The sequence below is a fragment of the Aeromonas sp. s8 genome (assembly GCF_040907785.1).
Taxonomy (GTDB): Bacteria; Pseudomonadota; Gammaproteobacteria; order Enterobacterales; family Aeromonadaceae; genus Aeromonas; species Aeromonas veronii.
On record NZ_JBFOCL010000031.1, the window covers coordinates 1 to 57,671 of the forward strand.

Here is a 57,671-nt window from a genome sequence, read left to right on the forward strand (position 1 = left end):
GCGTAGACCGTCAACTCGAGTCGATCATATTGGGCTTTTAGGTGTTCGAGCAGTTGGCGACCCAGCCCGTGTGATTGGTGATCTGGGGAGATAAACAGGGCGGCGACAGACCCCTGATACCAGGAGATAAAGCCCAGTAGCTGTCCATCCTCCTCATAACCCCAGCTCTTGCTGGCGGGCAGGTAGATATCGCGCATCGCTGCCCGTTGCTCATGCCAAAAGGCGGCGGGAATAAAGTCGTGGGCTTGTACCGATGCCTGATACCAGAGCTCGACGGCGGCATCCAAATCGGTTATTAATAATGGGCGGATCATAGTGGCCTTAATAACAAAGAGTGGAAGTAACGCATGCTCGCTCAGCGCAGCGTAATCGGCATTCGTGGTAGCGAGAGGGGGGAGAGTTCTGCACAACTCCCGGTTCGCCACCTTTGCCAAAATGGCAAGGCTGTGATTTATGCAATCCCTGTTACCGTATAGTGTCGCTCGACATTGACGGTTATTTCCCCCCAACGGGAGGATTTGACTCTGGCTTGGTGCGCTTGAAAAGCTGCCTGATCAACAAACTCTTCGTATACATCGAATCGACAGGGATTGAGAGGATCTTGAGTCACCTTAAAGGTCAGGCAGCCGGTTTCCGCACGAGTTAAACAGATATGGGCATCAAGCTCACTCTTGACTATCGTAAGCTCGGAGAGAGGCACAATAATAAATCCCTGTAAAATCACTTTGCCCACATTATATCCCTTAATTTATATTAATGGTTTTTACTGCTCGTGGTTTATATTTTTGTGCGATTTACTTCAGTATTCAAGGTGGAGACAACATTCACCTCGACAGAGTATTTGTACCAATTTCTGTGGATCACCAGTCATTTTATATTCAGTATGGATAGTGTTTTATAACCTCACTATGGTATTCACATGCAGGTGTTTATTTCAAGTTATACTTAACTGGTTAATAAAAGATGGTGGTTCATTCGCAATAGAGCCATGTGGTTAATGTATCTAAGTTTATTTTAGCTATGAACAGTTATGTGATTTAGCAAAAAACACTTATTTGTCTATTTTAACTAAGCAGATACAGATAGCCTTCTTGTCAAGAGATGTATTCTAAAATTGACAAAAATGCGCAATGATAGGGGGGGCGAGGTTGGCGCAACACTCCCACTCGGGAATGGTGGAAAGTGCTGCTTCAGCTTTTTATTGATGTGGCCGAATAAAAATAAAATACAGGCCGCAATTCAGGCGATTGCATTAATACAAGGACTAAAAACAATGCATGTGACGAAATACTCCAGGGTGGCCTTGTTGATGGCCGGTTTGTTGGGCTCAACCAGCCTGATGGCCAGCGAGTGGCGCACGGTAGCCGCCAGAGCGACTGCGGAGCAAGGTTATGAGGTGCGGGCCAATCAGTTTCGGGTGGCCAAGGTGCCGCTCGACTATTTTGCCGGACTGCAAGCCGGGGCGAGTGAGCTGACCCTGCCGCTGCCCGATGGGGGGGAGGTTACCTTTGCTCTGGAAGCCTACGACTTGCTGCCTGCAGATCTCGCCGCCAAGTATCCGCAGATCCGCACCTTCAAGGGTTACAACCCGGTGCATCCGATAGAGACGGGGCGCTTCGATCTGGGACCGCAAGGTTTCCACGCCATGTTCAGCCATCAGGGCAAGATGGTGTTTGTTGATCCGCTGCGCAATGCCGAAGGCTACGCCGTCTATTACCAGCAGGATGCCCATAGTCGATTGGAAGAGGCGGCAGATGAGGTGATAGGGCCCAAGCTCAGCAAACTGGTGCGCAAGGTGCAAGTGGATGGCAATGTTCGCAAGCGCTACGTCATTGCTATTTCGGCGACAGGAGAATTTACCCAATACCACGGTGGCTCCAGAGCGCTTACCATGGCGGCGATTACGACCTTGCTCAACCGCGTCAATCAGGTCTATCAACGGGATGTGGGCGCCGAATTCGTGCTGGCCAGTGGCAATGACAACCTGATCTTTACCGATCCAGTCACAGATCCCTTCTACAACGGATATAACCCTAACTATGTGAACAATGTCAGCAGCATCTATGAAGCCAATGATGCCAACAAGAACGTGCTGGTGCAGGCCAACTATTTCACCAATATGCAGCTTGGCAACTTTGATATCGGCCATGTACTCAATACCGGTAGCGGTGGTCTGGCCGGTTTGGCAGTGCTTTGTACCAACGATAAATCGGGCGGGATGTCGGGGTCACCCACACCGGTAGGAGATGCCTTCTTCGTTGACTATGTGGCTCATGAAATTGGCCACCAGTTTGGTGCTGATCATACCTTCAACGGTACTACCGGGAGTTGCGGTGCTGGTACCCGGGTTGCGAGTCAAGCCTATGAGCCTGGTAGTGGCAGCTCCATCATGGCCTATGCCGGTATTTGTGGTGATGAGAATATCCAGACTCACAGCGACCCCTATTTTCATAGCAAGTCCATCGAGCAGATGCGTGCGCACATGGCGACCGTATCGACTTGCGGAACCACACTCTCGTTGAGCAATAATGCCCCGCAGGCAGCTGCAGGGGGGGACTATGTGATCCCTGCCAATACGGCCTTTATGTTAAAAGGGGCTGGTGGAGATCTGGATAATGATTCTCTGCTCTACAACTGGGAGCAGATCGATCTGGGTACTGAATCGAGCAGTGCCGCCACCATGATTGACGATGGCTCCCGGCCGCTGTTTCGTTTTGTCTCTCCCACGGCATCGTCGGAGCGGATCCTGCCGAGTTTGCCATCCCTGCTCTCCGGCACGCTTGCCAAAGGAGAGGCCTGGCCGACTACCAACCGGGATCTCAATTTCAGACTGACGGTGCGTGATGGTCAGGGTGGCGTTGCCAGTGATGACATGAAAGTGCAAGTGATCAATACCGGCGCGGCATTTCGCATCACCAACCCTTTTTACGGGGTGACTCTCACTCCGGGGGCCAGTCAGGCCGTAGCATGGGATGTGGCGGGCACAACTGTGGCGCCGATCAGTTGCAGTAAGGTGGACATCTCGGTGACTCAGGATGAGGGCGTAAGCTGGACAATGCTTGCCGCCGGACAACCCAATAACGGCGCAGCAACGGTAACGTTGCCTGCCGATCTCACCAGCAGCATCAGGCTGAAAGTGGCATGCAGCGACAATATCTTCTTTGCCATCAGTCCCCTCAAATTGCCTCTGGTACAAGGTGGCTCGACTTCAGGTGGCGGCGGTGGTGGCGGGGCGCTCGGATTGTGGACGCTGGCTCTGGCGCTGCTCGGCTGGCAACGGAGGCGCACATGAAGGGAGTCCCTCTGTTGCTGCTTGTCATGCTCGGCGGTTGTCAGGCCGATGCCAGCACGCTGGAACAGGAGCTGAGTGCAAACCTCGCCAGGCAGGATTACCGCCTGATAGTGATAGCCGGGCGGGGAGAGTTCGCCCCCGGTATTGCAGCCGAGCAGCAGGCAGAGGCCAAGGGGCGCTGTGGTGTGCGTTATCTGGACGGGTTGGGCGATGTGATAAGGCCCGGTCAGCAAGAGATACATGCCAAGTTGAGCGCTTACGCCAGCGAGTATAACCAGCAGATGCTGGCTCACTGTCCCTTGAAGCGCGCCGTCACCAGCCCGTGAGGTCCATATCGTAAATCACATGTCGTGAATCAACAGTGGGGAGGCAAGCGCCTCCCCACTGCGTTATGGCTTGTCACCGCAAGAGGGGCGGAGCACAATGCCTGCGTCACTCTCTTGATGGTCGTGGAACCATTATTTATTTGAAGGAAAATCAAGATGATGGATGTTGCTGATCTGCGCCGTGAATACTCCCGTGGCGGGCTGCACCGGGCCGATCTGCCGGCCGATCCGCTGGCGCTGTTCGAGAAGTGGTTGGCGCAGGCCTGTGAGGCCAAACTGACCGATCCCACCGCCATGGTGGTAGCGACGGTGGATGCCGATGGTCAGCCCTGGCAGCGTACCGTGCTGCTCAAGCACTACGACGCCCAGGGGATGGTCTTTTACACCAACATGGGCAGCCGCAAAGCGCACCAACTGGAAGGCAACCCCCGTATCAGCCTGCTTTTCCCCTGGCACACACTGGACAGACAGGTGCATGTGACCGGTCGGGTGGAGAAGATGAGCACTTTCGAAGTGATGAAGTATTTCCACAGTCGTCCCAAGGATAGCCAGATCGCTGCCTGGGTCTCCAAGCAGTCGACCCGCATATCGGCCCGCGGCGTGCTGGAGGCCAAGTTCCTCGAGCTCAAGCAGAAGTTTGCCAATGGCGAAGTGCCGCTGCCGAGCTTCTGGGGCGGATTCCGGGTGGTGATCGAGACGGTGGAGTTCTGGCAGGGGGGCGAGCACCGGCTGCACGACCGCTTCTACTACACCCGCGACGGGGATGGCTGGCATATCGAGCGTTTGGCACCCTGAGCGCGCTGTTCAAATCCGTTTTCACAAGGAGTGTGTATGCGTCTGTATGGTGATCTGCGTTCCGGCAACTGCTACAAGGTGTGGCTGCTGGCCCGCTGGCTGGATCTGCCCCTTGAGTGGGTAGAGGTGGATATTCAGGCGGGGGATACCCGTACCCCCGCATTTCTGGCCAAGAACCCCAACGGCAAGATCCCGGTGCTGGAGATTGGCCAGGGCGATATGCTGGCGGAATCCAATGCCATCCTCTTCTTTCTGGGGCAAGGCAGTGCCTTGTGGCCAACCGATCCGCGCCAGCAGGCCGAGGTGCTCAAATGGATGTTCTTCGAGCAGTACAGCCATGAGCCATACATCGCGGTGGCCCGCTTCATCGTTCACTATCTCGGCCGCCCCGAGTCCCAGGAGGCGCGGCTCGACGGGCTGAAAGCCGGTGGCGAGAAGGCGCTGGCGGTAATGGAGCAGCAGCTGAAACAGAGCCCCTACCTGTGCGGTGATGCGCCGACCATCGCCGATATCGCCCTTTATGCCTACACCCACGTGGCAGAGGAGGGGATCTTCTCCTTGCAGGGGTGGCCCGCTATCCGTAGCTGGATCGCTCGTATCGAAGCCCATCCCCGCCATCTGACGCTGCCAGTGGCCTGTCAGGCCAGCTGATGGAACTGCTGATCGAGGCCAGTCTGTGGCTACCGCAGTGGACTACGCTGTTGCAGGTCTGGCAGCAGCAGGGTCATCGCTGGCAGCTGCTACTGGGCAAAGAGGCGGCCGCCGCCCTCGAGCAAACCGATGTTCCCTGGGCGAGCAGCCCTCCTGACGGGGTGCTCTGCCCGGGGGTTCTGCTGGCCGCCTGGCTCGATGGGGATCTGCTGGCGGATTTTCATGTTGATCCCAGCCGCCAGATCCTGATCAGCGCCTCTACCTCCCTATTGACCCTCGCCAGGGAGCAGGGACTGCTCACCCTTGGCCCTGTGGGGGCCGATCTGCCGCTCACCCCCGAGGCCGATTTGGGCGCCGTGCTTAATCGCTTGCTGGCGCGCCGCGTGACGGTACCGACCCTGGCTGAGGTGCATCCGCTATCAGGCGTCGTGCTGCGACCACTGCAGGCCGCCGATGAGCGCGAGATAGTGCGCTACTGCAGCGACGAGGCGCTGGCCCGCTACACCCTCAATATTTCTCACCCCTATCCGCCGGAGGGGGCCCGCGACTGGCTGGCGCTCAGCTGGCGCAAAGCGGCGCTTGGCCTTGGCTGGAGCTGGGCCATCACCTTGCCAGAGGAGCAAGGTGCGGCGTTGCTTGGGGTGATCTCCCTGCACTGGAATGGCGAGCTCGCCTGGTGGGTGGGCGTGCCCTGGCAAAATCGCGGTCTGGCGACCCGGGCCGCCAGCTTGGTCAAGGGGTTCGCCTTTGACCAACTGCAACTGCCTGCGCTGACGGCTCGCCATATGCCAGACAATTTAGCCTCCGGCCGGGTGATGGCAAAAGTGGGCATGCACTATCGCGGGCGGTGCCATATCAGCGGTCGCCAGCCGTGTGAGGTGAGTTACTGGCGACTGGATCGCGCACCCTCCTTACCCAATCCCTTGGCCGAGGAGATTGCCTGCTGGCTTGCTGATGAGCGGATCGCCGTGGTGATCCTGTGGGATCCTGTAACGTTGGATCGGCAGAGTGCCAACGGCAAGCTGGCCATCTCGCTCTTTGTGGATGAGAGGGGCGCGGGGGAGGAGTCCTGCTCTATTCGCTGCCCGCTGCATCTTGAGAGGTTGCTGGCGCTGCACTGTTATCCCGTCGATCTGCTGGAGCAGGCCGAACCGGAGCAGTTGTTCCATCTTGGCGGCGTCTTGCTGAAAGACAGGGATGAACAGGGGCTGGCGTGGTTGCTGCAACTGGCCGCGCTGCAGCGTCAGGGGCCTGAGCTGCTCAGCCGCGAGGAGCGCGCATCACGGCGCCACTGGTTCAACCAATTGATGGCGCAGGCGCTGGGCGGCAACGGTGACTCGTCGCAAATACGCTATCAGCAGTTACGGCTGCTGGTGGAGCTGCCGGAGCTGGTCGATGAGCTGGATGGCTGTTGGCATCAAACGCCCGAACTGACCTTTGAGCGGTTGGCGCGGGAGGCTCCCGCCCTTTGGCAGGCCTACAGCGAGGCGATGAACAGGGTCACCCCGGCTACGCTAACCGCCTTGCAGCTGCAGTTTGCCGCTCGTTTTCCTGAGTGCACCCTCCCATTTTTGGACAAAGGTACTCAGAATGACCAGCCGTTGTGTGGAATAATGCCCGCTCTGCTGTACGAGGAGTAATACCTGATGTTGAGAACCGAGCGCCCCGGTGACATGCTGCCGGTTTATGAGCTGCTGAGTGCCGCCTTCGGTCGTTCCGATGAGGCCGAACTGGTCAACCGCCTGCGCGAATGTGGTGCTGCCGTAGTGACCATGGTCGAAGAGGAAGAGTACGAGTTCATGGGGCACCTGATGCTAAGCCCGATCACCATTAACGGCATGGAAGGGCCCTGGCTCGGTCTGGCGCCGGTCGCGGTTCATCCCGACTGGCAAGGTCAGGGGATTGGCTCTGATCTCATCCGTGAAGGGCTTGATACGGCGCTTGAGATGGACTGGAAAGGGGTGGTTGTACTCGGGGATCCGGCCTATTACAGCCGTTTCGGTTTCCGCCCGGCTAGCGAGTTTGGCCTGCACTGCATCTATGAGGTGCCTGCCGACTGCTTTATGGCGATGGAGCTGCAGGAGCGCGGTTTTGCGGGTGTGCAGGGTGAGGTGCTCTATCACCCCCTGTTTGATGAACTTCCCGACGAGCTGCCGGACGCGCAGGCAGAAGCGTCCCATTTCTAGCGAGAAGTTGCAGCGACAAGCTATAACGAAAGAGCCCTCATCGAGGGCTTTTTCAGTTTATATCAGTCCCTGCCGGGCTTATTCGAGCAAATAGACTCAGGCAATGATATCGAGCTGAGTGCCCTTGCGATTATCTTCGCCCACCATGTCACCCATCTGCTGGGCGAGCGGGCTCTGCTGGAATTGCATGTAGTCGCTCAGATTCTGCTGGCGCTGGTAGCGAGTCGCAGCCTGATACATATCAGCCGTGCTCGGGCCCGACTTGCTGTCGCTCTCCTGACCGGTGGCCTCCAGGTAGCGCTCCACCACGGCTTTATCTTGCTGGTTAGCCGTATAAGAGACCGCCATGGTTCTGCGAGCCGTTGCTCTCTCTTCGCTCTGTGCCTGTAATTCATCCTTCTTGATCAGCGCTTCGTTACGGGCCTGACTGACCTGTTCGGGCGTGACAGCCGGAGAGGAGGGATATTTGCCGTAATCGGGCAGCGGCATGGGCCGGGAGGTGATTTGCATGGTGGCGCTTCTCTTGTGAACAGGGACGGACGCATGATATCCATCCATTTTAGTTCAATAAATCACCACCTGTCGGTTCATCAAGAGTGGGTTCAGCTTCGCGCATCGATTGTTAATTGAACCGCCTCTGAGTGACAAAAAAGGCGCCATAAGGCGCCTTTTTATCCTTCAGTTACCGCCGGATCAGTTGAAGAACCAGTAACCGCGGTTGACCAGACGGGTCAGCAGTTGCAGGAAACCGGCCTGATCGGCCAGTTCCACCATGTCGGCCTGAGTGATGATGTCTTTGTCACACAGGAGCGAAATGGCTGCCGCGTCTTCGCTCTGCAGCGTCCAGGCTTCGCCGTCGATGAAGCACTGCTGGCTCTCGCCGCTGAACCAGACGGTGCGCAGACCCGGTACCTTGATGGCGGGCTCGCCCTGGGTCAGCAGGTCGGCTACCTCCTCGGCACTATAGTCCGGCTCGACCGGATTGACGTCGAGATCGTGCTTGGCCTCGGAGATCATGGTGCCGAACCACTCCTTGAACAGGGTCTCGTCATCGAGGGCCTGCTGCATCAGCTCGCGCAGACGGTGCAGCTCGTGGGGCAGGATCTCGCCGTGACGGGCGCGGGGCTTGAGATCGGCATCGCCGTAACGCTCGGTACGCACCTCGTTGTCGATCAGGTGATCGGCAAAGGAGGAGATAAGCGCTTTGGCATCCGGTGCGCGGAAACCCACCGAGAAGTTCATGGAGGGCTCGATGGCGTAGCCTTCGTGGGGGAATCCGGGCGGAATGTAGAGAATGTCACCCGGCTCCATGATGACGTCGATGATCGCCTCGAACGGCTCGCAGTGCAGCAGGGCGGCGTGGGCGGCAAACTCGTTGAGGGGCTTGGCATCGCCGACTCGCCAGTGGCGTTTGCCCAGACCCTGGGTGATGAAGACGTCGTAGTTGTCGATGTGGGGGCCGACACCCGCATGGGGGGTGGAGAAGCTCACCATCACATCGTCAAAGCGCCAGCCCGGAATGAACTGGAACGGCACCGCCAGCTCGTTCACCTCGGGAGCCCAGTGGTTGCAAGCCTGTACCAGAATGGTCCAGTTCTCTTCGCCCAGATGGTCGTAGGATTCGAAGGGGCCGTGGGCCGCATCCCACTTGCCGTCGAAACGGGTGACGAGGCGGGACTCTACCACCTCTTCCATGGCCAGACCGGCCAGCTCGTCCGGGCTGATAGGGTCCTGAAAGTCCTTGAAGCCGCCCTTGATAAGGAGCGGGCGCTTCTGCCAGTAGTGCTCGAGGAAGTGAGCGATATCCAGATTGAGTTCGTACATGCTGTTTCTCGTGTCTCGCAAAGAGGTTTTGCCCAAGGCGGGCTTGGGAAAAGCCACTCGGGATCCTGCCGTGGCAGGGAAAATAACAGGGGCCCTGTGGCATATCGTGCACAGGGCCCCTTCGTCACTGCCGGTTGGCTTACTTCAGCAGATCAACCAGACGCTGGGCGTCACCGATGTAGTTGGCCGGGGTCAGCTTCTTCAGCTCAACCTTGACCGCTTCCGGCAACTCCAGGGTGTCGATAAAGGTACGCATCCCTTCGGCATCGACGCGGCGACCACGGGTCAGCTCCTTGAGCTTCTCGTAGGGCTTCTCGATACCGTAGCGGCGCATCACGGTCTGGATCGGCTCGGCCAGCACTTCCCAGTTGGCATCCAGATCGGCGGCCATGGCGGCGTCGTTGGCTTCCAGCTTGGAGATGCCCTTGAGGGTCGCCTGATAGGCAATCAGGGAGTAACCCACCGCCACACCCAGGTTGCGCAGTACGGTCGAGTCAGTGAGATCACGCTGCCAGCGGGAGATAGGCAGCTTGCTGGCCAGATGCTGGAACACGGCGTTGGCCAGACCCAGATTGCCTTCGGAGTTCTCGAAGTCGATGGGGTTGACCTTGTGCGGCATGGTGGAGGAGCCGATTTCGCCGGCGATGGTGCGCTGCTTGAAGTGACCCAGCGAGATGTAACCCCACACATCGCGGTCGAAGTCGATCAGGATGGTGTTGAAGCGGGCCATGGCGTCGAACAGCTCGGCGATGTAGTCATGCGGTTCGATCTGGGTGGTGTAGGGGTTCCAGGTCAGGCCGAGGGAAGTCACAAACTCCTCGGAGAACTGGTGCCAGTCAACATCCGGGTAGGCGCTGAGGTGGGCGTTGTAGTTGCCGACTGCGCCGTTGATCTTGCCGAGGATCTCCACCGCCATGATCTGCTTGAACTGGCGCTCCAGACGGTAGGCGACGTTGGCCATCTCCTTGCCCATGGTGCTCGGGGTCGCCGGCTGGCCGTGGGTGCGGGAGAGCAGCGGCATGTCACGGTACTCGTGGGCGAGACGCTTGAGCTCGCTGATCAGCTTTTCGCAATAAGGCTTGATGACCTCTTCGCGGGCGGTTTTCAGCATCAGACCGTGGGAGTTGTTGTTGATGTCTTCCGAGGTGCAGGCGAAGTGGATGAACTCGCTGACAGCCGCCAGCTCCGGGTTCACTTCGACTTTCTCTTTGAGGAAGTACTCCACCGCTTTCACATCATGGTTGGTGGTGCGCTCGATCTGTTTGATGCGGGCGGCGTCACTCTCGTTGAAGTTGCTGACGATGCCGTCGAGCAGGGCGTTGGCGGCCGCGCTCAAGGCAGGGACTTCCGGGATCCCGGCGTGGCTGGCCAGTTTTTGCAACCAGCGCACCTCGACTTCGACGCGAAAACGCAGCAGGCCGAATTCGGAGAAGATAGGGCGCAGGGCATCGGCCTTGTCGCCATAACGACCGTCAATCGGGGAAACAGCAGTCAGCGCGGACAGCTCCATGGGGTGAACTCCTGATGATTTGTGTGGGGGATCCGTATCCACTCGCGCGTGGGGCTGAGTCGTCATCAAGGCGGATGTGCGGCTGTTCACCCTGATGTTGACCTCGCTGGCCCGCGCGCGAGCCGATGATTAGTAACGTTTGGCCAGCTCCACCATCTTCTTGCGAGCGAAGATGATCTGGGTGCGGCTGCCACCGAGCTGACGCCACAGCACGCAGGCACGAATGCCTGCCAGCAGCAGGGCGCGCACCTTGTGCTGCACCAGCGGTTGCTGCAGGAACAGCGGGGTACCCGCCACCTGGATGCGCGGCCCGATGGGGCTGATAAGATCGCTGTAGATGCTCGCCATGTTGGCCAAAATCTGCTCGTCGAGCAGATCGAAGTGCTGTTGCTGGCGGCCAATCTGGCTGATCCGCTCACCCAGCATATTGAGAATGTCCTTGCGCTTGGCCAGCTTGCGCTCCAGTGCAATCAGGCTTACCACGTAGCGGGTCAGCTCGGCATTCTTCTGGCTGCCGTCGGCACCCAGCTGCTCGACCAGCGCACGGTAGCCGTCGCGAATGGCCAGATGGGTGTTGTTGAACACCTCGAGCGGCTGGCTCGGGTTGGTCACCAGAATGCTGGAGAGGCTCTCGCGCAGGGCCGCCTCGTCACAGCTGCCGTCTCGGGCCACCTTCTGCACCAGATACGCGGCCTGGCAGATGCCGGCAAAGGCCATTGTTCTGTCTTGGAATTTATCGCTCACGTCTGCTGCCTTCTGTTAAGGATTCAAACCGGATGGCTGAAACGTTGTTCGATGATGCCGCCGCCCAGACACACTTCCCCGTCGTAGAAGACGGCGGACTGGCCCGGGGTCACTGCAGCCTGCTTCTCGTCGAAGATGACCCGGATGGTCTCGTCGTCGATGGGCTGGATCAGGCAGGGGATATCCTGCTGGCGGTAGCGTGTCTTGACGGTGCAGCGACGCGGCTCGCGGATCGGAGTGCGATCCACCCAGTGCAACTGGCTGGCAATCAGGCCATCGGAGTAGAGGCGGGGATGTTCGCCCTGCGCCACCACCAGCACGTTGCGCTCGACCTCTTTGTCGACCACGTACCAAGCCTCTTCGGTGGCATCTTTGCGACCACCGATGCCGAGCCCCTTGCGCTGGCCCAGGGTGTGATACATCAGACCCTGATGCTCGCCGATCACCTTGCCATCCACGGTCTCGATTTTACCGGGCTGGGCGGGCAGGAACTTGGCCAGGAAGTCCTTGAACTTGCGCTCGCCGATAAAGCAGATACCGGTGGAGTCTTTCTTCTTGGCGGTGATGAGATCCAGCTGCTCGGCGATGCGGCGCACCTCGGGCTTTTCCAGATCGCCAACCGGGAACAGGCTCTGACCCACTTGCTTCTCGCTCAGGGTGTAGAGGAAGTAGCTCTGATCCTTGTTGGTATCGAGACCGCGCAGCAGGCGCGGGCGGCCGGTGCTGTCGTCACGGCGCACATAGTGGCCGGTGGCGATGTAGGTGGCGCCCAGCTCTTCGGCGGCAAATTCGAGGAACGCCTTGAACTTGATCTCCTTGTTGCACAGGATATCGGGGTTTGGCGTGCGGCCAGCCTTGTACTCTTCGAGGAAGTGCTCGAACACGTTGTCCCAGTACTCGGCCGCGAAGTTGATGGTGTGGAGTTTCATCCCCAGCTTGTCGCAGACGGCCTTGGCATCAGCCAAATCCTGGGCGGCAGAGCAGTACTCGTCCGTGTCGTCTTCTTCCCAGTTCTTCATGAACAAGCCTTCGACCTGATAGCCCTGCTGCTGGAGCAGGTAGGCCGAGACGGAAGAATCCACGCCGCCGGACATGCCGACGATCACCTTGATTTGGCTGTTGTCTGTCATTAGTCGAAGTTACCAGTTCGTTTAAACGGGGCGTATTCTACCAGAGTTTTGCGCCCCCGGTCACATATCCATGCCGCAGTTCCCATCAGGAGCCTGATAGCAGGAAATCGTTTTTCTGCTGTTGGCCTTTGTCACCGAAAAAGAGTGTCAAATGGCCTCAGATAAAGGCCTTGAGGGCCGAGAGCGGCAGCCGTGTCCCCGCCAGATAATCCTGAATGCACTGCCACACCAGGGGGCTGCGCAGGGCCGGTTTGCATTCCGCTATTTCTTCCAGCGTGAGCCAGTGGCAAGCCAGCACATCGCCGTCAGGATCCTCTGGATGGTGCTGACCCGGCGCTTTTTCAAGGTCGAAGATGATGGCGGTGCGCACATAGGTGGCTTCGCTGTCGGCCGGTTTGAACAGATAGGTACCAAGCCAGGCGGTCGGCGTAGCGGTCAGACCCGTCTCTTCTTTCAGCTCGCGGCAAGCCGCTTCAAGCAGGTTTTCCCCCGGCTCCACATGGCCGGCGGGTTGGTTGAAACGGCGCTGGCCTTTTATCTCCTCTTCCACCACCAGAAAGCGGCCCTGCCACTGCACCAGGGCGGCGACCGTCAGGCGCGCCTCCATGCGGGCGTGGCTGGTGGTCGATTGCTCTGCCTGATTGCTCATCATGACTCCTTGTCGTTGCTATTGGGATTGTCCGCTCGGGCCGGTCGACGTGCCGTTCCTCGACCACTGCTGCGGGGTTTGCCGCCGGTCGGGTTCGTGGCTGCGCGCTCGGTTGGGTGAGTGCTGCGGGGACGCTCGTCCCGTCTCGGCTGGCTAGCCCGCCGTGGCGCCTCCCCTGCCGGTTTGGCCGGTTTGGCGGTATGAGCGCCTGAACGGGATGAGGAGGGACGCGGGCGGCTGTTGGAGAGCGGCGTCAGCTCGGGGGCGGGCAGGCTGCGGCTCTCGCCGGGGGCTAGTCCATCCAGGGTCCAGTCGCCGATGGCGTAGCGAATAAGGCGCAAGGTGGGGTGGCCGATATGGGCGGTCATCCGACGCACCTGGCGGTTGCGCCCCTCGATGATCTTGATCTCCAGCCAGCTGGTGGGGATCTCCTTGCGCTCGCGGATCGGCGGATTGCGCGGCCACACCGCAAGTTCATCCATGATGCGCGCCCCGGCGGGCAGGGTCATGCCGTCGTTGAGCTCCACACCGGCGCGAAGGGCGGCCAGTTGCTCCTCGCTCGGGATCCCTTCCACCTGCACCCAGTAGGTCTTGGGGGTCTTCTCCCCCGGCTGGGTGAGGCGCGCCTGCAGCTTGCCATCGTTGGTGAGCAGCAGCAGCCCCTCGCTGTCGCGATCGAGCCGCCCTGCAGCATAGATGCCGGGCTCTTTGATGTAATCCTTGAGGGTCTCGCGGCCCGCCTCGTCGGTGAACTGGCAGAGCACCATATAGGGCTTGTTCAGCAGGAGCAATTTGCGATCCGCTGGGGCCAGCTCCGGTTTGCGGGGGGATGCATGGCGGGGTGCGGCTGGTTTGGCCGCCGTGCGCGGGGCGTTATCGCGCGGCGCGCGGCTGACAGAGAGACGGGAGCGGGGAGATTTCATCGGATACACACTTCAGACAGACGATGGCAGCGAGTGTACCACAGGGTGCTGAGGGCTGGATGAATGGCTGGCGTTACAGCAAGCAGTGCCCAGAGCCAATTCGCCTAGCTCAGCAGGCTCTCGATGATGATAGCCTGACGGGCGGGGGGCGAGCCCGCCAACAGCAGGGCGTGGCTGACCACATCGTCGATCATCGCCTGCGCCAGTCGGGTAAGGGGGCGCAGGGTCTCCCGTCCGCTACCAACCGGCACCGCCAGCAGAATAATGGTCTGCACCGGCCCGATTTGAGAGCCCCACTCGATGGGCTCCTTGCAGCTAAGCAGGGCCAGCGTTGGCTGGCTGATCCCTTCGCTCAATACATGAGGCATGGCAAGGCCGGGGCGGATGATGGTGGCCGAGACCTGCTCGCGCCGCTCCACCGCGGCGGTCAGTGTGGCGCGGTCGGTGATCAGCTCGGCGGGCAGCAGATCGATCAGATGCTCGAGGGCTTCGGCCTTGGTCAGCGGCTCTGGGCTATGGGCCAGTTGGCGCAGGGCAAAATGGTAGTCGGGCAGCGCGTTGGCCAGTCGCAACTCCGCCAGCGCGGCGGTGCGCGGGCGCACCAGCGGTTGACCCAGCTCCCCGCACCAGCAGGTGAAGGCCATGTGGGCCAGCTCGGCATCGCACCCTTCAATCTGCAACTGGCAGAGGTCGCCTGGCTGGGTGGCGAGGGTCAACAGGGAGAGCTGGTTGCTGGCGGCAACGGTCTGGCGCCGGGTGAGGTTGGCGCAGCGGATGGTGGATTTGAACATCCCCGCCAGCCGGTTCAACTGCTTGGCCTGGGTGATGCTCAACCCCTGCTGGCAGTAGAAGGTGATCTCGCGGGTCAGCATCAGGCCGGGATCGGCAGGGCCTTGAGTACGGCGTTGGCATCCAGCAGCACGGTTTCCAGTCTCACCTGATGGATGGTGCAGCCGAGGAAGCGCTCTTTCTGCTCAATCTCGATATCGGAGGCAATCAGCACCAGGTCGGCGCTGGCAATATCGCGGGCGGTCAGCATGTTTTCCATGCCCATGGCGCCCTGTGTCTCGACCTTGATCTTGAGTCCCAGCCCAGTGGCGGCTTTTTGCAGGGCATCGGCAGCCATATAGGTATGGGCGATACCGGTCGGGCAAGCGGTGACGGCGACGATCTTCATCTGCTCTCTGTGATGCTGACAAGGGGGAGCAACAAGATAGCGCCAGCGGGGGGCTTTTACCAAAAGCGCATATGAAAAGTGGGATCTTGATGGGGATATGCCCGTCCCTTGAACGGCTGTGCAGGCTCATGCCGGGCCAGTCGGGTGTCTGGTTGCTCTAAACAACAAGGGCCCCCCCTGTGGGTGGCCCTGAACAATCTGCGTCTGTTGTTATGGCTATCAGGCGGTCTGGGCGGCCAGCTCGGCGGCTTTCAGTTCGCGCTTGATGCGGCGGATCTTGCGCTCCTCGGCGACCGCGACACAACCCATCAGTACCAGACAGGCGGCGGCTGCGATGTCCAGCGCCGCGAAGGTGCCGGTCCAGCCGGTCAGACCGAAGATGGGGGTGCCATCGGCGATCATGCCCAGACCCAGCTTGGCGAAGCTGTCACCGATGAGGTAGGCGAAGGTGCCCTTGACGCCATCGGCCACGCTGATGCCCTGCTTGGGGACGAAGCCCACGGCGGCGACGCCGATCAGCAGTTGCGGACCAAACACCAGGAAGCCCAGGGTGAACAGGGAACCCAGGAACATAAACTGGGTAGTCGCATGCTGGTAGAGACCCAGGGTCGCGATGATCAGCGCCAGCGCCACGCAGGCAACCAGACCACGACGGCCATTGGCCAGATCGGAGAGGTAACCCCACATCAGGGTGCCGACCAGTGCGCCCACTTCGAAGAAGGTAAAGCCCTGAATAGCCACGTCTTTGGAGAAGCCCAGCTCCTGGTGGGCATAGACGGTAGACCACTGGTCGATACCGATACGCACCACGTAGAGGAAGATGTTGGCAAAGCAGAGCAGCCAGATCACCTTGTTGAGCAGCACGTACTTCACGAAGATCTGCCACTTGGTCAGCTTCTGCTCTTCGGTGGCGATATCCTCTTCGCTCGCCACTTCGTCAAACAGCTCTTCCACCTTGCCAAGACCATAGGCTTCCGGTGAATCGCTACCAAAGCGCAGGCCGATAAAGCCGACGATCAGCGCGATGATGGAGGGGAAGATAAACATGCCGAGCACGTTGCCATCAAACAGGTAGTTGGCACCGAACAGCGCCACACCGGCCGCACCGGCACCGCCCACGTTATGGGAGAGGTTCCACATGCCCAGATAGGTGCCGCGCTTGTTGCGAGGGGTCCACTTGGTGATGGTGGAGTAGCTGCACGAACCGCCACAGCTCTGGAAGAAACCGCTCAGCGCATAGAAGAAGATCATGAAGTAGAGGCTGAAACCGGTGCCGCCCATGCTGGCACTGAAGCCCAGCATGCAGAGCGCGGAGAGGATCAGCATCAGCGGCAGGAACTGCTTGGTGTTCTTGCCATCGGCGTAGTAGGAGACGATGGTCTTGCCCACCCCGTAGGTGATGGAGAAGCCAAGGCCGATCATGCCAAGCTCGGTCATGGAGAGACCGTACTCCTGGATCATGTCATTTTGCGCAATGTTGAAGTTCTTGCGGATCAGATACATGGTCAAATAGCCAATAAATACAACCAGATAAGATTGCATAAACGGCTTGAACCAGAGCTTGCGCCGGGCTTCGACCGGCAGGTCGAGGGTGGGGACCCGGACCTGTTGGAGCAATTTCAACATCTTCGTTCATCCTCTGCGAGATAGACGGTATTTCCGCCGCGCCCCTCATTTGTAGATAGGTTGTTCGAGGTCACGCCACGGAAGGGGGAACGGAACGTCGGGGCTGTCAGCCGTTGCTGCGCTCGACGCTCCATCCATATAAACCCGGGCCCGGCACGGGATGACGGGGCACATTGCCCATCGCGGTGCGGGTCACGACATCAGGTGGGGTGACTCTAATAAGAGGGGCAAAAAATGGCTTGAGAGCCATCCCTAGTGGGGCTAGGAAATTTTCCTAGTTTTTGCGCTTTCGCGGACAAAGCGTGAGAAACATCACACCGCTGACGCCAGATTGCTGCCATTTCAGCCAGTTTGGCGCTCTGTGTGAGTGCTGGGCTGAGGAGGGGAGAGGCAAGAAGGGATCCAAGTAAAGGAAAGGGGAGAGACGAGGAAGAGTGCTTGTTGACCACTCTCGGGGGGCGATTTTGGGAAATACGGCCCGCCAGCCATCCCAAAAACAAGAGGCCACCCCATGGGGTGGCCTCTTTTTATGCTCGACGAGCCGACATGGCGATGGAGGCCTCAGGCCGCCTTGGCCAGAGTTACCTCATCGCTCTTTTTGACCCGCAGTTTTTTCAGGGCAACCGCGACCACGCCGGTGACGATGGCACCGCAGATCATGCAGAGCAGGGCCAGCAGCGGCTTGTTGACCGCACCCAGCAGGGCCACGATGGGGCCACCGTGGGCAACGCTGTTGGTAATGCCAAACAGGAAGGCCATCACAGCGGCGGTCATGCTGCCCAGAATGTTGGCCGGGATAACGGCCAGCGGGTCACGGGCGGCGAACGGAATCGCACCTTCGGAGATCCCCACCAGACCCATGGCGCCGGCGGCTTTGCCCGCTTCGATTTCAGAGGCATCGAAGATACCCAGCTTGCGACCGAGCACGGTAGCCAGCGACATGCCTAGCGGCGCAGCCGGGATGGCGCAAGCCATGGCACCCATAAACTGGGTCTGACCGGAGGCGATCATGCCGACCGAGAACAGGAAGGCCACCTTGTTGACCGGGCCACCCATATCAAAGCCGGCCATACCCCCCAGCACGATGCCCAGCAGCACCAGACTGCCACCGCTCATGGAGAGCAGCATGGCGTTGAGGCCGGTCATCATGTCGGCAATGGGGGCACCGATGATGAAGATGAAGACCGCAGCGATAAACAGGGAACCAACGATCGGGGCGATCAGGATCGGTACCAGCGGCTGCACCATCTTGTGGTACTGACGGGTGGCAATCCAGCGCACCAGATAACCGACCAACAGGCCCGCGATGATGGCACCGATAAAGCCGGTACCGGCATCCGCGCCGTAGAAGCTGCCGTTGTTGGCGATCCAGCCGCCGATAAAGCCCGGTGCCAGCGCCGGACGATCGCCGATGGCGTAGGCGATATAGCCCGCCAGTATGGGGATCATCAGGGTGAAGGCGGCCACGCCGACGTTGAGGATCTGGTTCCACATGCTCCCTTCCGGGATCTGCATGCCGCTCGGGGTCGGGTTGCCGCCGATGGCCAGTGCCAGCGCAATCAACAGACCGCCGGTCACCACGAACGGGATCATGTGCGATACACCGTTCATCAGGTAGCGATAGAGATCGGAACTGCCACCCGCGCTCTTCTCTTCACCCTTTTTATCTTCTTTGCCAGCCACATAGGCGGGGGCTTTCAGGGCCTGCTCGATCAGACCCTTGCCATCCTTGATGGGGGCCTTGACGCCGGTCTTGATGAGGGGCTTGCCAGCGAAGCGGGCCATGTCCACCTGCTTGTCACAAGCCACCACGATGGCGGTGGCGCGGGCGATCTCGTCCGCGGTCGGGCTGTTCTTGACGCCGATGGAGCCGTTGGTCTCCACCTTCACCTCATAACCCAGCTCCTTGGCGGCGCGCTCCAGCGACTCGGCAGCCAGATAGGTGTGGGCGATACCGGCCGGGCAGCCGGTGACACCGATGATAAAGCCCTTGCTGGTGGTCGGGGCCGCGCTCTGCTCCTCTTTCTTGGCCAGCAGCAGCGCCAGCGCATCGGCCGGAGTTTTCGCCGCCAGCAGTTTGGCGATAAAACCCTCTTCGATCAGCTTGCCGGAGAGCTCGGCCAGCACCTCGATATGGTGGTTGGCGCCGCCATCGGGGGAGGCGATCATGAAGAAAATATGGGACGGCTTGCCATCTTCGGCGCCGTACTCGATGCCGTTGCGGCTGATGCCGATGGCGACCGCCGGGTTGCATACCGCTGCACTCTTGGCGTGGGGCAGGGCCACGCCCTCTTCAAAGCCGGTGTTGCCCAGCTCTTCGCGGGCCCACAGATCTTTGATAAAGGCCTGCTCGTCGCTGACCTTGCCTTGCGACGCCAGCAGGCGGGCCATCTCGGTGAAGACCTCTTCCTTACGCGTCGCTTTCAAATCGAGGTTGATCAGATGTTCATTGATCAAGGTGGTGATCATAGCGCTCTCCCCGCTTCCGGTGACGGAAGCTATGCGTGAGTACGTATCGACGTACTGGATAAAAATGACCTGATCATTATCGCGGCTCGCCCGCCCCCTCCCTATCGGATAAATGTGCTAATCACTGGATTTTTGTGCGCATTAAAACGCGATGTGATGAAGATCCCGTTTTCAGGCAGGACTCGCCATTTTCAGCCGATCATCCATTTTTTCTTTAAAAACAGACAAATGTATTGATGTCAGGCTCGCCGTCAGGTTTGTGATGCGCCATATCAATAAATTAATCATCAGCGGGGTCTGGATTTATATGTGGTTAAACGGTGCCATCAGATGTGACCCTTCTCACAAAAAGTCGCCATTTCGCCGGGCGGATTAGGATTTTTATGCGCCACTTCTCCCCCTGCCTTTTGCCCTCGCGAATAGCGGGTTGGCGCGCCCTGGAATGATGCCAGGGCGAGCTTTAATGAGTCCCCAAACCTCTTCGTTGGAAAAAATAGTTTGTTGTATATGCTATAAACCGAGCGTATATATAGCATATGCCAATTACGGCGGCATCATGATCAGACGCTTATCGAGCCGAATGATGCGTGACTAAACCAGTAAAAGTTGATGCGTACGGCTCTTCATCTGGTTGCTGCAAGAGGCTGGGAACATGGCCATGCCAACCGGCAAGCCTGCGGGAAGATCCTGAACAAGGGGACGAATGCAGAGTGGCAAGGGGCAGGGCTGGAATATCAACAGTGATAGCAGGAGGTCAAATGACCATCATCACAGCCATTCCGATGAATGACGACCATATCGCAGGACATTTTGCCAAGGCAGAGCGCTTTGTATTCGTAGATGAACAGGGGATCACCCTGGCAGAGATCGCCAATCCGGTGGCAGGCAACGAGTGCAAAAGTGCGTTGGCGGAGCTGCTTCAGGCGCAGGGGGCCCGTCGTATCGTGTTGAAAAATATTGGTAGCAAGATGCTTGGCAAGCTGCTGGGCAGTGGGCTTGCCGTCTATCAGGCCAGTCAGGGGCGTCTCGCTATGGCCGACATGCTGAGCAATGAGTCGGGCAATCTGACCGAGCTGACATCCGCTGTACAGGGCAGTGCATCGCGCTGCGCCGAGGGGGCTGGCCATCACGGCAGGGGAAGCCGTCAATGCGCTCCCCGTGGCCGCCTTGGCAAAGGGGGTTGCTGCAAGTCAGCCTCCGGACAACAGCAGGGCTGTCAGGGCAACCGTCAGCGCAACCACAAGAAATGTTGTGAAGAGTAAGCACAACCGCTAGGTCGAACTGGAGGGGAAAGTTGATGGAAAACCTGAATCAAGAGGGTAAGCAAATCCCCTCCATAACCAAGATTGCACATATGCCTGTCACACTCTTTTCAATCATCATGGGGCTGACGGGGGCGGCGATTGCCTGTCGCAAGGCATTTCCGGATCTGCTGCTGTTGCAGTCGGCAGGGTTCCTGTTCGGGGTCTTGTCATCCCTGCTACTTGTGACGTTTCTGGTGATGTATGGCTGGAAAATTCTCAGACACAATGACGAGTTCCTGCATGAGCTGAAACACCCGGTCAGGATCAACTTCTTCCCGACCATCTCAATCAGCCTGCTGCTGCAATCCGCCTACTGGGCCAGCTGGCATGATGCGGCGCTGGCCCTCTGGTCGGTGGGCGCCAGCTTGCAGCTGCTCTTCACCCTCTACATCATGAGCAACTGGATCCATCGCGACCATTTCACAATCACACACACCAACCCGGCATGGTTTATACCGATTGTCGGCAATATTGTGGTGCCCCTGGGTGGCATGCCGCTTGGCTTTCACGAGATCAGCCTGTTCTTCTTCAGCATTGGCCTTATTTTCTGGTTCTCTCTGCTGACCATAGTGCTCTATCGGCTGTTCTTTCATGAGAGTATGCCCGAGAAGCTGATGCCTACCATGTTTATTCTGCTGGCACCGCCTTCCATCGGATTTATCTCGTATAGCGAAATAGCCAGCTCCAGCGATCTGTTTGCCCATGTCATTTATTATTTTGCGCTGTTTGTATTTATCTTGCTGATGTACAACACCCTCACTTTTTTGAAACTGAAATTTTTTCTCTCTTCGTGGGCGTACTCATTTCCACTGGCGGCATTTTCCGCAGCCTCGGCCATGTTTGCCGACGCAACCGGGAATATCATTCCATATTATCTGGCCAAAATAGTGGTGTGTGCCCTGATTGTATTGATCATCTGGTTAATCAGCATGACAGCGCAGTCATTCTATAAAGGTGAGATTTTCACACCGGAGAAATAACGTGATGAAAAATTATCGAGAGATCAATAAAGAACAACACCAGCTTGGCTCTGCTTATCGCAAGAGCAGCCCGGATACCATGAATGCGTTTATTGCGCTGCACAAAGCCGTTATGAAAGAGGACGAGGCGCTGGCGTTGAAATATCGGGAAATGATTGCCCTCGGTATTGGTATCGCTTCTCGCTGCGATGGCTGCATTGCCGCCCATGTTGCCGGGGCCGTGAAGGCCGGTGCTTCGCGAGCGGAGCTGATTGCCACCGTGGATGTCGCGGTATTGATGGGAGGCGGCCCCTCCATCATCTATGGCACCCAGGCACATGCCGCCATCGAAGAGCTGCTCTCCTAGCACTCTGTTCTCAACATGCGAGTGGCCAAATAGCGAGTGAATAGATCAAGTGGATGAATATCAATCAGAGAACTATCAACAGACCATGATGTCCCACGCCCGTTGCATGGTGTGTGGCACTCATAACCCGGATTCACTGGGAATTCGCTTTTACCAGGGGGAGGAAGGGACGACGGAAGGGCTGTTTATTGCCGACCAGCGCCATCAGGGTTACAGCGATATTTTGCATGGCGGCATGACCAGCACCCTGCTCGATGCGGTGATGACACATGCGTTGCTGCAACGGGGAATAAGAGGATTAACAGCGGAGCTGACCGTTCGTTTTATTGCTCCCATCGATATCGGCAGCAAAGTAGCGCTGTCGGCCAGAATAGTCGACCAGCGTCACGGTATCTATCGCCTGAATGCCGTAGCGTCGGTCGGCGGGATGATTGTTGCAAAAGCATCGGCCAAATTTATCAAGCCGAAAGCCAATGACAGGAGTTAGCGTGATGAAAAAAGAGAGTGTGGTTTTACCAGAAATGGATATCGGTATTTCAGCCGCCGATCGCAAGAAAATTGCAGATGGATTGTCGGCACTGCTTGCCGATAGTTACACCCTTTATTTGATGACCCACAATTTTCACTGGAACGTAACCGGCCCGCAGTTCAACAGCCTGCACAATATGTTTATGGATCAATACACCGAGCAGTGGAATGCGCTGGATGTTATCGCCGAGCGGATCCGCGCATTGGGCTTTCCCGCTCCCGGCACATACAAGGAGTTTGTCCGTCTCTCCTCCATTGAGGAGGTCGAAGGGGTGCCCTGTGCCAGTGAAATGCTCAAACATCTGGTGTTGGCGCAAGAAGCCACGGCGAGAACCGCCAGAAAACTGTTCGATCTGGTCGATGCCGTCAATGACCAGCCCACCGCCGATGTGCTGACCCAGCGCATCGATATTCATGAAAAAACGGCCTGGATGCTAAGAAGCATGCTCTCCTGATGGCACGGGGCTGCCATATCTTTGGCAGCCCGATCTTCCCTTACCTGTTTGGTCCAACCGGGCCCTTTGGCTGCTGTCGTTTGGTTCGATAGCGATGCACGAGCCAGTCAATTCCCGCCATTGCCGCCGCGACGCCAATCATGATCAGAGTGAGGCGGCCGCCCTCCTGCCACGAGAGCAAATCCAGATGAAAGTCCTGCCGAATAAATTCAGGGATCAGGCCGATAGGCAAGGTAATAGCCAGATAGGATATAAATTTTCTGAAAAACATATGGTCAGGTCTTGGCGTCTGTTTGTATTGCTCCATCCAGTTTCCTGTTAGCTGTTAACGGTCAGTTGAGTGAGATAGCTATTTACCGCTTCACGAGTCGTGAAATGGTGCTTGTCGTTTGGGAATCGATCAAACAGCTCGCGATGGAAGTGGCGGGAGCTTTTGCCGGCTCGTTGCCCATATTCCGATGCCCACACCAGCAGTTGTTGAAAGTTCTTTTCCGCTGCCACTGCATCCCGTTGTCTGGCGCTTTGTGAGCCGCGCGATAGCAGTGAATCCCGGCATACAGACCAATCGAGATCCAGAAAGAGCAGGGTATCGGCGGCATCAAGCAGTTGCTCGGCCAGGGCACCAAATACCCCTTCGACCACCCATGATGGCTCTTGAGCAAGTGTTTGAATGGCATGGTCAATCTCATGCTGGGGCCGTTTTTGGTTAAAGCCGCCCGGCTGCCAGACAATGGTGTCCAGATTGACCTCGCGGATAGTTAACCCCTCAGCCAATCGAGCCGCCAACCAGCTCTTGCCCGATCCCGAGTTGCCAATAATCAGAATTCGTTTCATCTATGAGATCTCTTTTTTGGAATAGATATCTGGAGGCTGGAAAGTAGAGGTGATGACGCGAATGTCAGAATACGTTTCGCTATTCGAACCTACGAGCTTTCTTAATTGCCAACATATAAGGAGTCAGAAAGACTCCTTATATTTTTATTATGAAATTTGTTTATGCGGGTTGACTCTTGCGTTTTTTATTTAGCAAGCCTTTGTTAAATTCGTCAACCATAGTTTCAGTTCTGATAAAGTCTCGAATTTTTTCTCGAGTACTTACACTATACCTTGATAATATACTCTCAAGTTTAATTGCCACCTCTTCAATATGCTCTACAAACTTTTCATTATCATTTAAAACAGCAGATACTTTATCTTTTAATGCTCTTTGACTTTTGGGGGGAGCTTCAAGTAAAGTTGGTTGATCCCAATGTTTTCTTACTAATGCATATAATATATAAAATCTAAAAATCCCGCGTGACCGTTCAATCTTAGATGTTCTCAAAAGAAAATCGAATTTATATAACGCCAAGGCGGCAACGTGATATAATTCAACGTTATGGCTTTTAGAGAATATTTTATCTCTAAACTCTTTTCTAATACCTCTGTGGTCTCTTGCTGCTCTATGTGGTTGGAAGAAGAACATCGCTGCAGCTACTTTCATCAAGTCAGAAGGGCGAAGAATCCTTGTTCGCTCAACAGAAATATCACGATATTGATTGTCTCTTCTTTCTATAAATATTCTATCTTCGCCACTTTGAGCTGCACAGTATTCTTCCAAATCCTTCATGAATGGTAGTAGTGCCCAAAATTGATCTTCTCTTACTTCATTTTGACGATTAGTTCCAATAATAATGCTAGAAATAAAGTCTGTATTACTGCAACCGATTAACCGTAAAGGGACAGATATCTTATCCACGTTATCGTGGATATGTGAAAGAATATTGGTTGTTTGGCATCCATTGACGATCTGATAATCTTCAAGATTAAAAATATCACCCTTTCTATCTATGCTTTTTGATACGACGGTAATGCCATTATTTTTAAAAACAAAAGATTCATGGCCTCCTGCTTCCAGTTCTGCAATTATTGATTTATTGATATCAGAATCAGGATTAAAGTCTCTTACATTATCATAAAATATAGAACGATTTATATGTCTTATTCCGTCTTGATCTGGCTCACCAAGCGCTATTTTTAAAATTTCTGATGCGGGTACATAGCCAATATATGCCTCATCTACACTATCATGAAGAGGCATTGTTATTGCTTTTTGGAAATTTATACTTGCAGATGTAGAGTTTGTCGCGGAGCGAAATCCATTCTGAATAACTTTTGCTCCGACACACTCAATAAGTACACTACTAAATATATTCAATTCATTTAGACGAATCTTATTTGTTTGAATTAGCCTATTGATTAACTCAGAAATAGAGCCTGAACCCGTGGTACAGTAGTAGCATTTTAGTGCTGGACTGGTTTTTGCTGCCGCATTATATATTTCTTCCTTTACATCGAACAGGCATTCTATTTGGTCGCCTTTTATGAGTTTTTGTTCAGTAAAGAAATCATAAACAGCATCAAGGAATTTTGAAATTTCACCATAATCTAGGTTGTCTGATATTTTTGATTGATAGAAATGGAATTCAGAAGAGTGGTTTTTACCGATAGAGAGAATCTCTGCAGCTTCATCAACATCAGTGCAAAGCTTACCTTGAATAGATATTGCAACACCATCAATGCCAAATTCATCACCTTTTAGGTGAGCTTTAAATGGATCAATATTTTCACCGAGAACACCATTTTCAATTGAAAATATAGACATTACTTCAAAAAGCTCTGAATCATTCATTTCTTCATGTGGATTCATTTCCCTAAATGTTTTTATTTGAGCTCTTATTATTGGGTTGATAGCCATATATCTCTCTTGTTTTTGTTAATGTGAAGGCGAATTTTTATGCTGTTCGGGATGTAAATTTAAATATTGTCATAAGTGAGTTTTAACCCGCGCAATAATGGCATGCATATTCCCGTATTTTCAATTACTTGCTAGCACGTTACTCCCCTCAGCCTGCTGTGGTTATCCGGCGATGTGGGGGGATGGCGAAACGGCTGCACAGGGTTGTCTCTGCAAGAGTGGTTGCCAAGTGGGGCATATTAATCGAGAGAGGGGCAGGGTAAAACCGCAGTCGGGCAAAAACCTGCCAGAGATCAATAAATTACTTATTAAGTGGCTGCTATTTGCCCACTCGGGACAGTGACCGCAGACAGAGCTTCATCTCTTGCCGGGTACAACCGCCACTCAATACTCCAGAAACTTCTCCCCGCAGCGTTCGCAAATAAGATGTTTTACATGGGTGGTCTGGTAGGCCAGTGTTTCACCAAACGCCCAGTTGGTGATGCTGCTGGAAGTAAAGGCTTGCCAGAAGGCTTTGCGCGGATCCTTGGGCATGATGTCCTGGCTGTGATCGCGGGCGACCAGCACCACGATATGGCGGGTACGCTCGCCGCATTTGTCACAGCGATGGATTTCACTCGGCGGATTCTGGTCGTGCGGGTTGCTCATAAAAAGGCTCGTGAAGAGAGGCAGGCGCCCATCATATTCCTCTTCACTTGGCTCTCAATCTCTCCTTGCCGGCGCAGTGAGCAGCCTCACGTTTTGGCGTGCTGTTGGCTTGCAGAAGGAGTGAATTATCAAGGCGCGGGCGTGAGCCCCCGCCGTGATATAAGGTTCAAGCCGACTCGTGCAGAGTGTTGGCATGGGCAAGCCAGGCTTCTTCGGTGACGATACGTACCGAGTGTCCTTTCTCCTGCAGCAACATGGCCTTTTCGATTTTTCTGCCGTATGAGGAGAAGCGCCAATCCCGCGAACTGAGCTCACCGATGATGAGGTAATCAAGTTTCTGGGTGACAGAGTCTTGGGGAGTTGCACCCAATAGCAAGGCTGTTTCCTCGCACTGTCGGCGTGTACCGGAAAGAAACATGCCGGTGAAGCAAACAGTACAGTCATATAGGGTATCTATTTCGAAGTCACTGATGGCCAACTTGGTTGCCATACCCGTGACAGCCCCATGCTCGAAGGGATTGCCGATAAACAACATCAATTGTTGCTGCAACTCCTCTCTCTCTTCGGCAGTAATAATGCCATCCAACAGGATACGCTCCACCGTCTGATACAGCTGTTTTCCGGGATAGTGGGCCCTCAGCATGCTGTTTTGTTTCATCCACCAACTCAGGTAATGGATCTCGTCATCGGACAGCTGTTGATCTCCCATCAACCCCTGACAGAGCCCCTCGAGTAATAGCTTGTCAGATTCCTCTGAATAGAAGTCGACACCCGGTAGATGACGATATGTTTCCATCAGACGGGGAAGCGCACTCATAAGGTGGATTTTTTCTTCTTCACACAACTTACCGTCTTGCAGCACATTGGCGACCATTTCTCGTAGCTCACGAAAGATCCAGCTGTTGAGGCTGGCACTCTCTTTGAGCCATGTATCCAGATACAGGATCTCCTGCTCATCGATGACACTGTCTGCGATTATGCCATCCAAGATCCCCATCAGATTATTCAACTGCTTGTCGCGGTTGCGTGCTGCATTGTAGTTAGCGACTGGCTGGCCATGACGATTCAATTCACCCATTGCATGATCCCTTGCTGGTTACAAAGAGAGTGAGAACTACCCGTAGATATGGATCGCTGCGGGTGTACCTAATGACTTCATCATATAAAAGTTGGCTTCAATCAGGCCAGAAGACTTGCCTGCCATTAGTCACGCATGTGAGCTTTGTCGAGAAATGGTTTCCTGGCGGATTGGAGAGATGCCCTTGCTTGCCGATTGGCGGGTCAGTTCCTGTTCATCTACTAAGTGGCGGGAACTCAAGCCGATTCCCGCTTTTGCAGATTGGGGGTGATGATATGGCGGTTGGGGGCGAGCTCGGGTTGCTGCATCCGGGTCAGCAGTCGTTTTGCCGCCTGACGGCCGATTTCGCGGGCCGGTGAGCTGACAAAGGTGAGGGCGGGGGAGGTGAGTTCGGCCTCCGCCACATCGTCAAAGCCGAGCAGGGCTACCTGCTGGCCGATGTAGTTGTCCTTGCCCACGGTGCGGCCGCTCGCCTCGACGCCATAGATGGCGCCGAGCGCCACCTCGGGGTAGTGGCAGAGCACGGCGGTCACCTTGGGGTGCTGATGCAGCAGTTGGGCGATGGTGTCGGCGGCGCTGCGCTGGGTGCGCTCGCACTCCAGTACCCACTCTGGCTTGAAGGGGAGGCCATATTGCAACAGGCTGGCGCAGTAGCCGCCGATCCGCTCGGCGCGGGTGAGGGAGTCGGCCCGCCCGCCGACATAGGCGATATGGCGGTGGCCCTGCTCGATAAGGTAGGTGGTGGCCTGCTTGGCGGCGTGGGTGTTGTCGGGGCCGATAAAATCCACGTCATCCCGATAGTAGGAGCGGGCGGCACACACCACCGGCAGCTCGGAGTCGAGCAGGGTCTCCAGGGTTTTGGCCGCCGCGCCGCGCACCGGATTGAAGATGATGCCCGCCACCCCCTGCCGTGACAGGGAGTGGATGCTCTGCTGCAGCCGCTCCGGGCTGTGGCCGCACTGGGTCAGAAACAGCAGATAGCCCTGCTGCTCCAGCACCTCACTCACCCCGGCGGTCACCTCGGTATAGAAGGGGTCGGTGATGTCGCGCAGGATCAGCCCCACCAGATTGGACTGCTGGCTGCGCAGGTTGGCGGCGGCGCTGTTGGGCACGTAGTCGAGCTCTTTTATCGCCTGCTGCACCCGCTCGGCGGTGGCCGGCGAGATGCGCCCCTTGCCGTTGAGCACCATGGAGACGGTGGTGACCGACACTCCCGCCCGCTGGGCGACATCGGTGATCTTGGTGGCTTTGGCAGAGAGGGATTTGGGCGACATAGGGCGAACGGACGATGGCATGTTGAGAGCGAGGCCCCAGCATACCTGCTCAGATGTTCAAGTGAAACGTTACATCACCATTGGGCCGATCCGGCTCACAAATTTGGATCCTGCCGTCAGCCAGCCCCCTTATTCTGTGATCCTGTCGGCACTTGTAAATTGATAAAACGTTTTATCATCCAGCAAAACCTGATGCTGACCCGCGCCTTTTGCTTCGAGATTGCGTCGAGATTGCCTCGAGCGGGGGAGGGCAGCCGCAGATATTGCTGTCTATTCACAAGGAGCCGTTTCATGGCCAAGCCTCAAGCCAAATCCACTATCTGGGAGTTCCTGCAGAGCCTCGGCAAGACCTTTATGTTGCCGGTCGCCCTGCTGGCCTTCTCGGGCATCCTGCTCGGTGTCGGCAGCTCGCTCACCAGCGATGCGGTCAAGCAGAGCATGCCCTTCCTCGACAATACCGTGCTGCAACTGCTGTTCCTCTGGATGACCAAGGTGGGGCTGGTGGCCTTTATCTACCTGCCGGTGATGTTTGCGGTGGCCATTCCGCTCGGGCTGGCGCGAGAAGAGAAGGGGGTTGCGGCCTTTGCCGGTTTTGTCGGCTATGCGGCGCTCAACCTCTCCATCAACTTCTACCTGACCGTGGCCAACGTCATCGGTGATGCGGCGGCGGAGAAGGCCTACGGGGTGAAATCGATCCTCGGCATCAGCTCCATCGACACCGGGATTCTGGGGGCTATCATCGTCGGGGTGATCGTCGCGAAGCTCCACGCCCGTTTCTACACCTACAAGATGCCCGATGCGCTCGCCTTCTTCGGCGGTGCCCGCTTCGTGCCCATCATCACCGCACTGGTGCTGGGTGTGGTCGGCTTGGTCGTGCCGTTCGTCTGGCCCTGGTTTGCCGCTGGCATCAACGGCATCGGGGCGCTCATCTCCCACGCTGGTCCCTTCGGCCCCTTCCTGTTCGGTACCGGTGAGCGCCTGCTGCTGCCGCTCGGTCTGCACCACATTCTGGTGGCGCTGATCCGCTTTACCGAAGCGGGCGGCACCCAGCTGGTATGCGGTCACGAGGTGAGCGGCGCCCTCAATATCTTCTACGCCGAGCTCTCCTGCGCCGACACTTCCGGCTTCTCGGTCTCTGCCACCTCCTTCCTCTCTCAGGGCAAGATGCCAGCCTTCCTCGGCGGTCTGCCGGGTGCGGCGCTCGCCATGTATCACTGCGCCCGCCCGGAAAATCGCGGCAAGATCAAGGCGCTGCTGGTCTCCGGCGTGGTGGCCTGCGTCATCGGCGGCATCACAGAGCCGCTGGAGTTCCTGTTCCTGTTCGTGGCACCGGTGCTCTACGTCATTCACGCCATCCTGACCGGTCTGGGCTTTATGACCATGGGGCTGCTTGGCGTCACCATTGGCAACACCGACGGCAACCTCATCGATTTTCTGGTGTTCGGCGTGCTGCAGGGCACCGCCACCAAGTGGTATCTGGTGCCGGTCGCGGCCGCTATCTGGTTTGCCATCTACTACAGCGTGTTCCGCTTCGCCATCGTGCGCTTTAACCTGAAAACCCCCGGTCGTGAAATCGAGAACAGCGAGACTGCCCAGCCCGCAGGCAAGAAGGCCGGCAACAGCGGTTACAACGGTGAAATCATCCTTAACGCCCTGGGCGGGGCCGATAACATTCTCGCGCTCGATAACTGCATCACCCGCCTGCGGATGTCGGTGCAGGACATGAGCCGGGTCGATGACAAGGTATTAAAGGCAAACGGCGCCATCGGGGTGATCAAGCTCGACGAGCACAACCTGCAGGTGGTGATCGGCCCGCAGGTGCATCTGGTGAAAAACCAGCTGCAGAGTCTGATGGGGGCCTGAACCGGCCAATAAGATCCGAACGGGGGGCGCAAGCCCCCCTTGTTTGCCTCTCCCAATATGTCTCCTGTTTATGGAGGGAGAAACTTCATGCACGATATTTATGACTTCGACCGCGTGGTCGACCGCCACGGCACCTACTGTACCCAGTGGGACTATGTGGCCGACCGTTTTGGCCATGCCGATCTGCTCCCCTTTACCATCTCCGACATGGATTTCGAGACCGCCCCCTGCATTCGCCAGACCCTGGCAGCCCGCCTTGAGCACGGGGTCTTTGGCTACAGTCGCTGGAATCACGACGACTTCAAGGGGGCTGTGAGCCACTGGTTTGCCCACCGCTACGGGGCGAGCCTCGACCCCGAGACGCTGGTCTACGGTCCCTCGGTCATCTATGTGATTGCCCAGCTGGTGAGTCTCTGGTCGGCGCCGGGGGAGGGGGTGCTGGTGCATACCCCCGCCTACGATGCCTTCGGCAATATGTTGGCTGCCAACGATCGGGTGCTGCTGCCTTGCCCGCTCAAAAAAACAGAGGGGAGCTACCAGATCGACTGGGCCTGCTTCGAGCAACAGGCTGCCCGCCCCGATTGCCGGATTTTGCTGCTCTGCAGCCCCCACAACCCCACCGGCCGGGTCTGGACGCGGGATGAACTGGGCCGGATGGCCGCCATCTGCCAGCGCCACGGGGTCAAGGTCATCTCGGACGACATCCATATGGATGTGAGCTTTGCCCGCTACCTGCCGTGGAGCGAGGTGGCACCGGATGACCACTGGGCGCTGGTGAGCTCGGGCTCCAAATCCTTCAATATTCCCGCCCTTGGCGGCGCCTACGCCTTTATCGCCAACGCAGCGGCGCGGACCGCCTATCTGCAGCGGCTCAAGGCGGCCCACGGTCTCTCATCGCCCCCCATTCTCGGGGTGCTGGCTCATATCAGCGCCTATCGGGACGGGGCTGGCTGGCTCGATGCGCTCAAATCCTACCTGCACGGCAATCTCGCCCATGTGGCGGCGCGGCTCAACGCGGCTTTCCCCGCCATCGACTATCGGGTGCCCGAGGGAACCTATCTCGCCTGGATTGACCTGCGCGGTCTTGGCATCGACTCCACCGAACGGATGGATGCGCTGCAAACCTTGCTGGTGGAGAAATATCGGGTCGCCATCATGCGCGGCGACACCTACGGCCCGGAAGGCTCAGGCTATCTCCGCCTCAACGTCGGCTGCCCGCGCTCGAAGGTTGACCAAGGACTCGACGCTCTGATCGGCGCGCTAGGGGAGGTGGGGTAAGGGTTGGGATATCTGGCTGGATGAGCTGTTGATTCATCCAGCCGGTGACCTTGATAGAGGCGTTCGGCTCGGTTATTGCGGGCTCAGAAGGTGGCGATCAAGGGGCTATTGCAAGTGACCTGAGCCTGAATGTCCTGGCACAACATCTGAATGTGGGGCTCATCGATCTTCTCGCGAGGGATATAAATACCGATAGTCCCCTTGTTGTACTCTTCGCCCATATTCAGCTGGCCAATACCAAATCGGGAAAAATAACCAGCCATGCTCACCGGATAAGGCATGACAGCATTGCTGTTATTGACAATATCAATGCTGGTGAGCAGGGAATTGCTGCTATAAATGATTTTGTCATTTAGCTTCATGGCGGCGCGTTCCTGCTTTTTTCTCGCCAAATCATCGACCAGATGCAGATATTTATCCTCATCCGGCGTCACCAGCAGGCTGGGATAATCGACCAGGTCCTGCTTGCTGCATATTTTCCCTGTGAGGGGATGGCCCGCTCTGACAAATACCCCATCGTGAGAAATAAATAGCGGGATAAATATCAGGCTGTAATTTTTGGCCAGCCCGTGAATTTCATGCCCGAGAAACAGATCGATATGATTGTCCAACAGCAGATCGAGCAGACGCAGATGGTTGCCGACTTCAATATTGATGGCGCAGGATGGGTTAGCCTGCTGATAGCGGGCGGTGACAGGTTGCAATACCGGCTGCCACCACGCATGTCCGGTGCCCACCTTTAGCGGCCGCGCGGTGCGCTCGCGCAGGCTGGCCAGCTGCCTGAGGGTGTCATCGTAGATCCGCTGCATCACGCGCGCCTGCTCCAGCAGCAGCTCTCCGGCAGCGGTGAGCGTCACGCCGCCTGCGTGCCTGACCAGCAAGGTAGTCCCCAGATTCTCCTCAAGCTTTTTCATGTTGTGTGTCAGCGTCGGCTGGCTGAGTCCCATTTTCCTGGCTGCCAGACTGACATTTTTGTGGGTGGCCACTGCAATAAATTGTCTTAGATGCTTGTCCACGAATATGGCGTCCGGTCATGGGCGGGTGGTGCGCCAAGCTAGTGTAATCACCATGGGCTGTCAATTATCTCCCTTCACGTTGTATTCAATTCGCTTTTACCGCCTGATAGCCGGTTTGGTGCGGGGGATCACGTAATTTCATCTGGTTATAGATGTTATCTATGCCGATGGTGACGTGGTCTATTTTTCTGGCGAATGCTGACCACGTAGACTGGCAAAAACGGTTTTACTCAATGCTGTTTCAATAACAAAACAAAAAAGTAACGAAGGGAAAATATGAAAATTCGTCCATTGGCTTTATCCGTGGCGTTATGCTGCGGCGGGGTTCTTTTGTCCGGTTGTCATGACAGCTCATCCAGCGGTAGCGATAACGGGGTCAAACCGGAGGTGAAGGCGCCCTGGGATTTTGATCTCTATATGGTTGGCGAATTTAGCGGCTGGGGCCGTGAGGAGAAGTTCAAACTGACCTTCAAGGAGGGGGTCTATCGTCTGGACAACCTGAAGATGAACTCGGGTATGTCCCCCTTCAAAGTGGCTGGCCCCGAGTGGACCAAATATCCCGATTTCTCTGCTGACTCCCGCAAGGAGACCAGCATCTTCCCCGGTCAGGTCTATCCCATGTACTACCAGAACAACGGGCAGAACAACCGTCTGGTGGTGACCGAAAAGGGGCTGATCGATATTCAGGTCAAGGTGACCAATGCCGATCTGGCGGCACCGGCCATCGAGTTCTCCATGGTGCGTGATGACCCCAATTACAGCGAGAGCCTCTATCTGAAAGGGATTGATGGCAATCTGGAGCCCGTGCTGCAGATGGTCTATCAGGGGGACAGGCTGTATGTGATGGTGGCCAGGCTGACGGTGGGTGAACACAAGATAAAGATCGCCTCCGCACAGGAGGGGATTGGATTCGGGATTAATGGCGCCATTGCCTTGAACCACCCGGTCAAGATGCAGCGCTGTGACGCCCAGTGTCAGCTGGCATCAGTGCGGGTGGATCAGGAGGGGTATTACAAGTTCCTGCTGGACGCCAGCCAGGATGAGAATGCCCCCTTGTTGCAGGTTAGCATCGCAGGAGAGGGAGACCTTGGCATGATCAATCCCCATGAAGGGCATGAGCTGATCGAGAAGCGCGAGTATGAGACCTATAAGCCCGGAGTGACGGAAACGGCTACCTTCTCGGTCAAAAAGGCCAGTGACGAGTATCGCAGCTATGCGCAATCGACTACTCAGGAGTTGCGTGATCCGGGCGAGAACTTTACCACCTATCAGGAGCAGTCCGATCTGCCCCGCTTGCGATCCGGCAACATGGTATTTGATGCCCTGTTTGCGCTGGCCGCTTACGAGATGCGCCAGAACAGCGTGGCTCAGGTCAAGGATGGCAGTTACAACGGGGGGCAGGCGATCCCTTGCGACTGCTTTGAAACCGGCGCCAAGTGGCATTACGTCTGGACGCGGGATCTCTCCTACGCCACCGATCTGGGGCTGGGGGTGCTTGATCCCCTGCGGGCGCGCAACTCCCTGCAGTTCAAGCTCTCTGATTTCAGAGCCGAGCTGAAAAGCGATATGGACAGTTTGATCCCGCAAGGACGCCAGATCATTCAGGATACCGGTACCGGGGGCAGCTGGCCCATCAGTACCGATCGCATGAGCTGGGCCCTGGGGGCCGAGCGGGTGCTGGCTGCCCTGTCTGATGCCGAGCGCCGCGCGTTCTTGCCCGATGTCTTTGAAGGACTGAGCAACACCATAGAGAGTGATCGTCTGGCCGCCTTCGATAGCGCAGATGGTCTCTATGTCGGCGAGCAATCTTTCCTCGATTGGCGCGACCAGACCTATGCCAAGTGGATCACCGCAGATATCGCCCACATCGGCATGAGCAAATCTCTCTCCACCAACGTGACCCACTATCAGGGGTTGCTGCTGGCCGCGCGGGTGGCGAGCGAACTGGGGCACGATGAGCTGGCGATCCGCTATAACCAGTGGGCGGGTGAGCTGAAACTGGCGATCAATCGTGCTTTCTGGCTGGCTGACGAGAAGATGTATGCCAGCCTGATCAACACCAGTACCGATCAGAGCCCGGCCTACAAGTTCGATCTATTGGGGGAATCCCTCGCCATTCTGGCCGGTGTTGCCGATGAGGCGCAGGCCAAAGAGATCATCAGTCGCTATCCCATGGGCCCTTATGGCGCGCCGGTCTACTTCCCGCAGCAACCCGATATGCCGGTTTACCATAACCGCGCCATCTGGCCCTTCGTCTCCGCCTACGGGCTGAAGGCGGCGGCCATGGTGCAGAACGTTGCCGTGGTCGATCACCATATCGACTCCCTGATGCGCGGCGCCGCGCTGAACCTCTCCAACATGGAGAACCTCGAGTGGCTCTCCGGTCAGCCCTCCCTGATGGATCTGACCCATCCCGATTTGACCGGGCCGGTGATCAACTCCCAGCGCCAGCTCTGGTCTGTCGGGGGCTACCTTGGCATGGTGACCGACACCACCTTCGGCTACAAGGTGGAAGAGGGGGGGATCCGGATCAAGCCGTTTGTCACCGCTCACTTGCACAAGCTGATGGGGGCCAAGCCCGAGGCTGCACTCAAGGGATTGAACTATCGTGGCAAGCAGATTGACATCGTGCTGCAACTGCCGGAGCTGGGCGGGGAGGGCAGTTACTATCCGGTACGCAGCATTACCCTCAATGGCGCCCCGGTGGGTGAGCAGATAAGTGAAAACATGCTGGCCCCTAGCAACCGGATTGAGGTGACGCTCGGTGCCGCCGTGGCTGACGATCAGGGGATCCGCCTGATCAAGGATGTGGCGCCGCTGGATGTCGAGAACAGGCAGGTGTTTGCACCGACCGAGCCGACCCTGCTCGGGGTTAGCGAGCAGAGTGGCAAGCTGGTGGTTGCCCTGCAGGACAGTCTCAACAAGGGGGCGGTCAGCTACAACATTTATCGGGATGGCAAGCAGGTGGCCTCCGATCTGGGTCGCGCGACCAGCTGGGCCGACGACATGGTACTGCAGCCGGGCAAGGCCTATTGCTACAGTGCCGAGGCGGTCTATCCGGAGTCCGGCAACCGCTCCCATCATGCCAAACCGGTTTGCTATCAGCCTGCGCTGCAACATATCGCCATCGATGGGGCCAACGTCTCCCATACCGGCAGTGTGAGCGCCGCCGATGGGGCCATTCCCGTCCCTTACCTCAAGGATTGGGGCCGCCCCGACGACAGCTTGCTGGTGCAGGGGGTCAAGCTCGATGGCAAGCACGCCATTCGCCTGCAATACAGCAATGCCCAGCATGCCATCAATCTGGGGGTGACCAACGGGGTGAAACGGATCTCGGTAGTGAGTGGTGGCCAGGTTGTCACCAGCGGTATGGTGCAGATGCCCCATGTGATGAAAGAGGGCGACCTCAAACCGCTGCGTGACTCGACGCCGTTCGTGATTGATCTGCCTGCCGGGGAGTATGACATCCGGGTGAGCGATTTTTACAACATGAGTTACCTGAAGGCAAACGACACCTACAACGATGCAGGCGGTCAAAAGGGGGCGGTCAATCTGATCGATCTCGCCAGCATCACCATTTCGGCTTGCTAAGCGCTCAAACAAAACGGCCAAACAAAACCGCCCCGGATAGCCGGGGCGGTTTTTTATTTAGCGATACCGAGATGAGCCGCGGTCAACACAAGGGCTCAGCGATAGCGGCCACGTACCGAGCTGCTGGCGCGGCCGGCCATCTTGATCAGGCTCTGGCGGGTGTGCAGGTGGCAGAGCGCGACGCCGAGGGCATCCGCTGCATCCGCCTGCGGGGTGGCGGAGAGTTTCAGCAGATGGGTCACCATATGCTGCACCTGCTCCTTGGCGGCGCCGCCGGTGCCGACCACCGCCTGCTTGATCTGGGTGGCTGAGTATTCGCTCACCGGCAGATAGGCGTTGACCGCGGCGACGATGGCGCTGCCCCGGGCCTGCCCCAGTTTCAGGGCCGAGTCGGCGTTGCGGGCCATAAAGACTCGCTCGATGGCAAACTCGGTGGGTTTGAACTGGGTGATGATCTCGCACACCCCGTCATAGACCTGTTTGAGGCGCTCCGGCAGCTCGCCGCAATCGGTGCGGATGCAGCCAGAGCCAAGGTATTCGGCCTTGCCGCCCACGACCCGGATAACCCCGTATCCGGTGATCCGCGAACCCGGATCGATGCCCAAAATAATGCTCATGGGTGTTGATTGCTCTAAACGCGAGTGATGGCCGCCAAGATAGCAAACTGTGGCCCGTTTGGCTGTATGTCCCGGGTCAAGCGGGCAAAGATTGGCCAGCCTGCGTCGGGCGTGGCTACCCCTTGAACAATTCTATGGTATCGCCATCCTGCAGGCTGCCCGCGCCGCGCACCACCACCCGATCCCCCTGCTTGAGGGCGCCGCTCACCGCCACCTGCTGGCTGTCGCCAAACAGCACGGTGACCGGCACCCGATTCACCTTGAGCGCCTTGCCGCTTCGCGCCACCTGATAGACCACGCTGCCATCGGTGCCGAGCACCAGAGCATCCCGGGGCAGCAGCATGCTCTGCTGATCCCCCAGTGGCAGGGCAACCCGTACCGGCGAGCCGATGATGAAGTTGCCCGCTTCCGGTTTGAGACGCAGCTCGATGAGGCGCGACTTGAGATCGGCGCTGGCGGCTCGCTGGTAATAGACGCCATGACCGCTCAGCTGCTCCCCCTCCACCCGCAGCCGGGTTTGCGGCGCCAGCTGCTGGGCCCAGAGAATGGGGGCCTGCAGGCGGATATCCGGCTGATCCGGGTTGACCAGCTCCAGTGCCTGCTCGCCTGCGTCCACATGCTCGCCGGGCTGGATGAAGTGGTTGTTCACCACCCCGTCGAACGGGGCATAGATGTGGCTGCGGCGCAGCTGTTCTTCAATCTGGTTTACCTGTATGGCGGCCAGTCGCTCGGCCAGCGCGGCCTGCTCCACATCGTAGCTGGCCTTGTCGTACTGGCTCTGGGAGGCGCTCTTTTGCTGGTGCAGCCGGGTGATCCGCTGGGATTCGGCGCGAGCGAAGCGCAGGTTGCTCTGCCATTTCGCCTGCTCGGCGCGAGCCTGCTCCAGCGAGAGGCGCAGTGCCGCGCTGTCGAGGCGCAGCAGCTCATCCCCTTTTTTGACCCGGCTGCCAAATTCGGCGATCCATTCCACCCGGCCGCTCACTTCGGCGCTGAGTGCCGCCTGCTGGCGACTCGCCACCGTGCCGCTGACCCAGATATTGGCGGCCGCATCCCCTTGGGTCACATCCGCCAGGGTCACCATCTTGCCCTGATCGGCCAATACCGGTAGCGCACTGCCTGCAATCAGCACAGCGCCAGCCAACATTCGGGTAATCATATGTGTCATCGATGAGCTCCTTGCTCAGGCCCGCTGGCGCAGGGGTTGTGGGATCGCCACCTGCTCCCCGAGACGCAGGAAGGCAGGCAACAGGATCAGGGTAAACAGAGTGCTGCAACTCATGCCGCCGACAATGACGGTGGCGAGCCCGCGGTAAATTTCGCTCCCCTCGCTCGGGCTCAGCATCAGCGGCAGCATGCCGAAGATGCTGGTGAGGCTGGTCATGGCGATGGGGCGCATCCGGCTTTGCAGGGCATCGGCCACTGCCAGCTGACGGCTCATGCCGTCCCGCTCGGCGGTGCGGGTCTGATGCACCAGCAGGATGGCGTTGTTGACCACCAGTCCCAGCAGGATGACAAAGCCGATGATGGTGAGCAGATCCATCGGCAGCGGCACCAGCAGCCCGCTCAGTTGCAGCGCCAGCACGCCGCCAACCGAGGCAAGGGGCAGGGTGAGCAGCACCAGCAGGGCATCCTTGAGGGAGGCAAACACCCCCCACAGCAGCACCAGCAGGATCACCACGGCGAACAGGAAGATGGTCCCCAGATTGTCGAGCGCCTGTTGCAGGCTGTCGGCATTGCCGGCAATGCGCAGCTCGCCACCAGCGGGCAGCAGGGGGCGGATGGCGGCAAAACTGCGGTTTTTCAGGGTGTCGATCACCTGCTCCATGGTCATGCCCGCCGGGGGGGCTATCTGCAGGATGATGCTGCGCCGCCCATCGGCCCGGAAGATGCTGGCCGGGCCCATGTCGTGCTCCACCCGCAGCAGCTCGCCAAGGGGGACGATGCGTCCGGAGGGGGTGGCCAGCGGCACTGCCTTCAGTTCGTCCGGATTGGCGGAGCTCTGCCCCATCAGCATGATGTCGAGCCGATCTTCGCCGTCAAAATACTCGCCAACCCGCAAGCCGTCGCCAAAGGTCTGGATGATGGTGGGCAAGGGCGTGCGATCCCAGCCCACTTCGGCGAGACGCCGATCTTGCGGCACCAGTTTGAGCTCGGGGGCGGTGAAGTCGAGACTCGGTTCAGGCCGGATCTGTGCTCCCGGCAGGTCCTTGCTGAGGATCCCCATGCTGGCTCGGGCCGCCTGATAGAGCTCGGGCAGGTTGCCTCCCTGCAGCAGCAGGGAGACGCCGTTCTCGCTGTCAAAGCCGCCAAACAGCGACCCCTGACCGCCGAACACCCGAGAGTCGGGAATGCCTACCAGCAGCTGTTTCATCAACAGGCTCTCCAGCTCCTTGATGCGGGTCTCGTCCTTGGGGCGCACGCCAATCTGGGCGCCCCCCGGGTAGCGCAAGATGTAGTAGTTCTTGAGGGCAGGCTCTTTCTCCCCCTTCATGTAGGGGGCGAGGCGGGCGATCAGGGTATCGATCACCTCTTCGCGCTGGGCCTTGAGATTGACCCCGGGGGTGAAGTTCATCCAGACATCCACCGCGTCCCGTTTCACGTCCGGCAGATAGTCCATCTTGGGCAGCAGCGCCCAGGTGGCCAGGGCCGGCAGGCTCATCATCAGGGTGATGACCGTCCAGCGCTGGCGTGAGGTCGAGGTCCAGCGGATCACATGACGAGTGGTGCGCTGCCACAGCGACTCATAGGGATCGGTCAGCGTTTCATGTCCCATCCAGCGCGCCGCCACCGCGGGCAGCACGATGACGGCGACCAGCATGGAGACCGTCACGGCGCAGGCGATGGTGAGCGCCAGATCGGCAAACAGCTGACCCTCCACATCGTTGAGCAGCAGCACCGGCAGGAAGATGGCGACCGTGGTGAGGGTGGAGGCGACCAGCGCCGTCCACACCTGACGGGTGCCTTCGAGCGCCGCCTCCGCCTTGCTCAAATCCCCCCGCTCGTGGCGCCGGTAGATGCTCTCCAGCACCACGATGGCGGCGTCGAGCACCATGCCGACGGCAAAGGCGATGCCCGCCAGCGAGATGATGTTGAGGGTGCGATCCATCACCTTGAGCAGGCAGAAGGTGAGCATGATGCTGATGGGGATGGCGAGAGCAATCATCAGGGTCGCCTTGAGCTGGCGCAGGAAGAGCCAGAGGATGGCACAGGAGAGCAGCACCCCGAGCCCCAGGTTGGCGGTGACCATGCTGACGGCGCGATTGATGTAGAGGGAGGCATCGAACGACTGCTCCATGTGCAGCCCGACCGGCTCCAGCACCTCGCGGTTGAGCTCGTTCACCCGGGCCTTGATCGCCTCAAGGGAGGCCAGGGCATTGGCGCCGCTCTCCTTGAAGATCTGGGCGGCGATGGCGGTATTGCCGTTCTGGATCCGCAGCACCGGGTTCTCTTCCCTGGCCACCCTTACTTCTGCTACATCCCGCAGATAGATGGGCAGGCCATCGCGCCAGTCCACCACCTTGTCCCCCAGCGTCTCGACATCGTAGCGACCGGCAAAGCGCAGCTTGTACTCCCAGCGACCGATGTCGAGGGTACCGGCCGACACGTCCCAGCCGGTGGTGGCGCGGCTGGCCAGCACCGGGATCTCCACCCCCAGCTCGGCGGCGCGGTAGGGGTCGAAGCGGATCTGGATCTGGCGCTCGTTGATCCCCTCGACTGCGACTGTCGAGACCCCTTCGATGCGCTCCAGCTCGGGTTTGACCCGCGCCTCGATCAGCGCCTGATGATCATCGATCACCCCTTTGGCACCGGGCAGCTGCTGGATGAAGAAGAAGGTGAGGGTATCGTTGCTGCTGTAGTTGTTGACGTAGGGGCCGCCGATCTTGTCCGGCAATCCCGAGACCCGGTTCAATCGCGAAATCACATCGAGTTGGGCCCGTTGCATGTCGGTGCCGAGGGCAAACTCCATGTCGATTTCGGTAAAGCCGGGATAGCTGTTGCTGACAAGGCTCTTGAGCCCCTGAACCCCCTGCATCTCCTGCTCGATGGGGTCGGTGATCTCCGACTCCATCTCCTGGGGCGAGGCTGAACGCCAGCTCACCGAGATGTTGAGGTGTGGACGGTCGATGTCGGGGAACAGCTGGATCGGCAGTCCCCGGATGCTGAGCAGGCCCAGCAGGAAAATCAGCACGATCGAGACCGCCACCCAGATGGGGCGTTCGATCGCCATTTTGGCGAGGTTCATTCACTCTTCCTGAGTTGTTGTTATCGGCCATTCCGCTGGCCTTGCTTCCAAAGCCCCTGCAAAGGGACTCAAGCATTTAACTGGAATTCTCCTTGCTTGTAAATGCATGGTTAACAAACAAAAAACCGGCCACGAGGGCCGGTTTTGTACAGGTTTGCCAAGGGATCAGGCGGCGTGCTCGACCTTGTTTGGCTGCTTGTTTGCTTGCTGGGAGAAGCCTTCCAGCTCGCCCGGGGCGAAGTTGTCTACCTGGATCGCTTCGTAGCGCAGGGCATCGGCGGCCAGCAGTTTGTCCGCTTCGTCCTTGCTCAGCACCGATTTGGCCAAAGCGGCTTCCACCAGTTCCGGCAGCGCCAGTTTGCGGGGCAGTTTGCCCTCTTTCTGGGCCTGCACCAGCTTCTTCTCGTAGGGCTGCACAGCGACCATGGCCTGGAAGGCGCGCTCCATCAGGCCGACCGGATCCGCCTCGTCCTTGCCTACATAGCAGAGGGCGGTCAGACGGTCGCGGAACTCGCCCGGCTTCATCATGGCCAGACAGATGGCGTGGCAGCGATCGTCGGCCGGCATCTTGTAACCGACGCCGAACGGGAACACCACGTGCTTGAGTACGGCACCCACCACCTTGTTCGGGAAGTTCTGGAAGAAGCCCTCGAACGCCTTGCCAATCAGATAGAGGTTGCGCTCCACCGCGTACTGCACGAACGGCAGATCGGAGACCATGCGGCCCTGATCCTCGTAGTGCTTGAGGGTGGCGGAGGCCAGGTAGAGGTGGCTCAGCACGTCACCCAGACGGGCGGAGATCATCTCCTTGCGCTTGAGATCGCCACCCAGCATCAGCATGGAGACGTCGGCGCACAGGGCCAGCCCTTTACTCATGCGAGACAACTGCTTGTAGTAGCGGGCGGTTTCACCGGCCACCGGCGCACTGTTGAACTGCCCCAGGGTCAGCCCCTGGAACAGGGAACCGAAGAAGTTGCCGGCGCCAAAGGCGATGTGTTTCATCAGCAGGGCGTCAAACTTCTCGAGACCGCGCTCTACGTCGGTGTCGGCCGCCGCTTCCAGCTCGGCAAACACGTACGGGTGGCAGCGGGTAGCCCCTTGCCCGAAGATCATCAGGTTGCGGGTCAGGATGTTGGCCCCTTCCACCGTGATGGCCACCGGAATACCCATGTAGGCGTAGCCGGTGTAGTTTTTCGGGCCCAGCTGGATGGCTCGACCGGCGTGGATATCCATGGAGTCATCCATGATCTGGCGCGCCATTTCGGTCATGTGGTACTTGGAAATCGCGGTGACGATGGCCGGTGCCTGACCCAAGTCCAGGGAGCCGGCTGTCATGCGACGGGCCCCTTCAAGCTGATAGGTGAGGCCGCCGATACGGGCCAGCGCCTCTTGAACACCTTCAAACTTGCCGATGGACATGCCGAACTGCTTGCGCACATAGGAGTAGGCGCCCACGGTGCGGCTCGCCATGTGACCGCAAGCGGTGCCCAGAGCAGGCAGCGAGATGCCGCGACCGGCGGAGAGGCACTCCACCAGCATACGCCAGCCGCGACCGGCGTAATCCGGGCCGCCGATGATCCAGTCGAGCGGAATGAACACATCCTTGCCGAAGGTCGGGCCGTTCATGAACGCCAGACCCATAGGGTAGTGGCGATCGCCGACGCGCACGCCCGAGTGGTTGGTGGGGATGAGTGCGCAGGTGATGCCGAGCTCCTCCTTGTCACCCAGCAGCTTTTCCGGGTCATAGAGTTTGAACGCCAGCCCCAGCACGGTGGCGCGTGGCGCCAGAGTGATGTAGCGCTTGTTCCAGTTGAGGCGAATACCCAGCACCTCTTCACCCTTGTACATCCCCTTGCTGACGATCCCCTTGTCAGGAATGGCGCCGGCATCGGAGCCCGCTTCCGGACCGGTCAGGGCGAAGCAGGGCACCTCTTTGCCACTGGCCAGCCCCGGCAGCCAGAAATCTTTCTGGGCCTGGGTGCCATAGTGCATCAGCAGCTCGCCCGGGCCGAGGGAGTTAGGTACCATAACGGTAACCGCCACGCTCAGGCTCTTGGTGGCAATGCGGGTGACGATGGTGGAGTTGGCTATCGCCGAGAACTCGCGGCCGCCATAGGATTTAGGGATGATCAGGGAGAAGAAGCCTTCCTTCTTCAGATAGTCCCACACCGGCTCCGGCAGGTCTTTGGTTTCGTTGACGATCTTGAAGTCATCAACCATGGCGAGCAGGGTTTCGACCTGATTGTCGATAAAGGCCTGCTCCTCTGCGGTCAGCTCGGCCTTGCCGTAGCCATGCAGTTTTTTCCAGTCGGGGTTGCCGCGAAACAACTCGCCATCCCACCAGACGGAGCCGGCTTCCATGGCCTCCCGCTCGGTAGCTGACAAGGGCGGCAATATCTTTTTGAAGATGCCGAACACCGGACGGGTTACCACCTTTTTACGGATGGAGGGTACGCCGAGCACAACGGCTATCGCCAGCACCAGCAGGACAAGCAATGTGATCATACCGAAGTTCCTTCTATTTCACTGTTTCCGTTGATTTATTGTTGGTTGTTACACGGCCAGGGAGAGCCTGGTCGACTCCACGGGCGCCCCGACTCCGGACGCCAGATAAGGAATAACGTTGCGCACCAGCCCTTCCACATCGAGCTGCTGGCCAAAGTCGGCCAGGGCGATGTCGCGCAGCGCATCGGCAGAGGCCATGGTGAATACGACGGTGCCCAGAGTGAAGTGCAGGCGCCAGAAGAGATCCGCCGGCGACAGGGCCGGATTGGCCTTGGAGATGGCCTGGGTGATCCGCTGCAAAATGGGGCCATAGTGGGCGGTGATAAAGCGGCGCAGGTGGCCCTGGCTGTCGATATAGCCGCGCCCAAGCAGCTGCATGAAGATGGCCGGGCCGTTGGCCCGCACTGCCGAGAGCTTCATCAGCGGCTCGACAAAACTTTCAAACAGTTGCAGCAGGGTCAGCTGCTCCTGCTCCATCAGTACCCGCAGGCGCGCATCGAGATCGGGCATAAACAGGCTCAGATAGCGGTCGAGTACCGCCTGGATCAGCTCCTTCTTGGAGCCGAAGTGATAGTTCACCGACGCCAGATTAACGTCGGCTTCACTGGTGATCAGACGCAAAGAGGTATCGGCGAATCCCCGCTCGGCAAACAGCACTTCAGCGGCGTCGAGAATACGGTTTTTGGTATCGATTTTACTCACTGGACACCTCACTTAAACGAATGTTTAAAAAGTACGTTTCATAACGTGAAGTGTCAAGAGAATGTGAATGAGTGTTAGCGGAATGTTTTTCGATGAAAAAAGCAAAGTGGGCGGAACTTAGTCAAATAGCAGGACTCTATATCTATGCCACTGCAATTAAACATTAAGTCTCGCCCAACCTGCACCATGCTAGTTGGGCCTTTTTTTTGCGCGTCTGTTACCGGTTTGCGGTTTGCAGGCAAAAAAAACCGCCGCAGGGCGCGACGGTGGGGAAAGTGAGTTCGCGTCATCCTGACAGCAAACTGTCGATGCGAGTTCAGGCATGTATCGACGGGGGCAGTATGCCAGCCAGAGCCCCTCAGACTATGTCAGCTTCGCGGTATTTTGTGACAAAGTGTGGCAAGCACTGGCGTGGCCCAAGCTGCCGCTCTTTGCTATGCTGCCCTTTCAAAATATGAGGGGAGAGAAGATGAAGTACCCGGTCGATACCCACACTCACACCATTGCCAGCACCCATGCCTACAGCACCATCCACGACTATCTGCCGATAGCCAGGGCCAAGGGGATCAAGCTGTTTGCCACCACGGATCACGGGCCCGAGATGGCCGATGCCCCTCATGTCTGGCACTTTGCCAACTTGCCGATATTGCCAAGAGTGGTGGATGGGGTAGGGATCCTGCGGGGTATCGAGGCCAACATCAAAAACCTGGAGGGGGAGATCGATTTTCCCGAGCGCTATGAGTCGCGCCTCGACATGATCATGGCGGGTTTTCATGAGCAGGTATTCCCTCCCTGCGATCAGGCTACCCACACCCAGGCGATGATCAACGCCATCAAGTGCGGCCGGGTCGATATGATCAGCCACCCGGGCAACCCCGCATTTCCCATCGACATTCAGGCGGTGGTCAAGGCGGCGGCGGACTATCGGGTAGCGCTGGAGATCAACAACTCCTCCTTCATTCACTCGCGCCCGGGCAGCGAAGGCAACTGCCGTGCTATAGTCGAAGCCGCGCGAGATCTGGGGGCCTATCTCACCTTCGGCTCCGATTCCCACGTGGCATTTACTCTTGGCGATTTTGACCATTGCCACCGTCTGGTGACCGAAGCGGGCTTCCCGCAAGAGCGGATCCTGGTGCGCTCCCCCCGCGCCCTGCTCGAATTTCTCGAAAGCCGCGGCCGGGCCCATATCCCCGAGTTTGTCGATCTGTAAATCGGGCTCTAACACCATGAGCCAACTCATAAAATCGAGCTGGCTCAATTGACTTGCCAGTCATTTTTTATGAATGTGGAGAGCAACAAGCCGGTATAGCTCAGTTGGTAGAGCAGCGCATTCGTAATGCGAAGGTCAGGAGTTCGATTCCCCTTATCGGCACCATATAAAACAAAGGGTTAGCTTCTTATCGAAGCTAACCCTTTGTGCTTTCTGGCTGGTGACCCTTCTCATCCCCCTCTTTTGCTATCGCAACCCCAAAGGGGAAGGGGCAGCGGTCCAACCCTCCCGGCAGGCGGCTACGCAGGTTTTGCTATTCCCCTCAGGGAACCTCGATGTCTGGCTTGGCTGGCTCCTTCTGCATGGATAGCACTCCAGTTTGCGACGGGGATTCCAGCTTGTCGATGCGCACCGCAGCTACCTTGAACTCGGGGATCTTGGCGTGGGGGTCGGTGGCATTGATGGTGAGCCGGTTGGCGGGGGCTTCGGCAAAGTGAAACGGGATAAAGACCACTCCTGGCTGCATCCGTTTGGTGACGAAGGCGGGCAGTTCGATATGGCCGCGGCGGCTGGTGACTTTCACCCGCTCGCTGTTGCTGATGCCCAACCGCTGTGCATCCACCACGCTCATCATCACCCGCGGCCCGGCCAGCTTGTCGAGCCCCTTGGTCTTGCGGGTCATGGTGCCGGTGTGAAACTGCTCCAGCAGGCGGCCGGTAGTGAGCACGATGGGATAGGTCTCATCGGGCAGTTCGGCGGCATAGCGGAATGGGGTGGCGACCATCTCCCCCTTGCCACGGGTGAACTGCTCGCCGTGGAGCAGGCGAGTGCCTTCGGGCACCGCATCGTTGCAAGGCCACTGTAGCCCTTGCGCTCCCACCTTATCCCACTGGATGCCGGCGTATTGCGGGGTGACTTGGCAGATCTCGGCGGTGATCTCCTGGACGTTCTGATAGCGCCAGTCGCCGCCCATTGCATTGGCAATCTGCTGGATGATCCACCAGTCCTCCCGCGCGTCGCCCGGTGCCTTGAGGGCGGGGGAGATGCGCTGCACCCGCCGCTCGGTGTTGGTGAAGTTGCCGCTTTTCTCGGCAAAGGAGCAGGAGGGGAGCACCACATCGGCCAGCTGGGCAGTTTCGGAGAGGAAGATATCCTGCACCACCAGAAACTCCAGCTGCTTGAGCCCCTCGATGACATGATGCTGATCCGGATCGCTCAGCACCGGGTTCTCCCCCATCACATAGAGCCCCTTGATGCTGCCTGCACAGGCGGCATCTATGGTCTCGGTGAGGGTAAGGCCGGGCGTACGCGGCAACTCTGGTTGCTGCCAGGCGGCGGCGAAGCGGGCATGAACCTCGGGGTTGGCCACCTTCTGATAGCCGGGGAGGCAGTTGGGCAGCGCCCCCATGTCACAGGCCCCCTGCACGTTGGACTGGCCCCGCAGCGGGTTGATGCCGCCCCCTTCGATGCCGATGTTGCCGCACAGCAGTTGCAGGTTGGCGATGGCCCGCACGTTGTCGTGGCCGGTGGTGTGCTGGGTGATCCCCATGGAGTAGTAGATGGCAGTGCGTTCGGCGGTGCCGATAAGGCGCGCGAGCTCGATCACCTGCTCGGCCGGTACGCCGGTGACGAGGGCAACCTTGTCCGGTGCATAGGCGGGGGAGAGCACCTCGGCTTGCAGCACCTCGAACCCTTCCACCCGATCGGCAATATAGGCCTTGTCGTGCCAGTTGTTCTGGATGATCTGCTGCATCAGGCCGTTGAGCAGCATCACGTCGGTGCCGGGGCGGTGGGCCAGATAGAGGCTGGCATGGTCCGCCATCTCGATCCGCTTGGGATCGGCCACTACCAGCCGCGCCTTGCCCATGGTGACGGCCCGCTTGATATGGGATCCGATGATGGGGTGGGCTGCCGATGTGTCGGAGCCGATGATGAAGATGAGATCCGAGTGATCGATGCTCGGGATGTCGTTGGTCATGGCGCCGCTGCCAAGTGACGCTTCCAGCCCGGTGACGGTGGAGGCGTGGCAGAGCCGCGCGCAGTGATCCACGTTGTTGGTACCAAGCTCCCGGCGCATGAACTTCTGAAACAGGTAGTTCTCTTCGTTGGTGGTTTTGGCCGACGAGAAACCCGCCAGCGCATCGCTGCCATAGCGTTGGCGCAGGGCGGTGAAGCGTTCTGCAACCAACTCAATGGCATCTTGCCAGCTGGCGGGCACCAGCTTGCCATCCTTGCGGACAAGCGGTGTGGTGAGGCGCTCCTCGCTCTGGATAAAGTCAAAACCGAAGCGACCTTTGACGCAGAGCAGCCCCTGATTGACCGGTGAGTTGCGATTCCCCTCCACATAGCGGATGCGGTTGCTCGCCTCATCGACGTAGAGGGTGACACCGCAGCCGACCCCGCAGTAGGTGCAGATGGTATTGACCAGCGTGAGCAGTTCGGTGCGCCCCTGCGACTTGTCGCGGGCATCTACCAGGGCCCCGGTGGGGCAGACCTGTACGCAGGCGCCGCACTGCACGCAGTGGGAGTCGCCCATCGAGAGTCCCGTGTCGAACTGCGGCCGGTTCGAGAGGGGGCCATCGCTGTTCTTGGCAAAGCGCAGCACCCCCTGCACCGCTTGCTCACCACAGGTCTGCACGCACTGGCCGCAGCCGATGCAGCGGTTGGCATCAAAGACGATAAATTCGCTGCTGTTATCCACTGCAAACTTCTGGCACTGGCTGGTGTCGAGAGCGCTCTGCTCGACCTTGTATTCGGTGGCGTAGTCGCGCAGTGCACAATTGGTGTTGGCCTGACAGCCACACTCGAGGCAGCGGCTGGCTTCGTTGCGGGCATCGACATCACTCAGCCCGCGCTCCACCTCGGCAAAGCTGCACTCGCGATCCTTCTCTGCCAGATGAGGCATGATGCTGCGGGCGACTTTTTTCAGGTGAGCAAACTGGGCGGGATCGACCTGCTTGAGTGTGGGAGCCTTGCTGGCGTTGAAAGGACGAACCGGATCGATCATGTCACCGTGAAGGAACTGATCGATGGCCAGCGCGGCCTTGCGACCATCGGCAACCGCCTCGATGGCGGTCGCAGGCCCGCGGCGCAGATCGCCGATGGCGAACAGGTTGCCGTGGCCGCTGTGCATGGTCTCGGGGTGGGACTCCAGCGTCTGCCAGCGGGTGAAGGGGAGGGTGAGGGGCTCCCCTTCCATAAAGCTCAGATCCGGCTGCTGCGACACTGCCGCAATCACGGTATCGAACTCTTCAATGAGGTACTCGCCGGTGGGCTCGGGGCGGCGGCGACCGGAGGCGTCCGGCTCGCCGAGGGCCATCTTCTCGAGACGCACCTGACAGACGCGACCAGCCTCATCGGCCAGATTCTCCACCGGATTGGTGAGCATCAAAAAGCGCACCCCTTCGTGCTCCGCTTCGTCGATCTCATACGCTTCGGCGGGCATCTCGGCGCGGGTGCGGCGATAGATAAGGGTGGTTTCAGCGCCCAGCCTGACCGCCGTGCGGGCGCAGTCGATCGCGGTATTACCACCCCCGATCACCGCAACCCTCTTGCCGGTGGTGAGCCGCTTGGCCAGCATCCGATCCTTGAGGTAATCGACCCCGAGATAACAACCCGCCAGGGTGCTGCCGGGGTAATCCATCGGCACCGCCTTGGAAGCGCCGACTGCCAGACAGACCGCATCATAGTCGCGGCACAGTGCCGAGAGGGTGATCTGGTGGCCCAGTCGCTGCTGGGTGTGGATCCGCATGCCGCTCTGGCACATCAGGTCGATCTCCTGATCGAGGATCGCCTTGGGCAGCCGGTACTCGGGGATGCCGTAGCGCAGCCAGCCACCCGCTTCTGGCATTGCCTCGAACAGATCGACCTCGAACCCCTCGTAACCCAGATAGTAACCGCAGGTCAGGCCGCCCGGGCCGCTGCCGATAATGGCAACCCGCTTGCCCTTGGCGGGCTTCTTTGCCGGTTGATAGGGGGCAATCTCGGCCAGATCGAGATCGGCGGCGTGACGCTTGAGCTGACGAATGGCCAGCGGTTCATCTACCAAGGCGCGGCGGCACTGTGCCTCACAAAAGGCGGGGCAGACCCGGCCGATGGAGAGGGGCATCGGCAGGGTCTGCTTGATGACGGCCATGGCCGCTTCGTGATCCCCCATGGCGATGTGATGCAGATAGGATTGAATGTCCACCCCGGCCGGACAGGCGCGCTGGCAGGGGGCTTCGCAATCGGCGTAGTGATCTGCGAGGATGCGGCCGAGCGCCTGCTGGCGGTGGGCGCGCAGTGCATCGCTTTGGCTGGTGATCACCATCCCTGCCTCGGGGCGCGTCTCGCAGGCGCGCCGGATGCCGAGACCGGCAATCTCGACCACGCAGAGATTGCAGGGTGTCTTGGGGCCGCTGGTGTTGTCACCGCACAGGGAGGGGATATCAGTCTGGTGCTGTTTGGCTATCTGGAGCAGGGTTCTGGTCGGGTCAACCGTCAACTGAGCCCCATCGAGGGTGATGGTGATCATGGCGTCATAAACTCGCTTTCAAGGCGCAGAAAATGCTGCATCTGGCGGAGCCAGCAGGGGAAGCGACAGGGAGGCCGCTTGCTATACGCTCACCATAACAAAGATTATTTACAACTTTATTTGATTTTAGACAGCTTATTGTTCAAAAGGGAAAACGATTTCAGGTTGTCTTGTCTACCTCATCGGCACGGCGCATCGTTGAGAACCATTCCTGTTACAGCAGGCGATTCATTGTCTTATTGTCAGTTTATGCGTCTGGGAGAAGAGAGGCTGCTCTCGCTCGCGATAGGTGTTATCCGTCAGTAGCACCATTTGTGATGCAACTTATTTTGCATAAATGGTGGCTTTGCTGAAGGCACTCGGCTGGATAGACGGTTGCTGGAGAAGGGGCGGGCATGCGTGAGTGGCGAGTCCTAGATAAAGAAAATGGCCACCTTTTCCAAGGCGGCCATTCACGTTGCCGGTCGGAGCCCTGTTGGCCCGAAGGGTTGGTCGCGGGAGATCAGCCGGATATCAGGGTCGGCAGCCGGGCTTGCCAGATCTGGTGCCAGTGCTGCAGTTCGCTGCGCGGCATCGGGCGGGCGGTAAAAAAGCCCTGACAGATATCGCACCCCAGCTTGGCCAGCAGTTGCCAGGTCTGCACATCTTCCACCCCTTCGGCGACTGATTTCAGCCCCAGCTTGCGGGCCAGCTCGATGCTCGATTCGATAATGGCCAGACGGGAGGGATCGGCATAGCAGCGATCGACAAAAGATCGATCAAGTTTGAGCTCGGTAAACGGCAGCAGCGCCAGCTGCTGCATCGAGGAGTAGCCGGTGCCGAAGTCATCGATGGAGAGGCCAAAGCCGTGCATCCGCAGTCGTGTCAGCACCTCCAGTGCCTTGCCGATATCCTCGACAAACGAGCTTTCGGTCACCTCCAGGGTAATCAGCTCGGGATTGACGCCCCAGCGCTGGCACTGGTTGATCAGGAAGTGGCAGAGATCTCCCTCGATCAGCGAGGTGGTTGAGAGATTCATCGACAGATTGAGGGATAGGCCGGTCTGCCCCCACAGATGGCAATCCTGCAGCGACTTGTTGATGATGACATCGGTCAGCTGATCGATAAGACCGTTATTTTCCGCCAGCGGGATAAACATGCCGGGGGAGATCAGCCCGTATTCCGGATGCTGCCAGCGGGCCAGCGCCTCCATCCCCACCCACTGGCCGGACGCAAAGCCGACCTTGGGTTGATACCAGGGCAGCAACTGGTCGTTGTCGAGGGCGTGTTTGAGCTCGTCCACCGAGAGGGTGAGACCATCCTCTTTGCCGGACGGGGCCGACTTGGGTGCCCAGGAGTCGATCAACTGGCGCAGCCGCTGCGGGCTGGAGGGTTTCTCGATGCGACCCAGCACATGGAGACCATAGGCCGCGCTCATGCGCAGCACGGCCTCCACCACGTCATCTTCCAGCGCGCTGGAGAGGATTATGCCGCCCCGAAAGCCACCCAGCGAGAGGCGGCGCAGCAGCGCCATGCCATCCATGCCGGGCATCCGCAGATCGCAGAACAGGATGTCGACAGTGTGGCTCTGGCACAGCGTCAGGGCTTCGATGCCGTCTGCGGCCTCCAGCAGTTGCTGATAACCGAGCGCCCGGATCTGGTGCATCAGGGTCTTGCGTTGAAACCCGTGATCCTCGACCACCATGATGACCAACTCGTCTGCCGTTCTACTCATCGAGCCACAATCCCATTTCACGTTCAATATTGTTCATCTGTTCTTCCACTCTCTGTGTCAGCAGCGCGAGCTCGCTCAACTGTTTGAGGCGGGCCGCCGATTCCAGTTGCGCCGCCTGCTCGGCCAGGGAGAGCTCCCCGACCATTCTGGCTGCCCCTTTGATGCGGTGGGCGATCTCCACCAGCTCCTGGCTATCATCGGAGGAGAGTGCGCTCATCATAGCGTGGCAATCTTTCCGGTTGGAGGCCAGATACTCCCTTGCCATGCTTTTGGCAATCCCTTCATCGCCAAACAGATCTTGCCAGCGACCGATCATGTCGAGATTGATGGCCTGTCGTGCGGGCACTCTCTCTGTGATCGTAGTCGCGGGCAACCACCGCAGCAGCATCTGGCGCAGTGACTCCAGCGAATAGGGTTTGCACAGCATGTCATTCATGCCGGCTGCCGTCATATTGGCTGCCGCTTCCTCCGAGGTATCGGCAGTGACGCCGATGATGGGGGCTTGCTCCCCTTGTTCCCGCAGGTGGCGGGTCAGGGTGTAGCCATCCATGTGCGGCATGTGGCAGTCGGTGATCAGCAGGGCGAAATTCCGGGTTTGCCAGGCGCGCAACGCCTTCTCGCCATCTTCCACTACCTCGCACTCCACTCCCAGAATCGCCAGCTGACGAGTCAGCAGGGCGCGATTGACCAGATGGTCATCGGCGACCAGCACCCGCCCGCCCAGTTTCTCGATGCTGGCGGCATGGGTGGTCACGGCTCGCCCGGTGATCAGTTCGCGGCAGCTTTCGAGCAACAGATCCGGATAGAGGGGGGATTGGCCGAGGCGCCACCAGTTCTCCGAGCCCATGCGCCCCCGCAACGCTTCGCGGGGGGAGAGGATGACCCCCTTGAGAGTGCCGGACTGCAGCAAGGTGTGCCAATCGCTCCCCATGCTGGACTCCAGCGCGGCCTCTTCCGCCAACAGCAGGCCGTCGAGATCGGCGGTGAGCTGGTGGATCTCGAGGGGGGTCAACCGGGCGCCGAGCCGTGCCATGGTGGCCTGCAAGGCGGCATCGCTACCCAGCCACCACCATTCGCTGCCCGCCAGTGCGGGTGGTTCCCACAGGCCATTGAGCAGCGGGATGCTGAAGCGGAAACAGGCCCCTTCACCGAGCTGGCTCTTGACCGTCAGGGTACCGCCCATCTTCTTCACCAACTGCTCACAGATGGCCAGGCCCAGACCGGTGCCACCAAAGCGGCGATTGATATCGGATTCCACCTGCTCGAACGGGGTAAAGAGCAGCGCTTGCTTCTCTTCGGCGATGCCGATGCCGGTATCCGTCACCGCGATAACCAGCTGCTGGTCCTGATAGCTGACCTGGATCGAAATGGTGCCCTGCTCGGTGAACTTCACCGCGTTGTTGAGCAGATTGGAAATCACCTGGCCCAGTCTGACCGGATCGATATCGGCCAGGTCGGGGAGTTGATCCTCCCACTGGAGCGTGACCTTCAGCCCCTTGCTGTAGGCCAGTGCGGCATGGCCGCGGATCACGTCGCACACCACTGGTTGCAGACGGCAGGATTGGCGATTGAGGTGCAGCTGACCCGCCTCGATTTTGGAAAAGTCGAGGATATCGTTGACCAGATAGAGCAGGTGGTTGGCCGAGCTCTCCACATTGCGTAGCAGATAGCGCTGGTCATCATTGAGCTCGCTCATGCGCAGCAGCTCCAGCATGCCGTGCATGCCCGAGATGGGGGTTCTCAGCTCATGGCTCATGGTGGCCAGGAAACGGCTGCGAGCCTGCATCGCCTGCTCGGCCGCGGCGCGCGCCTCACGCAGCTCATGCTCCTGTTGCTTGATGGCGGTGATGTCCTGCACTACGCCGTTGAGCAGGCGATCATGGCCCTGTTGCGCCACAAAGTTGCCGCGGATCTGGATATAGCGCTCCCCCTGAACAGAGGGCACCAGCACCTCCATATCGAGCGGCTCAAGGGTTTGCGCATGTTTGGCCACCTTATCGATAAAGGTTGCCATAGCCTCATCGTTCAAGCCGAGGATCACGCCGCCAGACTCGGCTGCCATCAACTCTTGGTGGGTCATCCCGAGAATGTCGCTGGCCCCCTGGGACAGATAGAGGAATTTCCCCTTGCCGGCCCCTTGCCAGAGATATTGATAGACCAGACCCGGCATGCTGTCGGTGATGTCCCGCAGTCTGCCCTCCACTTCCCGCACCTTGTTTTCGGCGGCCTTGAGGGCGCTGACATCGGTCAAGACCGTCAGCACTCCCTGAATCTCGCCGTCTGCGCCGCGATAGGGCAACTTGACGTAGACCACGTGAAGGGGCACATCCCCCTCGCGCTGGGTATAACCCGATCCTTCGAAGATCTGGCCGGTTTCCCAGACCGCACGCTCCTCGCGCAGCATCTGTTGCCGCTCATCCTCGGTCATATAACCCCAGCCATCTCCTGCGGATCCGTCACCGATAAACAGCTCGCGGTATGCCCGGTTGCAGAGGGTTAGTTGATGCTCGTGATCCCGCAATGCCACCATATTGGGCAGGGAGTCGAGCAGGGTCTGGACGAACGCCAACTGCTCATTGAGTGTCTTCTCGGCCCGTTGACGCTGCACGATCTCCCGTTTCAGGGTACGGTTCCAGGCCCAGAACAGGGCAAACAGCAGGGTGGCAGCCGCGCCACCCATTGCGAACCAGAACAGCACTGTTTCGCTATTGATGCCGGCCTGCACGCTCATGGAGAGCCAGCGTTTCTCCACTTTATTGAGCTCCTCCGGCGGTATCGAATAGAGCACCTTGGTGAGGATCCGCTGCAGCATGGGATCTTTGCGCGTGGCCATGGCGACCGGCAGGCGCAAGTCTTTGCCGGCATAGACCACCTGATAGCGTTCGCTCACCCGCTTGTTGATGGATGGCAGGGTGACCATCACGTAGTCGGCATCGCCCGTGTCCAGCAGCTCCAGCAAGCGGTTGTCATTGTTGACCTCTACCGGATGGGCGCCGATGTGGGTCAGTAGATCTTTATCCAGCGAGCCATGCACCATGCCGACCCGTTTCCCTCGCAGCAGTGAGAGATCGGTGATATCGGCACTGCGTTTGGGGGCAATGACTACCCGATCGACAAACAGATAGCCGGGGGTGAACAGCGCAAACTGGCCGCGGTCGTGGTTGGGGGAGATGGCCGGAATAAAATCGATCTGCCGCAGCTTCAGCAGATTCTGGGTTTCACCCCAGCTATTGGTGCGAACCAGAGAGAACTTCAGCCCGGAGACTTGCTGCATCAGCGCCATCAGGTCCGCCACATAACCGACCAGTCGGCCCCGGTAATTGAACTCGCTCATGGAGGTCCAGTCCGGAGAGACGCCGTAAGTCAGCTCAGGATGCTGGTTGAGCCACTCCTGCTCCTCAGGGGTAAACTGCACAGACTTCACCGCTCCTGAGTCCGCATGTTGGCTAGTCGTGGTAGCTGCCAGCATATGACGACGATCTTCAACCGGTATCTCGTTGAATGCCTTGCTCACCAGGCTGACCAGTGCCGGGTCGCTCTTGTGCATATTGATGGAGAGAGACGTGCCGCTTACCCACTCCGGGGTTGCAATGGTGAAGCCAGCCTTGGAGTGCTGATCTTTCACCATCACCAGTGACGGCATGTCAGCAAGATAGGCGTCAGCCATGCGCTTTTTGAGCATAAAGGCCGCTTCGCTGCGACTCTCGGCCTCGGTCACACGGGAAAATCCCAGTTTTTTCAATTCACTGCAAGCATTGACTCCCGTGACACAGACCCAGTGCAAACCATGAGCATCCTGTCGTGACAACTTCGTTTTGCCATTGTTGAGCAGCACGCCGCGCGGCATGGAGAGCAAAAACGGGAGGGAGACAATATTGGAGCGCCACTGTTCGCTTGGCTGGTCGTTCACCAGCATGTCGATTGCGCCGTGGTCAAGCCCGGTCAGCGCATCCACGTAGGAGGGGTAAACCTTGAAGCGCAGGGTCAACCCGAGCGTTCTGGCAATCTGCTGCGCAATGTCGGGGACTGGGCCGGTAAAGCGTTGGTCTGCATCTTTATAGCTGTATGGAGGATCACCCATCATCGGCATGCCGATGACCAGCTCCTGGTGTGATGACAGCCAGGCGCGCTCAGACAGATCAAACTCGTCTTCATTCAGACTGGTAATGGCGTGCGCCGCCACGCCCCAGAGCAGTAGCAGGAGAAACAGGAAGAGACGATTACATTGACTGGGCATCACAAGAATCCAACAAAATTGGGGGCGTATTGTAAGTGCATTAAAATGCAGCGGCCAACTTCAATTTACTCAATATTGGGCCACGACATGCCTGAGTGCTGCTGCAAGCCGGTGGCTTCGGATTGCAGCTTGAACATAAGGCCTTTGTGTCCCCCGCGCGATGAGGCGCCTGGTGTTTTTTCTGCCAAAGGTCTGGCTAAGGAGATGCGAGTAATCCGGTGCTTGTCTATCCCGGTAGCAAGGGGGATCTATTGGCGTTGTTATTGCTCACGTTAACGCAATAGGCGCGACATGATGCCGTTGTTGTGACGAGCCAGGGGGAGTGATCGACCACTCCTCACCCAGGCGTTTATAACTCCAGCTCGATAATGGGCAGTTCCCATCGTTCACTTCGAACTTGCTCCTGGTAGGCATCGTCTGTCTGTGCCTTGCTCCGCTCAATCATGGCGATGACGTTGGCGTGCCGGATAGTTGCAAACTGATTCATCCAGGTCTGATGAGCACTTTGGGAGAGACGAGCTACGGGTATTTGACCATGGAAAACATGCAGTTTCTGAAGCTTGTCGATATCAATACGCACTGCGTCTCCGACGTGTAATTGCCGCAGGTTCTGGTGTATCGAGTGGTTTTCATTGCTACGGCCTGCATAACCGATATCCAGTTGGCGCATACCCATGATGGCAAAACGGCGTTGCCGTACAGGGGCGGTGGCCTGGCTCGACTCGTTGTAACAACGTTCGGCAATGAGAGGAAGGTGGGGATGCCGCTGGTCAGCGCGGGACATAACCACTAACCGTTGGATTGCTCGGGTCATCGCAACATAGAAGAGTCGCCGCTCTTCCTCGATGTTGTTCGCATTGCTTTCTGCGCAGCGTTGCCATCCGCCATCAAGGATCAAAACATGGCGATACTCCTCTCCTTTAACGCCATGCACCGTGCTGAGGAGCACGCCCTTGCCAAAGCGGATCTGGCGACGCTGCTCGCTCAGATATTCGTAAAGGAACAGCAGGAAATAGTGAGCCGACAGTGCTTGCTCTCCCTGACTCTCCTGCCATTGGGTAATAAGATCGTACAGCAAGGTTTCCCAGCGGTTTGCCTGATCAGGGGGAGGGAGTGGATCAGCTAGTTGTTGCGCAGTCAGGAGTGCGTGGCCTTGTTGATGTAACCAGTTCTGGTAACGCAAGATCTCGCGACAGCGATGTATCGGGAAGCCATGCTCTCGATCCAGGGTAAATCTGCAGGGAATAGAAGCATCAGCGAGTGCTGAACGTACCCATGCCAGCTCTTCTTTATCCAACCCATTGCGAGCCAGTACTGCGATAGACTCCAGTGGGCATGTCGGATCTTTTTCACGAATCAGGGTGATGTGTCTGACGATTTCAGCGGCCTGTTGGGCAGCGTCAGTACAGGATTGGACGATGACTTTACCGCGCGCAGGCTCCAGCCCTTCCCAAGCGCCACCCGGTACCTCCATCTTGCGCCGCTCATCGATCACAATGGGGTGCGAGCTCTTCATGCGATCCCGATTGT

General features: G+C 58.3%; 44 protein-coding genes and 1 tRNA gene (1 of these 45 running past the window's edge). 16 read left to right on the top strand and 29 right to left on the bottom strand.

Features of this window, described 5'->3' with window-relative positions:
• Positions 1-314: GNAT family N-acetyltransferase (locus tag AB5Y86_RS10215; RefSeq protein ID WP_368192799.1), on the bottom strand; the 314-nt coding region annotated here is incomplete at its 3' end.
• A gap of 137 nt (positions 315-451) precedes the next feature.
• Positions 452-733 carry a putative quinol monooxygenase gene (locus tag AB5Y86_RS10220; protein ID WP_368192800.1) on the bottom strand — a complete coding sequence of 94 codons (282 nt, stop codon included), beginning with the start codon at positions 731-733 and terminating at the stop codon, positions 452-454.
• 540 nt (positions 734-1,273) lie between these two features.
• Here AB5Y86_RS10220 and AB5Y86_RS10225 point away from each other — a divergent pair.
• The 6 genes from AB5Y86_RS10225 (at position 1,274) to AB5Y86_RS10250 (ending at position 7,250) form a co-directional block, all read left to right on the top strand.
• On the top strand, positions 1,274-3,292 hold the full coding sequence (locus AB5Y86_RS10225) for a reprolysin-like metallopeptidase (protein ID WP_368192801.1): 2,019 nt from the start codon (positions 1,274-1,276) through the stop codon (positions 3,290-3,292).
• A complete protein-coding gene (locus AB5Y86_RS10230; protein WP_236562117.1) occupies positions 3,289-3,618 on the top strand; it encodes a hypothetical protein in 330 nt (109 codons plus the stop codon). Before AB5Y86_RS10225 ends, AB5Y86_RS10230 begins: the two co-directional genes overlap by 4 nt.
• A gap of 156 nt (positions 3,619-3,774) precedes the next feature.
• Positions 3,775-4,413: a pyridoxamine 5'-phosphate oxidase gene (gene pdxH, locus AB5Y86_RS10235; RefSeq protein ID WP_368192802.1), complete on the top strand. Its 639-nt coding sequence runs from the start codon at positions 3,775-3,777 to the stop codon at positions 4,411-4,413.
• A 36-nt stretch (positions 4,414-4,449) separates the two neighbouring features.
• On the top strand, positions 4,450-5,064 hold the full coding sequence (locus tag AB5Y86_RS10240; RefSeq protein ID WP_236280754.1) for a glutathione S-transferase family protein: 615 nt from the start codon (positions 4,450-4,452) through the stop codon (positions 5,062-5,064).
• Entirely contained in the window at positions 5,064-6,704 is a 1,641-nt protein-coding gene (locus AB5Y86_RS10245; RefSeq protein ID WP_368192803.1) for a GNAT family N-acetyltransferase, read from the top strand. Before AB5Y86_RS10240 ends, AB5Y86_RS10245 begins: the two co-directional genes overlap by 1 nt.
• A gap of 6 nt (positions 6,705-6,710) precedes the next feature.
• Complete coding sequence (locus tag AB5Y86_RS10250; protein WP_101529897.1) at positions 6,711-7,250, top strand: GNAT family N-acetyltransferase; 540 nt, start codon at positions 6,711-6,713, stop codon at positions 7,248-7,250.
• A gap of 96 nt (positions 7,251-7,346) precedes the next feature.
• On the opposite strand, the gene AB5Y86_RS10255 is transcribed toward AB5Y86_RS10250, so the two are convergent.
• The 11 genes from AB5Y86_RS10255 to AB5Y86_RS10305 all read right to left on the bottom strand — a co-directional run bounded on the left by AB5Y86_RS10255 (position 7,347) and on the right by AB5Y86_RS10305 (position 19,302).
• Positions 7,347-7,760 (bottom strand): hypothetical protein, encoded by a 414-nt coding sequence (locus tag AB5Y86_RS10255; RefSeq protein ID WP_368192804.1) that lies wholly within the window; start codon positions 7,758-7,760, stop codon positions 7,347-7,349.
• A 183-nt stretch (positions 7,761-7,943) separates the two neighbouring features.
• Positions 7,944-9,074, bottom strand: a complete 1,131-nt coding sequence (locus tag AB5Y86_RS10260) for a cupin domain-containing protein (protein WP_368192805.1) — start codon at positions 9,072-9,074, stop codon at positions 7,944-7,946.
• A gap of 139 nt (positions 9,075-9,213) precedes the next feature.
• A complete protein-coding gene (gene purB, locus AB5Y86_RS10265; protein WP_005334624.1) occupies positions 9,214-10,584 on the bottom strand; it encodes an adenylosuccinate lyase in 1,371 nt (456 codons plus the stop codon).
• 129 nt (positions 10,585-10,713) lie between these two features.
• Entirely contained in the window at positions 10,714-11,328 is a 615-nt protein-coding gene (gene hflD / locus AB5Y86_RS10270) for a high frequency lysogenization protein HflD (RefSeq protein WP_005334622.1), read from the bottom strand.
• 23 nt (positions 11,329-11,351) lie between these two features.
• A complete protein-coding gene (gene mnmA / locus AB5Y86_RS10275) occupies positions 11,352-12,458 on the bottom strand; it encodes a tRNA 2-thiouridine(34) synthase MnmA (protein WP_005353619.1) in 1,107 nt (368 codons plus the stop codon).
• A gap of 157 nt (positions 12,459-12,615) precedes the next feature.
• Positions 12,616-13,107, bottom strand: coding sequence for an NUDIX hydrolase (locus AB5Y86_RS10280; protein WP_042082454.1), 492 nt, complete (start codon positions 13,105-13,107; stop codon positions 12,616-12,618).
• Entirely contained in the window at positions 13,107-14,030 is a 924-nt protein-coding gene (gene rluE / locus AB5Y86_RS10285) for a 23S rRNA pseudouridine(2457) synthase RluE (RefSeq protein WP_368192806.1), read from the bottom strand. Before rluE ends, AB5Y86_RS10280 begins: the two co-directional genes overlap by 1 nt.
• Positions 14,031-14,134: 104 nt before the next feature.
• A complete protein-coding gene (locus AB5Y86_RS10290; RefSeq protein WP_270660680.1) occupies positions 14,135-14,902 on the bottom strand; it encodes a PTS sugar transporter subunit IIA in 768 nt (255 codons plus the stop codon).
• Positions 14,902-15,207, bottom strand: a complete 306-nt coding sequence (locus AB5Y86_RS10295; RefSeq protein ID WP_005334611.1) for a PTS fructose transporter subunit IIB — start codon at positions 15,205-15,207, stop codon at positions 14,902-14,904. Before AB5Y86_RS10295 ends, AB5Y86_RS10290 begins: the two co-directional genes overlap by 1 nt.
• 219 nt (positions 15,208-15,426) lie before the next feature.
• On the bottom strand, positions 15,427-16,833 hold the full coding sequence (gene uhpT, locus AB5Y86_RS10300; protein WP_005334609.1) for a hexose-6-phosphate:phosphate antiporter: 1,407 nt from the start codon (positions 16,831-16,833) through the stop codon (positions 15,427-15,429).
• A gap of 561 nt (positions 16,834-17,394) precedes the next feature.
• A complete protein-coding gene (locus AB5Y86_RS10305; RefSeq protein ID WP_120415673.1) occupies positions 17,395-19,302 on the bottom strand; it encodes a fructose-specific PTS transporter subunit EIIC in 1,908 nt (635 codons plus the stop codon).
• A 758-nt stretch (positions 19,303-20,060) separates the two neighbouring features.
• On the opposite strand from AB5Y86_RS10305, the gene AB5Y86_RS10310 reads away from it, so the two are divergent.
• The 5 genes from AB5Y86_RS10310 to AB5Y86_RS10330 are packed head-to-tail and all read left to right on the top strand — an operon-like array spanning position 20,061 to position 22,915.
• Complete coding sequence (locus AB5Y86_RS10310; RefSeq protein ID WP_368192807.1) at positions 20,061-20,564, top strand: NifB/NifX family molybdenum-iron cluster-binding protein; 504 nt, start codon at positions 20,061-20,063, stop codon at positions 20,562-20,564.
• A gap of 35 nt (positions 20,565-20,599) precedes the next feature.
• On the top strand, positions 20,600-21,586 hold the full coding sequence (locus tag AB5Y86_RS10315) for an SLAC1 anion channel family protein (protein ID WP_368192808.1): 987 nt from the start codon (positions 20,600-20,602) through the stop codon (positions 21,584-21,586).
• Between the two features lie 4 nt (positions 21,587-21,590).
• Positions 21,591-21,932, top strand: coding sequence for a carboxymuconolactone decarboxylase family protein (locus AB5Y86_RS10320; RefSeq protein ID WP_005353600.1), 342 nt, complete (start codon positions 21,591-21,593; stop codon positions 21,930-21,932).
• Between the two features lie 49 nt (positions 21,933-21,981).
• Positions 21,982-22,419 carry a PaaI family thioesterase gene (locus AB5Y86_RS10325; protein ID WP_235666683.1) on the top strand — a complete coding sequence of 146 codons (438 nt, stop codon included), beginning with the start codon at positions 21,982-21,984 and terminating at the stop codon, positions 22,417-22,419.
• A gap of 4 nt (positions 22,420-22,423) precedes the next feature.
• Positions 22,424-22,915, top strand: a complete 492-nt coding sequence (locus AB5Y86_RS10330; RefSeq protein WP_005334596.1) for a Dps family protein — start codon at positions 22,424-22,426, stop codon at positions 22,913-22,915.
• Positions 22,916-22,955: 40 nt separating this feature from the next.
• On the opposite strand, the gene AB5Y86_RS10335 is transcribed toward AB5Y86_RS10330, so the two are convergent.
• From AB5Y86_RS10335 to AB5Y86_RS10360, 6 genes are all read right to left on the bottom strand, one after another.
• Complete coding sequence (locus AB5Y86_RS10335; RefSeq protein ID WP_368192809.1) at positions 22,956-23,222, bottom strand: hypothetical protein; 267 nt, start codon at positions 23,220-23,222, stop codon at positions 22,956-22,958.
• Positions 23,223-23,233: 11 nt separating this feature from the next.
• Positions 23,234-23,749 carry an AAA family ATPase gene (locus AB5Y86_RS10340; protein ID WP_368192810.1) on the bottom strand — a complete coding sequence of 172 codons (516 nt, stop codon included), beginning with the start codon at positions 23,747-23,749 and terminating at the stop codon, positions 23,234-23,236.
• Positions 23,750-23,909: 160 nt separating this feature from the next.
• Positions 23,910-25,652, bottom strand: a complete 1,743-nt coding sequence (locus AB5Y86_RS10345) for an AIPR family protein (protein ID WP_368192811.1) — start codon at positions 25,650-25,652, stop codon at positions 23,910-23,912.
• A gap of 384 nt (positions 25,653-26,036) precedes the next feature.
• Entirely contained in the window at positions 26,037-26,300 is a 264-nt protein-coding gene (locus AB5Y86_RS10350; protein ID WP_033113193.1) for a hypothetical protein, read from the bottom strand.
• Positions 26,301-26,466: 166 nt separating this feature from the next.
• Complete coding sequence (locus AB5Y86_RS10355) at positions 26,467-27,378, bottom strand: BRCT domain-containing protein (protein ID WP_100653308.1); 912 nt, start codon at positions 27,376-27,378, stop codon at positions 26,467-26,469.
• Between the two features lie 236 nt (positions 27,379-27,614).
• Positions 27,615-28,652 (bottom strand): Mal regulon transcriptional regulator MalI, encoded by a 1,038-nt coding sequence (locus tag AB5Y86_RS10360; protein ID WP_103252222.1) that lies wholly within the window; start codon positions 28,650-28,652, stop codon positions 27,615-27,617.
• A 291-nt stretch (positions 28,653-28,943) separates the two neighbouring features.
• Here AB5Y86_RS10360 and malX point away from each other — a divergent pair, with 291 nt between their 5' ends.
• Positions 28,944-30,515, top strand: coding sequence for a maltose/glucose-specific PTS transporter subunit IIBC (malX, locus tag AB5Y86_RS10365; protein ID WP_368192812.1), 1,572 nt, complete (start codon positions 28,944-28,946; stop codon positions 30,513-30,515).
• An 87-nt stretch (positions 30,516-30,602) separates the two neighbouring features.
• Positions 30,603-31,793 carry a MalY/PatB family protein gene (locus AB5Y86_RS10370; protein ID WP_368192813.1) on the top strand — a complete coding sequence of 397 codons (1,191 nt, stop codon included), beginning with the start codon at positions 30,603-30,605 and terminating at the stop codon, positions 31,791-31,793.
• A gap of 83 nt (positions 31,794-31,876) precedes the next feature.
• On the opposite strand, the gene AB5Y86_RS10375 is transcribed toward AB5Y86_RS10370, so the two are convergent.
• Positions 31,877-32,809, bottom strand: coding sequence for a LysR family transcriptional regulator (locus tag AB5Y86_RS10375; RefSeq protein ID WP_201948287.1), 933 nt, complete (start codon positions 32,807-32,809; stop codon positions 31,877-31,879).
• A gap of 489 nt (positions 32,810-33,298) precedes the next feature.
• On the opposite strand from AB5Y86_RS10375, the gene AB5Y86_RS10380 reads away from it, so the two are divergent.
• Positions 33,299-36,400, top strand: coding sequence for a hypothetical protein (locus tag AB5Y86_RS10380; protein WP_368192825.1), 3,102 nt, complete (start codon positions 33,299-33,301; stop codon positions 36,398-36,400).
• A 95-nt stretch (positions 36,401-36,495) separates the two neighbouring features.
• Here the strand turns inward: AB5Y86_RS10380 and ruvC are convergent, their stop codons facing one another.
• The 5 genes from ruvC to AB5Y86_RS10405 form a co-directional block, all read right to left on the bottom strand.
• Positions 36,496-37,017 carry a crossover junction endodeoxyribonuclease RuvC gene (gene ruvC, locus AB5Y86_RS10385; RefSeq protein ID WP_005334512.1) on the bottom strand — a complete coding sequence of 174 codons (522 nt, stop codon included), beginning with the start codon at positions 37,015-37,017 and terminating at the stop codon, positions 36,496-36,498.
• A gap of 115 nt (positions 37,018-37,132) precedes the next feature.
• Positions 37,133-38,182, bottom strand: coding sequence for an efflux RND transporter periplasmic adaptor subunit (locus tag AB5Y86_RS10390; protein WP_368192814.1), 1,050 nt, complete (start codon positions 38,180-38,182; stop codon positions 37,133-37,135).
• A gap of 15 nt (positions 38,183-38,197) precedes the next feature.
• Positions 38,198-41,260, bottom strand: coding sequence for an efflux RND transporter permease subunit (locus tag AB5Y86_RS10395; RefSeq protein WP_368192815.1), 3,063 nt, complete (start codon positions 41,258-41,260; stop codon positions 38,198-38,200).
• Between the two features lie 165 nt (positions 41,261-41,425).
• Positions 41,426-43,765 carry an acyl-CoA dehydrogenase gene (locus AB5Y86_RS10400; protein WP_368192816.1) on the bottom strand — a complete coding sequence of 780 codons (2,340 nt, stop codon included), beginning with the start codon at positions 43,763-43,765 and terminating at the stop codon, positions 41,426-41,428.
• Positions 43,766-43,813: 48 nt separating this feature from the next.
• Complete coding sequence (locus tag AB5Y86_RS10405) at positions 43,814-44,467, bottom strand: TetR/AcrR family transcriptional regulator (protein ID WP_005334507.1); 654 nt, start codon at positions 44,465-44,467, stop codon at positions 43,814-43,816.
• Between the two features lie 469 nt (positions 44,468-44,936).
• On the opposite strand from AB5Y86_RS10405, the gene AB5Y86_RS10410 reads away from it, so the two are divergent.
• Both AB5Y86_RS10410 and AB5Y86_RS10415 read left to right on the top strand, forming a co-directional pair.
• The gene (locus tag AB5Y86_RS10410) at positions 44,937-45,677 is read left to right on the top strand and encodes a phosphatase (protein WP_368192817.1); all 741 of its coding nucleotides are present in this window, start codon (positions 44,937-44,939) and stop codon (positions 45,675-45,677) included.
• Positions 45,678-45,766: 89 nt separating this feature from the next.
• Positions 45,767-45,842, top strand: a tRNA-Thr gene (locus tag AB5Y86_RS10415).
• A gap of 157 nt (positions 45,843-45,999) precedes the next feature.
• Here the strand turns inward: AB5Y86_RS10415 and fdhF are convergent.
• From fdhF to AB5Y86_RS10435, 4 genes are all read right to left on the bottom strand, one after another.
• Complete coding sequence (fdhF, locus tag AB5Y86_RS10420) at positions 46,000-50,190, bottom strand: formate dehydrogenase subunit alpha (protein WP_368192818.1); 4,191 nt, start codon at positions 50,188-50,190, stop codon at positions 46,000-46,002.
• 502 nt (positions 50,191-50,692) lie between these two features.
• Positions 50,693-51,904 carry an EAL domain-containing protein gene (locus AB5Y86_RS10425; protein WP_368192819.1) on the bottom strand — a complete coding sequence of 404 codons (1,212 nt, stop codon included), beginning with the start codon at positions 51,902-51,904 and terminating at the stop codon, positions 50,693-50,695.
• Positions 51,897-56,141: a transporter substrate-binding domain-containing protein gene (locus AB5Y86_RS10430; RefSeq protein WP_368192820.1), complete on the bottom strand. Its 4,245-nt coding sequence runs from the start codon at positions 56,139-56,141 to the stop codon at positions 51,897-51,899. The genes AB5Y86_RS10425 and AB5Y86_RS10430 overlap by 8 nt, the downstream gene beginning before the upstream one ends.
• Before the next feature lie 349 nt (positions 56,142-56,490).
• A protein-coding gene (locus AB5Y86_RS10435; RefSeq protein ID WP_368192821.1) for a RecQ family ATP-dependent DNA helicase crosses the window boundary here: on the bottom strand, positions 56,491-57,671 show its end. The gene runs 4,018 nt beyond the window's last position; the window shows 1,181 of its 5,199 coding nt (coding positions 4,019-5,199); the start codon falls outside the window, past its right edge; it ends in the stop codon at positions 56,491-56,493.

What these genes read in the sequence shown, in the direction of transcription:
- AB5Y86_RS10225 (WP_368192801.1), top strand. Translation starts at nt 1,274, where the DNA reads ATGCATGTGACGAAATACTCCAGGGTGGCCTTGTTGATGGCCGGTTTG.
- AB5Y86_RS10230 (WP_236562117.1), top strand. Translation starts at nt 3,289, where the DNA reads ATGAAGGGAGTCCCTCTGTTGCTGCTTGTCATGCTCGGCGGTTGTCAG.
- pdxH (WP_368192802.1), top strand. Translation starts at nt 3,775, where the DNA reads ATGATGGATGTTGCTGATCTGCGCCGTGAATACTCCCGTGGCGGGCTG.
- AB5Y86_RS10240 (WP_236280754.1), top strand. Translation starts at nt 4,450, where the DNA reads ATGCGTCTGTATGGTGATCTGCGTTCCGGCAACTGCTACAAGGTGTGG.
- AB5Y86_RS10245 (WP_368192803.1), top strand. Translation starts at nt 5,064, where the DNA reads ATGGAACTGCTGATCGAGGCCAGTCTGTGGCTACCGCAGTGGACTACG.
- AB5Y86_RS10250 (WP_101529897.1), top strand. Translation starts at nt 6,711, where the DNA reads ATGTTGAGAACCGAGCGCCCCGGTGACATGCTGCCGGTTTATGAGCTG.
- AB5Y86_RS10255 (WP_368192804.1), bottom strand. Translation starts at nt 7,760, where the DNA reads ATGCAAATCACCTCCCGGCCCATGCCGCTGCCCGATTACGGCAAATAT.
- AB5Y86_RS10260 (WP_368192805.1), bottom strand. Translation starts at nt 9,074, where the DNA reads ATGTACGAACTCAATCTGGATATCGCTCACTTCCTCGAGCACTACTGG.
- purB (WP_005334624.1), bottom strand. Translation starts at nt 10,584, where the DNA reads ATGGAGCTGTCCGCGCTGACTGCTGTTTCCCCGATTGACGGTCGTTAT.
- mnmA (WP_005353619.1), bottom strand. Translation starts at nt 12,458, where the DNA reads ATGACAGACAACAGCCAAATCAAGGTGATCGTCGGCATGTCCGGCGGC.
- AB5Y86_RS10280 (WP_042082454.1), bottom strand. Translation starts at nt 13,107, where the DNA reads ATGAGCAATCAGGCAGAGCAATCGACCACCAGCCACGCCCGCATGGAG.
- rluE (WP_368192806.1), bottom strand. Translation starts at nt 14,030, where the DNA reads ATGAAATCTCCCCGCTCCCGTCTCTCTGTCAGCCGCGCGCCGCGCGAT.
- AB5Y86_RS10290 (WP_270660680.1), bottom strand. Translation starts at nt 14,902, where the DNA reads ATGCTGACCCGCGAGATCACCTTCTACTGCCAGCAGGGGTTGAGCATC.
- AB5Y86_RS10295 (WP_005334611.1), bottom strand. Translation starts at nt 15,207, where the DNA reads ATGAAGATCGTCGCCGTCACCGCTTGCCCGACCGGTATCGCCCATACC.
- uhpT (WP_005334609.1), bottom strand. Translation starts at nt 16,833, where the DNA reads ATGTTGAAATTGCTCCAACAGGTCCGGGTCCCCACCCTCGACCTGCCG.
- AB5Y86_RS10305 (WP_120415673.1), bottom strand. Translation starts at nt 19,302, where the DNA reads ATGATCACCACCTTGATCAATGAACATCTGATCAACCTCGATTTGAAA.
- AB5Y86_RS10310 (WP_368192807.1), top strand. Translation starts at nt 20,061, where the DNA reads ATGACCATCATCACAGCCATTCCGATGAATGACGACCATATCGCAGGA.
- AB5Y86_RS10315 (WP_368192808.1), top strand. Translation starts at nt 20,600, where the DNA reads ATGGAAAACCTGAATCAAGAGGGTAAGCAAATCCCCTCCATAACCAAG.
- AB5Y86_RS10320 (WP_005353600.1), top strand. Translation starts at nt 21,591, where the DNA reads ATGAAAAATTATCGAGAGATCAATAAAGAACAACACCAGCTTGGCTCT.
- AB5Y86_RS10330 (WP_005334596.1), top strand. Translation starts at nt 22,424, where the DNA reads ATGAAAAAAGAGAGTGTGGTTTTACCAGAAATGGATATCGGTATTTCA.
- AB5Y86_RS10335 (WP_368192809.1), bottom strand. Translation starts at nt 23,222, where the DNA reads ATGGAGCAATACAAACAGACGCCAAGACCTGACCATATGTTTTTCAGA.
- AB5Y86_RS10340 (WP_368192810.1), bottom strand. Translation starts at nt 23,749, where the DNA reads ATGAAACGAATTCTGATTATTGGCAACTCGGGATCGGGCAAGAGCTGG.
- AB5Y86_RS10345 (WP_368192811.1), bottom strand. Translation starts at nt 25,652, where the DNA reads ATGGCTATCAACCCAATAATAAGAGCTCAAATAAAAACATTTAGGGAA.
- AB5Y86_RS10350 (WP_033113193.1), bottom strand. Translation starts at nt 26,300, where the DNA reads ATGAGCAACCCGCACGACCAGAATCCGCCGAGTGAAATCCATCGCTGT.
- AB5Y86_RS10355 (WP_100653308.1), bottom strand. Translation starts at nt 27,378, where the DNA reads ATGGGTGAATTGAATCGTCATGGCCAGCCAGTCGCTAACTACAATGCA.
- AB5Y86_RS10360 (WP_103252222.1), bottom strand. Translation starts at nt 28,652, where the DNA reads ATGTCGCCCAAATCCCTCTCTGCCAAAGCCACCAAGATCACCGATGTC.
- malX (WP_368192812.1), top strand. Translation starts at nt 28,944, where the DNA reads ATGGCCAAGCCTCAAGCCAAATCCACTATCTGGGAGTTCCTGCAGAGC.
- AB5Y86_RS10370 (WP_368192813.1), top strand. Translation starts at nt 30,603, where the DNA reads ATGCACGATATTTATGACTTCGACCGCGTGGTCGACCGCCACGGCACC.
- ruvC (WP_005334512.1), bottom strand. Translation starts at nt 37,017, where the DNA reads ATGAGCATTATTTTGGGCATCGATCCGGGTTCGCGGATCACCGGATAC.
- AB5Y86_RS10390 (WP_368192814.1), bottom strand. Translation starts at nt 38,182, where the DNA reads ATGACACATATGATTACCCGAATGTTGGCTGGCGCTGTGCTGATTGCA.
- AB5Y86_RS10395 (WP_368192815.1), bottom strand. Translation starts at nt 41,260, where the DNA reads ATGAACCTCGCCAAAATGGCGATCGAACGCCCCATCTGGGTGGCGGTC.
- AB5Y86_RS10400 (WP_368192816.1), bottom strand. Translation starts at nt 43,765, where the DNA reads ATGATCACATTGCTTGTCCTGCTGGTGCTGGCGATAGCCGTTGTGCTC.
- AB5Y86_RS10410 (WP_368192817.1), top strand. Translation starts at nt 44,937, where the DNA reads ATGAAGTACCCGGTCGATACCCACACTCACACCATTGCCAGCACCCAT.
- fdhF (WP_368192818.1), bottom strand. Translation starts at nt 50,190, where the DNA reads ATGATCACCATCACCCTCGATGGGGCTCAGTTGACGGTTGACCCGACC.
- AB5Y86_RS10425 (WP_368192819.1), bottom strand. Translation starts at nt 51,904, where the DNA reads ATGAGTAGAACGGCAGACGAGTTGGTCATCATGGTGGTCGAGGATCAC.
- AB5Y86_RS10430 (WP_368192820.1), bottom strand. Translation starts at nt 56,141, where the DNA reads ATGCCCAGTCAATGTAATCGTCTCTTCCTGTTTCTCCTGCTACTGCTC.